Genomic DNA, 49,501 nt, shown 5'->3' with positions numbered 1-49,501 from the left:
CTTGAGCCGGGGCGGCGCCAACGGCCTCACCCCCCTCCCCCCCGCGGGTCTTCAGCGTGAGGCGGGCACTGCCCTGCCCTTCCCGCTCCATCTGGTCGGGGAGGGGGGGGCGGCGCTCCGGGGCCAGCGTGGCGGGGGGGGGGGGGTCGAGCTGACGGGCGGCAAGGTCGGCGTGGGTGGCGATCAGCGTCTCGGCAAAGCGGTCAAGGTAGTGCTTCTCCCCTTCCACAAACCGCCAGTCCACCCGGCCCTCATGCACCAGCTGGCGGAACTCCTCCACCGTGAAATCCCGCACAAGGCCCTGCATCCGGGCCACGGCCTGTGCCTCGTTCCAGCAGTACTCCTGCGGCAGGCGGCGCATGATCTCCTTCTGCACCAGCAGGGCATCCCGCAGCGCGTCCACGCCGTGGGGCACAGGGTTGGCGGGTTGCTCATACTCCGGCATTTCCAGTCCCTGACTGCGGGGGCTGTTCTGGGTCTCCGTCCAGTCCTCGGCCAGATATTCATCGATCCGTGCCATGGCTTCTTTGTAATAGCCTGCGGCCTTCAGCCGCTCCACATCATCGGGCAGACCGACGTTCAGATGCACAAATGTTTCGTTCAGATCTTTCATCCTGTTTCATCCTTTCTCTCAGGCGCACTGCTCTTCCCAGAAAGCAGTGGCTTCCACCAGCCAGTTCTCGGCATCTGTTCCGGTGCCGATGCCGCAGACGTGAGGTGCATTGTTGAACACCCGGTAAACATGCTTGACGTGATTGGCCTGCAGGGCAGCTTCCAGCTGCGGTCCCTGCCGCCAGTAGACCAGCTCCTTCAGCAGTGTGTCGTTCACGCCGTGCCAGTGGTAGGTGGCGGGGTAGTCCGGCGTGATCTCATCCGAAAGGTTCCGGGTATAGTATTTGGGGCCGTACGCGCCGATATCCTGAATGACATGGTAGATGGGCTTGATGTAGGTCATATCGTTGATAGGGTAGCCCAGCAGCAGGGCAGCGGGCTTGGGCACATTGTAATGCTTATACCCCACCGATTCCGTGCCGAACAGGCCCGTCAGGTGGCCGCCCATGGAATATCCCACAATGGCATACTGCTCCGGCTGAATGCCAAACTCCGCAGCGTGTTCCTCAATGTACTGCATGGCCCGGCCGATGTCCTCCAGCGGAGCATCATCGGAAGCATCCGTCCAGACGCGATACCGCAGAATAAAGGCGGCATAGCCCAGCTCATGCAGCTGCCAGGCCGTACAGGCCCCCTCCTCCAGCTCGGCGCTCTCATTGGCACCGCTGCCAGCCAGGATCAGCGCAAACTTGGCATTTTCGGCCTTGGCCGGGAAATAGAACAGGCCGGTGTTGTTTTTGGTGCGGTCCGCCGCCTTTTCCGCATCCGTGTAGAACGAGTGAGTGACCTGCACGCCATTGTTGTAGTTCTCAATGACCAGATTCAGCCCCTTGGCACAGCCTTCGGCCACATACTCGTTGGTGTAGCCTTCCACAGTGGTCATCTCCCACAGGGCCTGACCCGGCGGGCAGTCCTTATCCTGCGAGTAGGTGTAGAAGCCGGAGTTCTTGATGCCCGGGTTGTTGCGCACTTCCTTCATGGTGGTCTGGGCCGTGATGTTGGGCTCTCCCTTTTCCATCACGGCACCGGCGGGCAGGGCCAGCAGTGCCAACAGACACAGCACCATCGCAACGATTCGTTTTGCCTGTTTCATGTTCCGTTCCTTTCCCCCTGCACCGCCCTGATTGCATTCTCCCATACAGAGGACTATAATATGAGACTGCACAGGCGGCACCGGTTGGTTTTTTTCTATTGTATCACACCCGCCGGTATTGTCAAAACAAATCTGCCCACAAAATCCATGCGTTGTGATCTCCACGTTTCCGGGGGCCGGGTATTCAGATTCCAGACACTCTGCCCGGCCTGAGGTGAACAGGTTTCCATTGTGATTTGCAGCAGATTCTGCTATACTGAAAAAAGATATTGCACACGCAATGAGGGGAAACCGGAGCATTGCGGCTCCGGTCAGGATAGGAATATGAGTGAGATCACAGTCCGGCCCATGATGCCGGAGGATTGGACTGCTGTGTCCAAAATATATCTGGAGGGCATTGCCACCGAGCACGCCACCTTCCAGACCAACTGCCCGCCCTACACCGCCTGGGACGCATCCCATACCAGGGAATGCCGCCTGGTGGTGCTGGACGATGGGGTCGTAGCCGGCTGGGCAGCCCTGCATCGGGTAGACCCCCGCTGGTGCTACCGCGGCGTGGCTGAGGTGAGCATCTATGTCGGGGAGAAATTCCGGGGCAAGGGACTGGGCTTTCACCTGCTCACAGCGCTCTGCCGTGAGGCCGAACAGGCCGGGTACTGGACGCTGCAGTCCACGGTGCTGCAGGACAACGCCCCCTCCCGGGGCCTGCACCTGAAATGCGGTTTCCGCGTGGTGGGCCGCCGGGAGCGCATTGCCCGGGACTGCCACGGCCGCTGGCTGGACACCTACCTGATGGAGCGGCGGTGTGCAGCGGACGAACCGGCGGGCTATAAAAAGCTGTAAGGCGTTTTTTGCGGAAAAGATTTACAGTTTTTTCAAAAAGCGGCCTTGAAAATCCACAAAAATATGATATACTAACGTAACGATACCAAAACGAGAGAGGAGGCGCGCGGAATGGCACCGACCAAAGAGCGTCCGGCAACCAAGACGATTGCCACAAACCGGGAAGCGCGCCACGAGTATTTCGTTCTGGAAGCGCTGGAGACCGGCGTTGAGCTGAAAGGCACCGAGGTCAAGAGCCTGCGTGCCGGCGGCGTGAACCTGAAAGACAGCTGGGTCGATATTGAGGACGGTGAGCTGCTGGTCAAGGGAATGCACATCACCCCCTACGACCACGGCAACATCTTCAATCAGGACCCCATGCGGGTGCGGCGGCTGCTGGCCCACAAGAATGAGATCCGGCGGCTTCACCAGCAGTGCAAGCTGCAGGGCTACACTCTTGTGCCGCTTTCGCTCTACTTCAAGCATGGCCGCGTCAAAATGGAGCTGGGCCTGTGCAAGGGCAAAAAGCTCTATGATAAGCGCGCAGATGCCGCCAAGCGCGATGCCAAGCGCTCCATCGACCGGGCCGTTAAATCCAACGGCGTTTACTATTGATTTCAGGCAGCATTCCTGCCCGGAAACTTCAAAGCTTACCCACACCGCAAGGTGTGTTTTATGGGGGCGTAAAGGTTTCGACGGGGGGAGCGAGGCCTGGGCAGCGGGTAGCAGTGGGGGACCTGCTCTAAACTCCTCCAAAAAATTAACTGACAACAATAATTATCAGTTGCTCGCAGCCTGAGTGCTGCGCGTTCCGCCCACTCTTGTGTCGTGTGGGGCCGGGGCGTCCTTTAGACACAGCACCTGAACGGACCTAAGCTTTGCGGACCGGCAGGAACTCATGAAGCTACCAATGCGTTAGCCTGGCGACCGGCGTGACGCGGAGGGAATGTTGTTGATCGCCTGCACCCGGAGACACCTACGCTGAACTCTTTTCGGACATGGGTTCGACTCCCATCGCCTCCACCACACAAGAAAAATCCGAACCTCTTCCCATCGGGAAAAGGTTCGGATTTTTCATTTGCTGCATTTCTTACCGCGTCATTTTCATTTCCAGTCTCAGCAGCGCGGCTTTTTTGTCGATGCCGCCTGCATATCCGGTCAGGCTGCCGTTTGTTCCGACAACGCGGTGGCAGGGAATGATAATAGAGATCACGTTGTGTCCGACAGCCCCGCCCACAGCCTGCGCAGACATCCGGGAAAGGCCGCGCTCTGCGGCCAGCCGCTTTGCCAGTGCACCATAGGTCGTGGTCTGGCCGCAGGGGATGCGGCGCAGCAGCCCCCACACCTCCTGCTGAAAGGCAGAGCCAGCGGGATGGAGCGGCGGGGTGAAGTCCGGCTCCTGCCCGCCGAAATAAACATCCAGCCAGCGTCTGGCCTCGGAGAGCACAGCGGTCTCCTGCTCCTGATGCACCGCATCCAGGGTGCGGGCAAAGTACTTCTGCCCCTCGAACCAGAGGCCGGTCAGGCCGGTGTCATCAGCGGCCAGCAGGATGCCGCCCAGAGGAGACTCATAGTGCTGTGTATAGATCACCGTTTATCGGATCTCAATGCCCAGCTTGAACTTCAGGTTGCCCAGCACCTTCTTGACGGTGCGCTCGACCTGATCAGCGGAGATCTCCGCACTGGGGTCAGACAGGGTCAGGGAGAAGGCCATGCTCTTCTTGCCCTCGCCCAGGTTTGCGCCGCGGTAGATATCGAACAGCTTGACCTCGGTGATGAGGGAGCTTGCCTTCTTGATGGTGTCCTCGATCTCGCCACAGGTGACCTTTTCCTCGCAGACAAGGGCCAGGTCACGCTTGACGGCAGCGTAGGGGCTCAGCGGCTTATAGCGCAGCTCACCGTCCACACAGGACATCAGAGCCTCATAGTCCAGCTCACCCAGATAGATGTTCTGGCTGTCCTTCTGGTCCTTTGCGATCTCCAGCTCGCCATTGATCTCATTGGAGAGCTTACCGAACACGCCCAGACGCTTGCCGTTGCAGTAGACAGCGGCGCTGATGCCCGGGTGGAGCCACGGGGTGGTCTCGCGCTCGTAGGTGAAGGTCAGGTCAAAGCCTGCGGCCAGCGCCTCCATTGCACCCTTGACGGTGAAGAAGTCCTCCTCGGGGCCAAAGGCACCGATGCAGAGGGTCTGACGCTCATGGGGATGCTCACTGATGGGCAGCTCCTTGGCCAGATAGACGGGAGCCATCTCGAACAGGCGGCCCTCGGCATTGCCCTTCTTGAGGTTGTCCACGATGACATTCAGCATGGACGGGGTCAGCAGGGTGCGCATGATGGACAGGTTCTCGCTGATGGGGTTCAGAATACGGATGGCCTTGCGGGCGGCATCCTCAGCGGGGATGTGCAGCATATCCAGCTCCGCGTTGGAGTAGAAGGCCAGGGTAGATGCCTCATAGAAGCCCTGTGCAGCCAGCAGACGCTTGGTCTTGAGCTGCTGCTTCTGGGCGTAGCTCAGGCCGCCGTTGGTGACAGAGGCGGTGTTCAGGAAGGTGGGGTTGATGTGGTCATAGCCATACTCACGGATGACCTCCTCCGCCAGATCGGGGAAGCTCTCCACATCCTCACGGTAGAGAGGAGCAGACACATCCCAGCTGCCATCGGCCTGCACATCCACAGTAAACTCCAGGCGCTGCAGGATATCGATCATGGTCTGCTCGGGCACAGTGATGCCCAGCACGCCGCAGATCTTGGCAGGGGTGGTCACGATGTGCTTGCGCTCCAGCGGGCGGCCATCGGTCAGGTCATACTCGAGGGTGGTGATATCGCCGCAGTCCAGCTCCTGGATCAGGTGCAGGGCACGGGCCAGGCCCAGCTCGGGAGAGTTGCGGTCCACACCCTTTTCATAGCGGGCAGAGGAATCACTGTTCTGGCCCAGGGCACGGCTGGTCTTGCGGACGCAGTCACGGGCGAAGGTGGCGCACTCGAACAGCAGGCTGGTGGTGTTCTCATCCATGCCGGAGTTGGCACCGCCCATGATGCCGGCCAGAGCCACAGGCTTCTCGGCATCGCAGATGACCAGATTGTTGGGGTTCAGGGTGAACTCCTTTTCATCGAGGGTCACGATCTTCTCGCCCTCGTGGGCACGGCGCACATCAATGGTGCGGCCGGCGACCTTGTTCAGGTCAAAGGCGTGCATGGGCTGGCCCATTTCCAGCAGGGTGTGGTTGGTGATATCCACCACGTTGCTGATGGAGCGCAGGCCGCACAGGGCCAGATGGCGCTTCATCCAGCGGGGAGATTCGCCCATGCGGATATTGCGGACGTAGTGCGCCATATAACGGGGGCACAGGTCAGGGGCCTCCACCTGGACGGTGATGGGAGCATCCGGCTCGCAGACAGCCTTGTAATCCATGGCGGGCATGTGCAGGGGCTTGCCCAGAATGGCAGCGACCTCGCGGGCAATGCCCAGCACAGACTGGCAGTCGGGGCGGTTTGCGGTGATGGAGATATCGAAGATATAGTCATCCAGGCCGACAACGGGTGCGATGTCGGTGCCGGGAACGGAATCCTCGGGCAGGATGAGCAGGCCATAGACCTCAGAGCCCGGGAACAGGTCATCGTTCAGGCCCAGCTCTTCGCCGGAGCAGAGCATACCGTTGGACTCCACGCCCTGCATCTTGCGGGCCTTGATCTTGATGCCGCCGGGCAGGGTGGAGCCATCCAGAGCGGCGGGCACACAGTCACCCAGCTTCATATTGGCGGCACCGGTGCTGATGCGGATATCGTGGCCGTAATCACCGCAGTCCACCACACACTTGGTCAGGTGGGTGCCTTCCTGCTTTTCCATCTCCACGATCTTGCCAACGACCACCTTGCTGATGCCTGCATCCAGCGGGATCAGCTCTTCCACCTCAAAGCCGCAGGAGAACAGCTTCTCCTCCAGCTCCTGAGCGGTAACGTCGATATCAACGAATTCTTTTAACCAACTGAAAGGTACTTTCATTGTCTGTTCTCTCCCCTCTTATTCATGGAACTGCTTGAGGAACTGCAGGTTGTTCTCGAACATCAGGCCGATGTTGTTGATGCCGTACTTCAGCATGGCGATGCGCTCGATGCCAATGCCGAAGGCGAAACCGGAATACTCATCCGGGTCAATATTGCAGTTCTCCAGCACCTTGCGGTTGACAACACCGCCGCCCAGAACTTCGATCCAGCCGGTGTGCTTGCACAGGGGGCAGCCCTTGCCGCCGCACTCAAAGCAGCTGACATCGACCTCCACACTGGGCTCGGTGAAGGGGAAGTAAGAGGGACGCAGGCGGGTGCGGGTGTCCTTGCCGAACAGCTTCTGCACAAAGGTGTTCAGCGCGCCCTGCAGGTCGCCCAAGGTGATGCCCTTATCCACGACCAGGCCTTCCATCTGGTGGAACATGGGGCTGTGGGTGGCATCGGAATCGGAACGGAACACACGGCCGGGGATCAGCACCTTGATGGGCGGCTTCTGGCTGTCCATGGTGCGGATCTGGCCGCCGGAGGTCTGGGTGCGGAGCAGGAACTCGTCGGACAGATAGAAGGTATCCTGCATGTCGCGGGCAGGGTGATCCTTGGGCACGTTCAGGCGGGTGAAGTTGTGGTCGTCATCCTCGATCTCAGGTGCATCGGCCACGGCAAAGCCCATGCCGGAGAACACGTCGATGATCTGGTTGGTGACCAGCGTCAGGGGGTGCAGACCACCCACCGTGCGGGTCTTGGCGGGCAGGGTGATGTCCACGGTCTCAGCGGCGTTGCGGGCGGCCAGCTCGGCCTCCTTCACCTTGGCAGCGGCGGCATCGTAGTCTGCCTGCACCTTCTGCTTGAGCTCGTTGATGATCTTGCCCATGGCGGGGCGCTCTTCGGGCGCGACAGAGCGCAGATTCTTCATCAGCGCGGGGATCTTGCCGTTTTTGCTCAGATATTCCTGCCAGAACGAGGCCAGCGTCTCCTTGGAAGAGACCTGACCGAGGCTCTCTGCGGCCTGTTTGGCCAGCTCGTCGATCATTGCTTGCATGGAAATTCTCTCCTTCTCAGTTCGTGTTTTCAAAGCGGGGCAGCAAAAAAGGCCCCGTCCCCTGCCGGGCCATTTCTGGCCGGACAAAAGGGACGAAGCCTTTGCAAATCCAATGCTCCGCGGTACCACCCGGTTTCCGCCCTGCACAAAGAAGGGCGGCTCTCAAACGCCGTAACGGGGCGCGCCGTCCTGCCCTAATAGAAGCCGTTCGGGCAGACCGCTCAGGAGCGAACTTCGGCACACACCCACGCGGAAGCCCTTTCAGCCGGTGAAGCTTCTCTCTTTGCTGTGGAACTGCATGCGTACTCTCTCCGTCGCTGCGTTTTCAAGATATTCAGGTTTCATAACCGGATATCATCTTACCACACTTTGGGCCTGTTTGCAAGCCGGGGCGGCACTTTTTCCCTGAATTTTACGGTTTTGCTTGTGTTTTGGCCGAAAGTATGGTATTATAAGCATAACGTTTTACTGAAAGGAGGGTACACCCAGATGGGTTGGAATGGCTGCATCTTTTTCAAAAAAGGTCAGATTTAATACGTTCCGGCTCGAAGTGTACCCTTTTATTGGAAACAGAACCTCTCAGTCTGCGCTCTGGCGCAGCCAGTTCCCTTCATAGGGGAGCCAAATCGAGGAAACCTTTCAGCAAGACGTGGAGCATGATTTTCAGCGCCGCGCAGCTTTTCTGTGGGGCGCTTTTGTTTTGCCTGAAAATGGGCACACAGTCCTATCCATTGTAATAGAAAGGGTGCTCCCCATGAATCAGAATCTCAACTTGAAACAGCAGCTTCGCTGCATTTACATCTCCGACTTTTTCTCCGGTCTGCGCATCACGGATGCGGTATGGGTGGCCCTGCTGGCGGCCCGGGGCTTCTCCCTGTGGGAGATCGGCCTGGCCGAAAGCGTGTTCCATGTTGTCAGCCTGCTGTGTGAAGTGCCCAGCGGCATGGCGGCAGACCTGCTGGGCCGGAAAAAGACCCTCGTGTCCGGCGGCGTGTGCATGGTCCTGCAAAGCCTGCTGATGGCCTTTGCGTCAGACCTGTTCACCATCTGCTTTGCCATGGGGCTGAACGCGCTGGCCATGACCATGTTCTCCGGCACCTCCACGGCGCTGGTCTACGACAGCCTGAAGCAGGAGGGCTGCGAAGAGGAATACATTCAGGTCTCTGCCAACGGCTCTCAGATCTCCATGCTGGCCAACGCCGTGGGCTCCATGGCCAGCATCCTGAACCAGTTTCTCGGCTACGCAGGCTTTTATCTGCTGAACGCCGCCTTTGAGGGTGCTTCCGCCCTTGCCAACATGCTGCTTGCGGAGCCCATCGTCACTGAGTCGCAGGCCAACCGGGAAAAGCACGCGCTGCGCGCTCTGCCCGAACAGTTCCGCCAGCTGGTGCGGGACAGCCTGCATGTCCTGCACACCTGCCCAATGGCGGTGAAACTTATCGCATCCAGCGCCCTCATCAGCGTGCCCAGTTACCTGACCAAGATGTTTTTGCAGCAGCGGCTCGTTGAGCTGGGCTGGCCCACAGAGCTGCTCTTCCTTCCCCTGCTGCTGGGCGGTCTGGCCTGCGTTGCGGGCACTGAGATCGGCCGCAGGGTGAGATGCCGTTCCATGCGGCGGCTCTACACAGCCTGTGCCCTGCTCTGCGGTGTGGGCACTCTGCTGGTGGGTGCTGCGCCTGCCTGGGGCGGCATCCTGGGCATGATGCTGGTGCAGGGTGTGTTGGAGGTCTATCTGCTCCACGAGAGCCAGAAGCTGAACGATGCCATCCCCAGTGACCAGCGGGCCACCCTCATCAGCGTGGACGGCATGGCCTACAGCCTGCTGATGATTCCCGCAAGTCCTCTGGTGGGTGCTGTCGGCGATGCCTTCGGGCAGGCTGGTGCGGGCCTTGCCCTGCTGGGCGGGGTCATCGTGCTGAGCGGCGTGGCGCTCTTGAGGAAAAGGCCGCAGGAATCCTGATACAGCAAAAAGCGGATGCGTTCCGGTGGGAGCGCATCCGCTTTGTTATTTTGCTCAGAACCGCCGCCAGGTGTCCGGCATAAAGAACACCAGCATGGGGAAGATCTCCAGACGGCCCGCCAGCATGTCAAAGATCATAACCAGCTTGGCGGGGTTGGAGTAGCTGCCAAAGTTCATCATGGGGCCCACCTGGGCAAGGCCCGGGCCGATGTTGTTCAACGTGGCGGCAATGGCGGTGAAGTTGGTCACCATGTCAAAGCCATCCAGACTGATGAGGAAGAAGGATGCCGCAAAGATGAAGATGTAGGCGGCCACATAGACATTGGTGGCACGGATGGTCTCATGGTTGACCACCTTGCCGTCCATCCGGACAGGGGCCACCACCTGCGGGTGAAGGGCCTGCTTGAGCTCCTTGCCCACAGTCTTGCCCATCAGCAGGAGGCGGCTGACCTTCATGCCGCCGCCGGTGCTGCCTGCGCAGGCACCCACAAACATCAGCATGACAAGGATCTCCTTGGAGAGGGTGGGCCACAGGTCAAAATCACAGCTGGAAAATCCTGTGGTGGTAATGATGGAACCCACCTGGAAGGCGGCGTGGCGCAGGGCCTCGCCCAAGCCGTTGTACATGCTGTAAATGTTGGCCGTGATGATGACCACAGCCACACCGATGATCACAAAGTAGGCGCGCACCTCCTCGCTAGCGGCAGCGCGGCGGAAGCGGCGCATCAGCAGCAGGAAATAGGCGTTGAAGTTCACGCCAAACAGGATCATAAAGATGGTCACGACCCACTGGACATAGGGCGACATGCTGGCAAAACTGTCATTGCGGAAGCCGAAGCCGCCGGTGCCCGCTGTACCAAAGGAGGTCAGCAGAGCTTCAAACACCGGCATCCCGCCAAACAACAGGAACACGAACTCGATGACAGTCAGGCCAAAATAAATGCCATAGAGGATCTTTGCCGTGGACTGCACCTTGGGCACCAGCTTATCCACCTGCGGGCCGGGGCTTTCGGCTTTCATCAGGTTGACATGGGAGCCGCCGGTCAGGGGCAGCAGGGAGAGCAGGAACACCAGAACGCCCATGCCGCCGATCCAGTGGGTGAAGCTGCGCCAGAACAGGATGCCCCTGGGCAGGTCCTCCACGGCGGGCAGGATGCTGGCACCGGTGGTGGTGAAGCCGGAAACGGTCTCAAACATGGCATCCACCGGGTTGGGAATGCTGCCCGTGAGCACAAAGGGCACCGCGCCCACCACACTGATGAGCAGCCAGCAGAGCGCCGTGGTGGCAAAGCCCTCCCGCATATAGAAGATCTGGCTCTTGGGCTTGATGCGGTGGAGCAGAGCGCCCGCCACCGCAGAAAGCGCTGCCGTGAGCAGGAACACGCCCAGCACCATCCACTCACCGTAGATCAGGCTGGCCATGGCGGGCAGCAGGAGCAGCGCGGCTTCGCAATAGAGGATGTAGCTCAGCAGCCGCAGAACGATCGCATAATTCATGCCGCGCCTCCGTTAATCTTCCACGATGTCCCGCAGGTCATGCAGGCCGTGCTCCAGCGTGACCACGATAACGTTGTCGCCCACCTGGATCTCATCGCCGCCGCGCGGGATCTTGATCTCGTTGCCGCGGGTGATGCAGCAGAGCAGCAGGTTCTTTTTCAGGTGGAGCTGGCTCAGGGGCACACCGGTGGCGCGGCTCTTCTCATGGACCGTAAATTCCAGCGCCTCCACACGGTCGTCCAGAATGCGGTACAGGGTCTTGATGTTGCTGCCTGCCTCGTTCTGCAAAGCGCGCACATACTGCACGATGTAATCGCAGGTCATGTACTTGGGGTAGACGATGCTGCCCAGATCAAGCCCGGCCAGGATATCATCAAATTCCAGGCGGTTGATCTTGGTGACCAGCTTGCCGTTGGAATGCTTCTTGGCAAACAGGGTCAGCAGGACATTTTCCTCGTCGATGTTGGTCAGGGCCACAAAGGCCTCGGTGGAGGTCAGGCCCTCGGAGAGCAGGAACTCGCGGTTGGAGCCGTCCTCACACAGGATCTGTGCCTCGGGCAGGGCCTGGGCCAGCACATCGCAGCGGGCGGGGTCCCGCTCCACGATCCGCACCCGGACATGGTTTTCCAGCAGCTCCTGGCTCAGGTAGAAGGCAATGGCACCGCCGCCCACGATGAGGGCATTGCGCACCGGGCGCACGGCCAGATGGATGCGCTGGAAGAACTCGTGGGCCTTTTCCTGCGTTGCAAGAAAGGTGACCTGATCGCCGGTCTGGAGCACAAAGTTACCGTTGGGGATGATGACCCCGCCGTCGCGCTCCACGGCGCAGACCAGGATATCGCTCTTGAGCCGGGTGGGGATCTCCCGGATGGCCACGCCGTCCAGTGCCTGTGCCTCGGTCAGGGTGAACTTGATCAGCCGCACCCGGCCTTCCGCAAAGGTATCGATCTTGCTGGCACCGGGGAAGCGCAGCAGGTGGGAGATCTCCCGCGCCGCCGCCATCTCCGGGTTGATGATGGCCGAAATGCCGATCTGCTTTTTGATGAAGTCCAGCTCATGGCTGTAGGAGGGGTTGCGCACACGGGCAATGGCGTGGCAGTGGCCCGCCTTTTTGGCAAACATGCAGCAGAGCAGGTTCAGCTCGTCCGAGCCGGTGACCGCAATGAACACGTCCGCCTCCTCGATCCCCGCCTCGGACAGCGTTGTGATGGAGGAGCCGTTGCCGGTAATGCCCATCACGTCATAGGATTCGCTGATATGCTCCACACGGGCCTTGTTGGTATCGATGACCGTGACATTGTGGCCTTCCTCGCTGAGCTGTCGTGCCAGCGCTGTGCCGACCTTGCCGCAGCCCACCAGAATGATCTTCATAGAAAATGTCCTTTCCGTCCCTCCCGCCTTGCGGGAAGGATGCTTTCTCAGTAGCGCTCCACGCCGTCCTTGGTGACAAGAGCGTAGACCAGCGGGGCCTCCTCGGGCTTTTCCGCACCATAGACCAGACCGCTGCGGTACTCCGCAGCAGCGGCTTCAAACTTATCTGCCGCACCGTAGAAGGTGGCCAGGCTTTCGCCCTTGTGCACATAGTCGCCGCGCTTTTTGTGCAGGGTGATGCCGGCCGCAAAGTCCAGCGGGTCTCCCTTCTTCTGGCGGCCAGCGCCCAGCAGCACACTGGCAGAGCCGATCTTCTCGGCATCGTTGGCCACGATGTAGCCATCCTGCTCGGCCAGCAGCTCAAAGCTGGCTGCGGGCTGCTCAAACAGGCTGTAATCGTCCAGCACACGGGTGTCGCCGCCCTGGGCCGCAAACATCTCCTTGCACTTGGCAAAGGCAGAGCCGTCCGCGATCACAGCCTGTGCCATGGCACGGCACTCCGCCGGGGTACCCTTGCCTGCCAGCACCAGCATATTGGCGGCCAGCTGCAGGCAGACCTCGGTCAGGTCGGCAGGGCCCTTGCCCTTGAGCACGTCCATGCTCTCCATGACCTCAAGGCTGTTGCCGATGTTGCGGCCCAGCGGGGTGTCCATATCGGTGATCATGGCGGCCACCCGGCGGCCATGGTGGGTGCCGATGGCGACCATCAGCTCAGCCAGCTCAATGCTCTGGTCCACGGTCTTCATAAAGGCACCGGTACCGGTGGTCACATCCAGCAGGATGGCATCGGAGCCGGAGGCCAGCTTCTTGGACATGATGGAAGAGGCGATCAGCGGGATGCAGCTGACCGTGGCGGTCACATCCCGCAGGGCGTACATCTTCTTATCCGCCACGGCAATGCCCTCGCTCTGGCCAATGACCGACAGCCCGATCTTGTTCACCTGGGCAAAGAACTCCTCCTGCGAAAGGGCAGTTCTGGTGCCGGGCACGCTCTCCATTTTATCAATGGTGCCGCCGGTATGGCCCAGACCGCGGCCGCTCATCTTGGCGATCTTCACACCGCAGGCCGCCACCACCGGGGCGATCACAAGGGTGGTCTTATCGCCCACGCCGCCGGTGGAGTGCTTATCCACCTTGATGCCGGGGATGGGGGAAAGATCGACCATCACGCCGCTGTGGGCCATCACGTCCGTCAGCTCGGCAGTTTCTTCGTTGGTCATGCCGCGCAGGTAGACCGCCATCATCCAGGCAGCCATCTGGTAATCGGCCACTTCCCCACTGACAAAGCCGTTGACAATGGCCTCCAGCTCTTCCCGGGTGTGGGTACCGCCATCGCGCTTTTTCGCGATCAGATCATAAATACGCATCGCAATTCTCCTGTCTGACAGTATGACTTTCAATAAATTCCATTATAACAGACTTTTTGACAAAGGCAATCCACATTCCGTCTCCTTTGTCGGGTTTTGAACACCAAGGGCGCAGCTGCCCGGAAAAGCAGCTGCGCCCTTGGAACAAACCTCGCTCAGCGGGAACCCTTGTCGTAAGGGATGCCCTCAGCCTTGGGGGCCATGCTGTTTTTGGAGGTAAAGGCCAGAATGATCATGGATGCGATGAACGGCATCATGTTATAGATGTTGCTGGACCAGTGGAGCTGCGCCAGGAAGGTGGAGTCCGCAATGTTTGCCAGGCTCTTGAACACGGCAAAGAACATGGCGGCGGCACAGATGTTGAAGGGCTTCCACTGGCCAAAGATCATAACAGCCAGTGCAAGGAAGCCCGCGCCAGCCACGCCGACCTCAAAGTTCCAGGTCTGCACCGGGGGCACGATATATGCCAGACCGCCGATAGCGCCCAGCGCACCGGAAAGCAGCACACCCGCGTAGCGCATCTTGTAGACGTTGATGCCCACAGAATCGGCTGCCTGAGGATGTTCGCCGCAGGCGCGCAGGCGCAGACCGAAGCGGGTCTTGTACAGCACCACATAGCTGATGACGAGCAGCACGATGCCCAACGGCACAAAGATGCTCAGCTCCAGGCCGCCGATGCTGAACAGGAACGGCTTGTTGGAATAGTTCAGCTTGGCGCTGCCGCTGTCGCTGAAATACTTGGCAATGACCACGGCAATGGCGGTGGCCAGCAGGTTCAGGGCCGTGCCGCCGATGGTCTGGTCCGCTTTCAGGTTGATGGAAGCAAAGGCCAGAAGCAGGCTGTACACGATACCGGCCAACGCAGCCACCAGGACCGAGATCAGCACCACCAGGAACGGCGACATGTCGGCCGGAAGCATGGTCAGGGTCAGAACACCCGCCACACCGCCGATGACCATGATGCCTTCCAGCGCGATGTTGATGATGCCGGAGTGCTCACTGAACATACCGCCCAGTGCCACCAGCATCAGGACGATGCCATACAGCAGGGTATATTTGATCAAAAGCAGCATCTTACTTGCCCTCCTTCTTCGCGTTGGCCTTTTCCGCCGGGGCAGGCTCTGCGTTCACATTGGTCTTGTCCGCATTCTTGAACAGCAGCTTCTGGATCTTGCCGCGGAACAGCATGGAGAATGCACACAGGTAGATGATGATGCCGCTGATCAGGTCGGCGATCTCCGTGGGGTAATACTTGGTGGAAAGGAAGGTGCCGCCCACCGAGATGTGGGAGATGAACAGGGCCGAGAAGATGGTGCCAATGGGGTTAGAGCTTGCCAGCAGGGCAACGGAGATGCCGTTGAAGCCCATGGCGGGCAGGCTGGTGGAGTTCAGCGGATTCCACTGGCCCACGTTGGACAGGTAGAACAGGCCCGCGCCAAAGCCTGCCAGCGCACCGGCAATGGCCATGGAGAGGATGATGTTCTTCTTTTCGTTGATACCGGCGTAGCGGGCAGCGCTCTTGTTCAGGCCGACAGCCTTCAGCTCATAGCCAAAGGTGGTCTTGTTCAGCACCACCCAGATCAGGATGGCAACCACAGCGGCCAGGAAGATGGCAATGGTGGTGCTGTTGGTCTGGAACAGCTTGTTCAGGCCGAAGTCCGGGATGACAGACTGGGCGAGATCTGCGTTCTTGCCCAGGTTCAGGGTGCGGGTGTTGCGCACATCATACATGGGGCCGGTGCCGTTCTGGTAGACCAGCTCATTGACAAGGTACAGGCCGATCCAGTTGAACATGATGGAGGTAATGACCTCGTTGATGTTGAAGTAGGCCTTGAAGAAACCGGGGATGGCACCCCACAGACCGCCCAGAATGGCCGCAGCCAGCAGGCAGACGAACCAGGGCAGCTTGAGCATGATGGCGCAGTAGAGGGCACCGTAAGCGCCCAGCGTGTACTGACCGGCGGCACCGATGTTGAACAGGCCGGTCTTGAAGGCAAAGCCCACGGAAAGGCCGGTCATGATCAGGGGCGCGGCGTTGGCCAGTTCCTTGCCGACACCATAGGGGGCATCATGGAAGCCGCCCTTGAGGATGCGGACAAAACCGTCTGCCCATGCGTGGGCCGGGTTGATGGCCAGCAGCACGAGGAAGCCCACAGCCAGACCGATCAGGATGCACAGCAGGGCAGCCATCACGCTGGTGACAGAACCCTGCAGCCCGTTGTGGGAAAGTTTTTTGTTTTTCATTTCTGCTTACTCCTTTCCCTGCTTGCGGGCACCGGCCATGTACAGGCCCAGCTCCTGGACTGTGGTGGTCTTGGGGTCAAACTCGCCCACGATCTCACCCTCGTACATCACAAGGATCCGGTCAGAGAGGTTCATCACCTCGTCCAGCTCCAGGCTGACCAGCAGCACGGCCTTGCCCCTGTCGCGCTCATCCACGATCTGCTTGTGGATATACTCAATGGCACCGACATCCAGGCCGCGGGTGGGCTGCACTGCCACCAGCAGCTTGGGGTCTTTGTCGATCTCACGGGCAATGATCGCCTTCTGCTGGTTGCCGCCGGACATGCTGCGCACGATGGTGGCGCTGCCCTGGCCGCTGCGCACGTCATACTGGGCGATCAGCTTATCAGAGTACTCCCGCACCTTTTCACTGCGGATAAAGCCGTTGTGCTGGAACTCGGGCTGCCAGTAACGCTGGAGCACCATATTGTTCTCCAGACTATAATCCAGCACCAAACCATGCTTGTGGCGGTCCTCAGGGATATGGCTCATGCCGTCCTTGGAGCGCTGGCGGATGCTCTCGTTGGTGATCTCCTTGCCGTCCAGCAGCACCTTGCCGCTGTTGAACTTTTCCAGACCAGTCAGGCCGTAGACAAACTCGGTCTGGCCGTTGCCCTCGATGCCCGCCAGACAGACGATCTCACCGCCGCGCACCTGGAATGAGACGTTCTTGACGGCATCCTTCTTGTGCTGGGCGTTGTGCATGGTAACGTTCTGCACGTCCAGCACCACCTCACCGGGGGCGGCGGGCTTTTTGTCCACCTGCAGCTGAACATCGCGGCCGACCATCATGCGGGAAAGCTCTTCCTTGGTGGTGTCCTTGATGTCCACAGTGCCCATATACTTGCCTTTGCGCAGAACCGTGCAGCGGTCTGCCACTGCCATGATCTCGTTGAGCTTGTGGGTGATGAAGAGGATGGATTTGCCTTCCTTCTTGAACCCGCGCATGATCTCCATCAGCTCGTCGATCTCCTGCGGGGTCAGAACAGCGGTGGGCTCATCAAAGATCAGGATCTCGTTGTCGCGGTAGAGCATCTTCAGGATCTCAACACGCTGCTGCATACCAACAGAGATATCGCTGATGAGTGCATCGGGGTCCACACGCAGGCCGTACTTCTCGCTCAAAGCCATGACCTTCTTGCGGGCCTCAGCCTTCTGCAAAAAGCCCAGCTTATTGGGCTCCACGCCCAGAATGATGTTATCCAGCACGCTGAAGCATTCCACCAGCTTGAAGTGCTGGTGCACCATGCCGATGCCCAGCGCGTTTGCATCGTTGGGGTTGCGGACAGCGACCTCCTTGCCGTTCTTGAGGATCTTACCGGCTTCCGGCTGGTACAAGCCGAACAGCACGCTCATCAGCGTACTTTTGCCAGCGCCGTTTTCGCCCAGCAGGGCATGTACCTCGCCCTTGCGCAGCTGCAGGGTGATATCATCGTTTGCCTTGATTCCAGGGAACTCCTTGGTAATGTGGAGCATCTCGATCACAAAATCCTCTGCCAATCTGCTCACTCTCCTTTCGTGTCAAATCGACACCTATACTATTCTGTGTACCATTATACCGTATTTTTGCGGTTTTGCACACTTCTTTTTGATTTTTTGGCGGGATGTACTCTTATAAGTATTACTTTTGTGCAAGCTGCACGATTTTTCGCGAGACAAAAACGACCCTCTCCGTCAAAGCCTGGCGGCAATGACGGAGAGGGTCGTTCCCTGCAGCCCTTGCGGACTGTTCAAATTTTACTGGATGTAGGTGACGTTGGTGAACTCGCTGACGGTGGGCTTGGTAGCGTCATCAGAGCTGTTGTCAACAACGATCTCGCCGGAAGCGATCTTCTGCTTCAGCTCCTCGTACTCCTCAACCGTGAAGGTCTCGAAGTTCCAGCTGTCCTCATCGGTGGGCAGGCCGATGTAATCGCCGTCCTCCAGACCAAAGTTGCCGTTGGTTGCTGCGATGGTGCTCCACTCGCCTGCCTCGATGTCGGACAGAGAAGTAGAAACAGCCTCAGACAGGCCCTTCATAGCGGAGGTGATGAACGGGTTGTAAGCATAGGTGCCATCAGCAACGCCGTTTGCGCCGATGTAGTTCTGGTCAACGTCAACGCCGATGACGTAGCCGTTGTTCTTCAGGGCAGCCTCAACAGCGGAGGTGTAGATACCGCCGCCGCAGGCAAAGACGACCTGAGTGCCGTTGGAGTACCAGCCCTCCATACGGGAGGTGATGTTGGCATCACCGTAGAACTGGCCGCCGTAGAAGTAGTTGATGTCGATGTTCTGGCCCAGCTCCTGAGCAGCAGCATCAGCGCCCTGCACAAAGCCGTAGCCGTAACGGATGACAGCGGGAACAGCCATGCCGCCCAGGAAGCCCAGCTTGGTCTTGCCGTCCTTGGCAATGGCGTAACCTGCCAGATAGCCTGCCTGCTCCTCCTTGAAGGTGATGCAGTAGCAGTTGGAGGGGATCTCATCGGTGCCGATATCGCCCTGGGTGACATCGATAGCGACGAACTTGACATCGGGGTACTGCTCAGCAGCCCATGCCAGAGAAGCACCATACAGGTAGCCAACGCAGACAATGACCTCAGCGCCATCGTTGACAGCCTGACGGATCATGGTCTCACGGTCCTCATCGGAAGCGTCAGCCTCGGGGATGTAGTACTGGCAGTCATCGCCCATGTAGCTGGAGACAGCGCTCCAGCAAGCCTGGTTGAAGCTCTCGTCATCGATCGTGCCGGTATCGCAGGTCAGAGCGACCTTTGTGATCTTGCTGGCAGCCTCGGAGCCAGCCTCAGAAGCTGCAGAGGAAGCAGTGGAAGAAGCGGTGCTGGTGGAAGAGGAAGAACCACCGCAGGCGGTCAGGGCAGCGGCAGCAGCTGCAGCGCCAGCCACAGCCAGGAAGTTACGACGAGAAATCATCATAAGAAAACTCTCCTTTTTATACATTAAAAATTGCGCTTTACAAAGGGAATGCGCACACTTGCACATTTACTGACCCAAGTATAGCCGGGTCATGTGAGGAAAGCAAGGCATTTCCGATTACAAAATCTTTACAGATTTTTTGTAAAATTCGCGTAAAAGTCGTACTGTTTCGCCAATTTTGGCAAAATATCCGCTTCCCGCCTCACTCTTCCACGGCTTTGTTGCCTGCCACGTTGGAGGGGCCAAAGCCGAAGGGCAGCAGCTCGTCCATGCTGCGCTCGATGAAATCATCGGGGGTCTTTGCCATGATGACATTCAGCTCCGGCCCGCCGAACTCAAACAGCGCCTGACGGCAGACCCCGCAGGGTGAGGTGATCTGCTTGTTCACCTCGCCGCGGCGAGAGCCCACCACGGCAATGTCGGTGAAGCGGGTCACGCCCTCACTCACCGCCTTGAACAGGGCCGTGCGCTCGGCACAGCTGGTGGGGGTAAAGGCAGCGTTTTCCACATTGCAGCCGGTGAAGATGCGGCCATCTTCGGCCCGCAGGGCAGCACCCACCATAAAGTCGGAGTAAGGCACATAGGCCTGCTCCCGGGCATCCAGCGCCATCCGGATCAGGGCTTTCTTTTCGTCTAAAGTCAGATTGGTCATAGGGGCCTCCTTTTCATTCTAAAGTATAAACAAACGTTTCTGCGTCCTTCCGAACAAATCCTATACTTTCAAACATTTTGCGGGACTGCTTGTTGAAAGAATAAATTTCTGCATAGCATTGCGGATACTTCTTCTCTTTTGCCAGTGCAAGAATCTTCCCAATCACTGTTCTCCCAATGTGCCGGTTCTGATACTCTTTGCAGACCACAATCGAAATTTCTCCGCTTGTCTGCAAGCATACATCTCCGCACAAAATGCCCCTATATTCAATGTAGAACAAATCACCATGACTATCCAGATACTGGTACATATTTTTCAGGATAGACAGGTCATAAATGCGATTCTGATTATCTACATGATGGCACAGTTCTGCGTCCTGATACCACGGAAGGGCAATTTCATAGGCTGGGTAATAAGGTACAAGGCAGATATCCTGATTTGGTTGAAAGTCGTTCATCTTTCATCCCCTCTTTTGCACTTCAATTATACGGCGTGTTCTCAAATTCTTCAAGAGATTTCTCGTTGTTCATTTATTATGTAACGAAAGTTCTTGCATTTTTCATTACAGACGCATATAATAGAATCAAGAAGGAGGTGTATTAGAATGGCAAATGCAGTCAATGTAAACTTCCGGATGGACCCAGACCTGAAACGCAGCATGGAAGAGGTTTGCGCCGAGATGGGACTTTCTATGACAACGGCATTCACGATTTTCGCCAAAAAAGTTTCCCGGGAGCACCGCATTCCCTTTGAGGTTTCCGCCGACCCGTTCTACTCGGAAAGCAACATCAATCATCTCCGCCAGATCGTCCACGACATCGATACCGGAAAAGCCAAACTCACTGAGCACGATTTGATCGAGGTAGATTAAATGAGATTGCTTTGGGAAGAGGAAGCATGGGAGGATTACTGCCTTTGGCAGACGCGAGACAAAAAGCTGCTGAAGCGTATCAACACACTTCTGAAAGACATCCAGCGGAACTCCTACGAGGGCATTGGAAAACCCGAGCCCCTAAAAGGTGATTTGAGTGGATGGTGGAGCCGCCGCATCGACGATACGCACCGCATTGTTTATAAAGAGCAGGACGGCAATATCATTATCGCATCCTGTTTCGGTCATTATAGTGACACTTAAAACATAAAAGGGTTGTTGTCGTGTGACAACAACCCTTTTTGTGAATGCAAATCAGTACTCCGCGCCCAGTGCGACCTTCATCATGTTGGTGAAGCTGGTCTGACGCTGCTCGGCGGTGGTGATCTCCGGGGAGACGAAGCTGTCGGAGATGGTCAGCAGGCAGGCGGCGTTCTTGCCCAGGACCTGAGCGTTGGCGAAGAGGGCAAAGCTCTCCATCTCCACACACAGGCAGCCGCGCTCATCCCGCAGCTTTTCCCAGTAGGTGGGCTTTTCATCGGAGGGCTGGCGATAGAACACATCGGAGGAATGGATGTTGCCCTCGATCAGGGGGATGCCCTGCTTTGCGGCGGAAGCACGCAGCTTGTCGTTCAGGGTCTGGCTGGGCAGGGTGAGATCCCCCTCAAAGCCGCTCTGGACCCGGGCATAATTGCTCTCGCTCACGGCACCGGCGGCCAGCACCACATCGAACAGCTTGGCTTTGTCGGTGTAGCTGCCGGCAGAGCCGATGCGGATGATGTTTTCCACATCGTAGAACTTGTACAGCTCGTAGGAGTAGATGCCGATGGAGGGCATTCCCATGCCGCTGCCCATCACACTGATGGGGCGGCCCTCATAGGTGCCGGTAAAGCCCAGCATTCCACGGACACCGGTGACCTGGCGGACATCCTTGAGGAAGGTATCCGCGATGAACTTTGCCCGCAGCGGATCGCCGGGCATCAGGACGGTCTTTGCGAAATCGCCTTTTTCAGCGCTGATGTGGGGTGTTGCCATAATCATTCTCCTTTTTGTTTGTAAAATAAACCTCTCCGGCGCTTCACGCCAGCATACGAGTTGCGGCTCCCAGCGTCCACTTCGTGCAAAGTATTGCACTCGTGTCCTGCTGGCCGCTGCCCCAACAACGCCTCCCTTCATCCGCCACTGGCGGCGGTCGTCGTTGTTGCCTGATAGGGGAGCCAAGTTTATGCTTCGCATTGCCGGAGAGGTTCTGTTCTGATTTATCGCTTTCCGGAGAACACGCTCTGCGGTGCGATGTACGAGCCATTGCGGCGGATCTCGAAGTGGCAGTGGTTGCCGGAAGAGCGGCCCGTGCTGCCCACATAGCCGATGAGCTGGCCCTGCCGCACGGTCTGGCCCGCACTGACCGCCAGAGACAGGCAGTGGGCATAGACCGTGGTATAGCCGCCGGAGTGGCTGATGATCACAGAATAACCATAGCCCGTACCGGCACCGGCCTTGTTATAACCCGCCTTGGTCACAGTGCCACCCGCCGATGCATAGATGGGCGTACCGGCAGAGGCACAGATATCCACGCCCTTATGGCCGCTGCTATACCAGCGTGAGCAGTTGCGGTAGCCCGGCACAGGCCAGATGAACTGACCGCTGCCACCGATGTATGCCGCCGCACCGTACTTCGTGACCTTCTTGGTGCCAACGACCACCTTTTTGTTCACCGGCTCCCGGATGGTCTCGGTGGAAAGGATGGTCTGCTCCAGCAGCACGCCATTGGTATCGTAGACGTTCTGCATGGTGACGCGGCGCAGGCCGTTCTGGCCCTCCTGCAGGGTCTTGGTGGTACCCTTGGTGTACTCGTTGGACTGGGTGGTCTCGGTGCCGAAGGGGATCTCCTCCTCCCGCGTCTCCACCTTGGTGATGCGGACTTCCAGCAGAGCCTCCTGCTTGGTCACGATCAGCTGGTCGCCCTCCTGGATATTGGAGTTCTCGGTCAGGGGAGCACCCTTGAAATTCGTATTCAGGGCACACAGCTCCCGGAAGGTCAGGTCGTTCTTCTGGGCAATGTCCCACAGGGTATCGCCCGCCCTGACCGTGTAGATCTTCTCCTGCTGCTGCACGCCGGTCAGCATATTCTCGATGGAATTGTCATCCTCAAAGCTGTCGTTGAAGTAGATTCCATCTTCCAGCGTCACATTTTTGTTAAAGCCCACGCTGATATTCTCGTCCGTCTGATCCTCGTAGGGGGCCAGCAGGCTCTCCAGATAGCTGCGCAGGGTGTCACCATCGGAGCAGACTGCCGTCAGTTCCCCGTCCAGATACAGGGCGGTGCCCTCACTGATCTGGTCACTGGCGCTCTGCAGAATGGCGTTCGCCGTCTCGCTCTCGTCCATGGTCTTGTGGGTCACGGAGATGGTATAGGTCGGCTCGATGGTCAGCTCGGTCTTGTCCGAACCGGCGTAGTTGATGCGCTGCATCACATCCTCTTTTGCGAGGTTGAACACTTCCTCATTGGCCACATAGCCAACGGTCTGGCCGTTCACCTGCACAGCCAGCGCATAGGGCTGGGCCATCGTCCTGTTCCAGACCGTGACGAACACGGCCAGCATACACAGGGGCAGGATGTACATTGCCGTCCGGGGCAGCAGGCTCAGGTTGCGCTTGAGCCCGCCCACAAAATAGCGCCCGGCCGCTTTTACGGAAGCACCAAAGCCCCGCTCCCGGCGCACGTCGTTGGCGTGGGCCGCCACAGCGCCGAGGCCCTTGAAGAACAGGTAAAGCGGTGCCAGCAGATCCTTGAACATCTGCGCCGCACCGGGAAAGGCTGTTGCAATGATGGTATGCCGGGCATTCCTGCACCAGCGGGCCAGTCTGTGGGCCACGGCAGCAATGCCGCGCCCTGTGCGCACCACCATGTACTCTGCCGCAAAGCCCAGTGCATAAAGTGCCTCGCCAACTGTCAGCACCACGGCACTGGCCCGCAGCTTTTTGGCCACATCATTCATGTGCCGCTGCGTTTTGCGGCGGAAACGGTGCCGCCGCAGCAGGCCGGAGATCTGGACCTTTGCCCAGAAGCTTCGCAGTTTTTCTCTGCCCTTCACCGGCGCTGCAGGAGCCTGGCTCTGCGGCTCCTTTGTTTTTTCTTCGATCAAAAGGGGTTGCTCCTTCCTGACGTTTTGGGTCGAAAGTTACAAATTCATATCAATTATACACTCTGCCCGGGCCGATACAAGGCTTGTCACAAAATTTGGGCAGAGCTTTCACAGAGGTTTCACCATATTTTCATATTTCAGCATCCAGCAATGCCCGCATATCCTCGGGCAGGGGGCTCTCCACTGCAACGGTGCGGGCGTGTTCCTCCACCGGCGTTTCCAGCCGGATGCCGCCGGGCACCTCGCTGTAAGCCGGCACCCGGAAACTCTGCCGGGCGCAATGGAGCGCCTGCCGGGCAATGCGGTCACGGTGCCCGCCGTAAAGGTCGTCCCCGGCCAGCGGGTGGCCGATGGACGCAAAGTGCACCCGGATCTGATGGGTGCGGCCCGTCACGGGAACACAGGCGGCAAGGCTCAGGCCCTGCGCTGCCTTTAATATGGTATACTCGGTGCGGCTGGGCTTGCCCTCGGGGGTCACGCACCGCCCGATGATGCTGTCCCCTCTCCGGCCAATGGGGGCATCGATGACTCCGGGGCCAAGGGGCAGTTCGCCCTCCACGATGGCGTAATAGAGTTTTTCCACGCCCTCGGCCAGCAGGGGCGCGGCATAGCCGTTCTTTGCGGCCAGTACCAGCCCGCTGGTGTCTTTATCGATCCGGTTCACCGGGCGGAACACCGGGCTTTCGCCGTGGGCAGCCGCCCAGGCGGCATAGCCGTTGGCCAGGGTGTCCCGGGGGTAGTTCAGTGTGGGGTGGACCGCCAGATGGGGCGGCTTTTCCAGCACCACGGCAAAAGCATCCTCGTAAACGACCCTGACCGGGATCTCAGGCTGGGGCTCCACGCCGGGGCCGTCGGCGGGCAGCGCAAAGCGGATCACCTGCCCTGCCTGCACACGGCGGTTGGCCAGAATGGGAACATCGTCCGCAAAAAAGCCGCTGCCATGGAATTTGACCGCCCGGGCCAGCTCCGTGGAGACGGCACACCGGCGCAGAAAGCCGCGCAGCAGCACGCCATCGGCTTCGGGCGGGACATTGAAAAGCAGCTGCATCCTTTGTTCCTCCCAAAAATTTCACGCCATATTTAGATTTATTATACCAAATTTCATCGTCACTTGCAAATCTTGTTTTTTTATGGTATCATGGGGAACGGAAAACGAGTGGAACATACGGCGGCGGGGCGGCTTTGACCGCTCTGAGGAAAGTCCGGGCCTCACAGAGCACGGTAACTGCTAACGGCAGCCGAGGGTGACCTCAGGGAAAGTGCAACAGAAAGGAAACCGCCGCAGCAATGCGGTAAGGATGAAAGGGCGAGGTAAGAGCTCACCAGCGCATGGGTGACTATGCGGCTTTGTAAACCCTACCGGAAGCAACGCCTATATGGGACGTACAGCGCTGCTCGCGTGTCCCGAAGGCGGCATGAGCCTGTCAGCAATGGCAGGCCTAGACAGATCGTCGTTTAATACAGAACCCGGCTTACGGTCCATCTCGTTTTCCATTTGGTGTATCTGCAGGGGGTTGTTAGAACCCTTCTTTGCCCCGCCGTCAGGCGCAGGGGCAGAGAAGGTTGATAACAGCCCTCTTTTCGTTTTGGCCAGAGTGTGGTATACTATCCTCACCACGGGAGCACAGTTGTTCTCCGTGGGCAAACAAGAGAGACAGGATGTGAAATCCTCCGATGAAAGATGGTTTTTTGAAAGCAGCAGCCCTCTCGCCCGCGCTTCGGGTGGCGGACTGCGCCTACAACACCCGGCAGATCCTCACGGAGCTGCGTGCCGCCGCCGCCCGCGGCGTAAAGCTGGCCGTGTTCCCTGAGTTCTGCCTGACCGGCTATACCTGCGGCGACCTGTTTTTGCAGCGCACCCTGCAGCAGGGAGCCCTGACCGGCCTGCAGGAGCTGCTGGATGCCAGCCGGGAGCTGGACACCGTGGCCCTTGTGGGCCTGCCCCTGATGGTGCGGGGCAAGCTGTACAACTGCGCTGCCGTGCTCTGCCGCGGGCAGCTGCTGGGTCTGGTTCCCAAAACGTACCTGCCCAACTACGGCGAGTTCTATGAAAAGCGGCAGTTCACCCCCGGTTCCACCGAGGTGGAGTGGGTGAATGTCTGCGGGCAGGATGTCCCCTTTGGCACCTCCCTGCTCTTCCGCTGCCGTCAGATGCCCAGCTTTGTGCTGGGCGTGGAGCTCTGCGAGGATCTGTGGAGCGCGCTGCCGCCCTCCACCTTCCACGCACTGGCAGGCGCTACCGTCATCGCCAACCTTTCGGCCAGCGATGAAACGGTGGGCAAGGCCGAGTACCGCCGGGCACTGGTGGAGAACCAGTCTGCCCGCCTGCTCTGCGGCTACCTGTACGCCTCGGCAGGCCACGGCGAGAGCACCCAGGACATGGTGTTCGCAGGCCACGACCTGATCGCCGAGAACGGCACCCTGCTGGCCGAGGTGAAGCCCTTTGCGGGCGGCCTTGCCGAGACAGAGCTGGACTGCCAGCGGATGGAATCGGAGCGGGCGCGCAACACCAGCTTTGAGCCCAGCACCGAGGGCTACCAGACCGTGGAGTTCGACCTGGCCCTGACCGACACCGTGCTGACCCGTTGGGTAGACCCCACCCCCTTTATCCCCCACAACGAGCAGCTGCGCGCCGAACGCTGTGAGCTGATTTTGAAGATGCAGGCCGATGGCCTGGCCAAGCGTCTTGAGCACGCCCGCGCCAAAACAGCCGTCATCGGCATTTCGGGCGGTCTGGACAGCTGCCTTGCCCTGCTGGTGGCTGTCCGCGCCATGAAGCAGCTGGGCCGCCCCACCACCGATGTGCTGGCCGTGACCATGCCCTGCTTTGGCACCACCAAGCGCACCCGCAGCAATGCAGAGATCCTTTGTGACGAGCTGCACGTCAGCTTTACCGAGATCGACATTGCCGCCACGGTGCACAGCCACTTCCGGGACATCGGCCAGGACGAGAGCGTGCTGGACGTGACCTACGAGAACGGACAGGCCCGCGTGCGTACGCTGGAGCTGATGGACACTGCCAACCGCACCGGCGGCCTGGTGGTGGGCACCGGCGACCTGTCCGAACTGGCACTGGGCTGGGCCACCTACAACGGCGACCACATGAGCATGTACGGCGTGAACGCAGGCGTACCCAAAACGCTGGTGCGCCACCTTGTCCGGTACGAAGCCGACATCGCCGCCACCCCGGCCCTGAAAGAGGTGCTGCTGGACATCCTCGACACCCCTGTGTCCCCCGAGCTGCTGCCCGCCAAGGACAACGGCGAGATCGCACAGCGCACCGAGGATCTGGTGGGCCCCTATGAACTGCACGACTTCTACCTTTATTATGTGCTCCGCTTCGGCTTTGGCCCGGCAAAGATCTTCCGGCTGGCCAGGGCAGCCTTTGCGGGCCGGGAGGAATACCCGGACGCGGTGCTTTACAAGTGGCTGCGCAACTTCTACTGGCGGTTCTTTGCCCAGCAGTTCAAGCGCAGCTGCCTGCCCGACGGCCCCAAGATCGGCAGCGTGACCCTCTCGCCGCGCGGGGACTGGCGGATGCCCAGCGATGCCTGCGCCGCCCTGTGGCTGGCCGAGCTGGAACAGCTGTTCCCCCAGAAGGATGCCTGAGCCATGAAGCAGAAAAAAAATCTCTGGGTCAATTTACTGTTTGCCGCTGTTGTTCTGGTGATCGCGGGGGTGCTTTTTTACCTCCGCAGTGCCGGGCAGAGCGGCAGCACCCTGGGCGCGGAGCTGATCTACGGCGATGCAAACACGGTGCAGAAGATCTCCCTGGACAAGGATGCCGTCTATGACATCGACACCGGCTATCTGACGGTGCACATCGAGGTCAAAGACGGCGCGGCACGGTTCATTGATTCCCCCTGCCCTGACCACATCTGCGAGAGCTTTGGCTGGATCTCGCAGGAGGATCAGACGGCCACCTGCCTGCCGGCACGGGCCGTTCTGACCATCGTGCCCCTTGCCTGAGGACATGTCAAAAAGGAGAATTCCTATGTTTGATGAAACTTCCCGTTCCCATATGGACGATGACAGCACCCGGCACATCCACCGGGGCCACCGCCCACCGGAAGAAAAGACTGTGGAGGTGGACAGCGCGGCCTTTTTTGCGCCGGAAACTGCCGCTCCCACCCCGCCGCCTGCACCGCCCAAGCCGCCGAAGCATACCGGCGGGCCTGCCCCGGAGTCAAAGCCCCCCCGCCGCAAGCCGGATGCAGATACCGGCGCGGCCAACCCGAAACGAGGTACTGTTTTGCTGATCGTACAAGCCATTCTGAGCATTGCGGCCTTCCTACAGCTCTGGCGCACCCAGATGCTGCCCGCGCTGTATCTGGTCATCATTGCGGCGCTGCTGGTGCTGTTCTGGCTGCTGGTCAAGCGCTGCCAGGAGTACAGCGCCCCCCGCAAGGTATCCCGGGTGTTCTCGGTGTTCCTGTGCGCCTTTCTGGCGCTGGGCTGTGTCTGGGCTCAGCAGGGCCTGAGTGCACTGGACAACGTGACCTCCGGCCTTGTCACCGGCACCGAGGCCAACAAGATCACCAAGGAGCCCTTTGTGGTCTATCTGAGCGGCGTGGACAACCGCGGCGAACTGACTGAAAAGGCCCGCAGCGATGTGAACATTCTCGCCGTGGTCAACCCCTCCACCAAACAGGTGGCGCTCATCAACACCCCCCGCGATTACTACGTTGATCTGGCGGGCACCAACAGCAAGGACAAGCTGACTCATGCCGGTCTGTACGGCGTGGAGACCAGCATGGCAACCCTGGGCAACCTGTACGGGGTCAATGTGGACCAATACCTCCGCATCAACTTTGCGGGCTTCATCAGCATCATCGATGCCGTGGGCGGCGTGGATGTCTACTCCGATCAGGCGTTCACCTCGGTGGGCAGCCCCGGCTACTATGACCCCACCACCTTTGCCGAGGGCTGGAACCATCTGGACGGCAAGAGCGCTCTGGCCTTTGCCCGTGAGCGCCATGCCTTTGCCTCCGGCGATATCCAGCGCGGCATCAACCAGATGAAAGTCATCGATGCCATGATGAACAAGATCAAATCCCCCACCGTGCTGATGAGCTTCTCCAAGCTGATGGATGCTGTGTCCGACTGCTTTGTGACCAGCCTTTCTCAGGAGCAGATCTCCGCACTGGTGCGGATGCAGCTGGCAAGCCTGTCTGACTGGGACATCCAGAGCTATACCGTGACCGGCACCGGCGGCAAGAGCTCCCAGTGCTACTCCGCAAAGGGTCAGAGCCTCTATGTGATGAAGCCGGATGAGAACTCCGTCAACCAGGCCAAGGAACTGATCGCATCCGTTCTGGGCGGCGAGGGCACCGTGAGCGATACCCAGCAGACCCCCGAAAAGACCGAGGTATACACCCCCACGGCCGATCCCAACGCGGGCACCTCTGTGGAAGAATCGCCCGACAGCGTCATTGTGGAGGAACCTGCCGAGAGCGTGCCTGCGGAACAGCCTGCCGATGAGCAGCCCGCAGAACCCACCCCCGAAGCGCCTGCCGAGAGCGAGGCTTCCACCGAAGCACCTGCTGAGAGTGAAGCCAGCAGTGGATCCACCAGCGGAGCAGAAACACCTTCTATCTCTCTGCCCACGCAGGAACAGGTGGAATCTGCTGCCAACTCCCTGCATCAGGCCGCTTCCACCGTGCTGGATGCTCTGTTCGGCTCCAGCAGCAGTGGAGAATAAAACAGAATAAAACAGCACAAGCCCCGGGCCTTGCAAAAGGTCCGGGGCTTGTTGTCTGCTGATTTTACAGGGAAGCGCGATTACTCAGCGTCGCCCAGCTCAAAGGTCTTGACAGAGACAGTGCCGTTGCGGCCAGCCTTGTCGGTGCGCAGATACTGGCGGGTGGTCTCGCCGTTGCTGGTCACGTCAGCAACATAGATCTGCTCGGCCTCGGCCTCGATGGGGAACTCCTCGGCCATGCCCTTCATGGGCAGAGCGCTCAGGTCTGCGTAAGCGTCCTTCACCTTCCACAGCTTCATGGTGTCGCCGTTGGACAGGGTGAACTCGCCGTAGCAGTCAGCGGAGTAGGTGGTGCCGTTCACATCCAGATCCTCGGTGCTGACAACGCTGGCGGCAGCGGCCTCGCTCTCGGCAGCTTCGCTGGAAGCGGCCACAGAGGAAGCAGCCTCGCTGGAAGCAGCGGAGGATGCGGTGGAAGATGCACTATTGGAGCAGCCAGTCATGGCAACAGCCAGCACAGCAGCGGTCAGTGCCAGACCCAGAGTACGATTGATTCTCATGTGATAGTCTCCTTCTATTCTGAAACCATATCAATTCCTGCGCCCGGCGTAAACTTTGTACGCACCGAGCGTGCATGTGCTAGTCTACCACAACTGACTATATTGTTCAAGACTTTGCACAAAAAATAGCCCTCTCGATCACGCTGTCGCATGACTGAGAGGGCCGATATTACTTCAGGATCTCCTGCAGCACGCTGTGGCCGTCCAGGCTGGAAGCGTCCACACCCAGATATTCACACACGGTCTGTGCAATGGTGCCAAAGCAGAGCCGGGTGCCCAAATCCACACCGGGCTTCACGCCCTTGCCGCAGACCAGATACGGCACATACTCGCGGGTATGGTCCGTGGTCTTGGTGTAGGAGGGGTCGCAGCCGTGGTCGGCGGTGATCATCAGCAGGTCGCCCTCCCGCATCCCGGGGATGAAGTCGGCCAGGAAGCGGTCAAATTCGGTGGCGGCGGCAGCATAGCCGGGCACGTCGCGGCGGTGGCCGTAGAGCATATCAAAATCCACCAGATTCACAAAGGCCAGGCCCTCGAAATCCCGGGTCTGCAATGCCTTGGTGAAGGCGATGCCATTGGTGTTGCCGGTAGTCTTGATCTTTTCGGTCACGCCCTGCCCGTCAAAGATATCAAAGATCTTGCCCACGGCGATGACATCCCTGCCGGCCTCCTTCAGCAAGTCGAGCATGGTGGCACGGGGCGGCTTCAGGCTCAGGTCGTGGCGGTTGGTGGTACGGTAGAAGGTCTCGGCGCTGCTGCCCAGGAAGGGCCGGGCGATGACACGGCCCACGCCGTACGCGCCCTTCAGCATCTCACGGGCGATCTCGCAGTAGCGGTAAAGCTCGTGCACGGGCACCAGCTCCTCGTGGGCAGCCACCTGGAACACGCTGTCGGCGCTGGTGTAGACGATGAGGGCATTTTCCTTCATGGCCTGCTCGCCGTAGTCCTTCAGCACCTCGGTGCCGGAATAGGGCAGATTGCAGAGGACTTTGTGGCCGGTTTTTGCCTCAAACTCCTGAATGAGCTCCTCCGGGAAGCCGTTGGGGAAGGTGGGCAGCGGGTTCGGGCTGACCACCCCGGCGATCTCCCAGTGGCCGATGGTGGTATCCTTGCCCATGCTCTGCTCCTGCAGGCGGGCAAAGGCACCGGCGGGCGCGTCGGTCTTTTCGCCCGCAGTCACACCGTCAATGTTGAACAGGCCCAGCTTTTTCAGGTTGGGGCAGTTGAAATTGGGATGCCCTGCAATGGCTCCCAGCGTGTTGGTGCCCTCGTCGCCAAAGGCGGCTGCATCCGGCTCCGCGCCGATGCCAAAGCTGTCCAGCACGATCAAAAATACACGCTTTTCCATATGTTTTCACTCCATTTTCCTCCGGGGCTGCCCCGGAACAGTCGCACTTTTGCTTACCCTCATTATAAGCAAATCCCGCCGGTTATGCAAGCGCTTTGTGGTGGAAAGTTTTTTGTTCAAACCTGATGAAATCTTAGCAGTTTCTTTGCAAAGATTTTTCTTGCGCTATTGTATCCAAGAGCTTATAATGTATAGTGGTATGGTTTGTTGAAACAGCCATATTGGCGTATACTGCCGCCGCGGGCGCAAAGCAATCACTGCCCGCCAGAGAGCAGCCAGCTTGGGCTGCTGCGTCAAGATAGAGAGCATTATAGCGTGAACGTTGGAGGTATTTTATGAGAAAAACGAAGATCATCTGCACCCTGGGCCCTTCTACCGATAAGGGCGATGTCCTGCGCGACCTGATCGCAAACGGCATGAACGTGGCCCGTTTCAACTTCTCCCACGGTTCCTACGAGGAGCATGGCGGCCGTCTGGCAAAGCTGAAAGCGCTGCGTGAGGAGCTGGGCAAGCCCGTTGCCGCCCTGCTGGACACCAAAGGCCCCGAGATCCGCCTGAAGGAGTTCAAGAACGGTGTGGAGATGCTGGAAGCCGGCCAGACCTTTACCCTGACCACCCGCGAGGTGGAGGGAACCAAGGAGATCTGCTCCGTCACTTACAAGGATCTGCCCCAGGACGTGCAGCCCGGCGGCACCATCATGCTGGACGACGGCCTGATCATGCTGCACATTGAGCAGGTCACCGACACCGACATCATCTGCACCGTGCTGAACAGCGGCAAGATCAAGACCAAAAAGGGTGTCAATGTGCCCGGCGTGCATCTGTCCATGCCCTACCTGAGCCAGAAGGACCGCGAGGACATCATCTTTGGCGTGCAGAACGGCTTTGACTTCATCGCTGCTTCCTTTGTGCGCACCGCTCAGGACGTGTACGACATCCGCAACCTGCTGAATGAGTACGACTCCAACATCCGCATCATTGCCAAAATCGAGAACCGCGAGGGTGTGAACAACATCGACAGCATCCTCTCCGCAGCCGATGCCGTCATGGTGGCCCGTGGTGACCTGGGCGTTGAGATCGACTTCACCGAGCTGCCCGGCATCCAGAAGGACATCATCGACCGCTCCTTCTCCTTCGGCAAGCCCATCGTCACTGCCACCCAGATGCTGGACAGCATGATGGTCAACCCCCGCCCCACCCGTGCCGAGATCTCCGACGTGGCAAATGCCATCTACGATGGCACCTCTGCCATCATGCTGTCCGGCGAGACCGCTGCCGGTGACTACCCCGTGGAGGCCCTCAAGACCATGTCCGCCATTGCAGAGCGCACCGAGAACGAGGAGCACTACCGCCCCCAGCGCCACGCCGAGATCCAGATCAGCGTCAGCGATGCAACCGCTCATGCTGCCTGCCTGACCGCCAAGGACGTGAACGCTGCCGCCATCGTCACCGTGTCCGAATCCGGCAACACTGCCCGCCTGCTGAGCAAGTACCGCCCCAAGCAGCCCATCATTGCCTGCGTCATGGACGAGCAGGTGCAGCGTCAGCTCTCCCTGAGCTGGGGCATCACTTCCCTGCTGATGGGCCCCGCCCACAGCACCGATGAGCTGATCGAGATGTCCACCGCTCTGGCCGAGAAGAACGGCTACCTGCACAACGGCGAGCTGACCGTTGTGACCGCAGGCGTGCCCGTGGGCGTTTCCGGCACCACCAACATGATCAAGATCCACATGGTGGGCAACTGCCTGGCCACCGGTGTGGGCGTGGGCCGCGGCAAGACCGATCTGGTCTCCGCCAGCGGCAAGGCCTGCGTCTGCCGCACTCTGGAGGAGGTCAAGGCAAAGTTCCGCCCCGGCATGGTGCTGGTCGTTCCCTCCACCAGCAACGAGATGCTGAGCTATGTCCGTGATGCCGCCGCTCTGGTGGTTGAGGAGCCCGGCCTGAACAGCCACGCTGCCATCGTGGGCAACTCCCTGCTCAAGCCCACCATCGTGGGTGCCGCAGGTGCCTGCAGCCACATCCGCGACGGCCTGGATATCGCTGTGGATTGTGTCCACGGCAGCGTCCAGCGCCTGCAGGCCTGATCCTGAAGGAGAACATCATGGAACGCATTGCAAGCTTCTGTGTCGATCACACCAAACTGGACCGGGGCATGTACCTGAGCCGCCAGGACGGTGATGTGCTGACCTGGGACATCCGGATGAAGAAGCCCAATCAGGGCGATTATCTGACCACCGGTGCCGCCCACACGCTGGAGCACCTGTTTGCCACCTACGCCCGCAACAGCGCGGTGAAGGACGGCGTGATCTATGTTGGCCCCATGGGCTGCCGCACCGGCTTCTACCTGCTCACCCGCGGGCTGACCCCGGCGCAGGCATTGGAGCTGACTGTGGATTCCTTCCGCTTCATGGCCGCCTTTGAGGGGGATATCCCCGGTGCCAGCGAGGTGGAATGCGGCAACTACCGCGATATGGATCTGCCCGCCGCCAAGGCCGAGGCAGCCGCCATGCTGCCGGTGCTGGAAGCACTGACCGCTGACCAGCTGCACTACTAAGCGATACAGCAAAAGACCTCCCCATGCAGGCAGCACCTGCACGGGGAGGTCTTTTTGCGTTTCAGGAAAGCTCTTTTACAGAGTGCTTACTCCACGATGATGCTCTTGCCGGTCATCTCAGCGGGGACAGGCAGGCCGATATAGGGCAGCATGGTGGGGGCGATATCTGCCAGGCAGCCACCCTCGCGCAGCTTCACATCGCCGCAGCCAACGGCCACAAAGGGCACCACGTTGGTGGTGTGGGCGGTAAAGGGAGTGCCGTCCGGGTTCATCATCTTCTCGGCGTTGCCGTGGTCGGCCGTGATAAAGGCACAGCCGCCTGCGTTCAGCACAGCGGTGACCACCTGATCCACAGCGGTATCCACAGCCTCAACGGCCTTGACAGCGGCATCGAACACGCCGGTGTGGCCGACCATGTCGCAGTTGGCAAAGTTCAGGATGACCACATCATACTTACCGCTCTCGATGCGCTTGACGCACTCAGCAGCCACCTCAGGGGCGCTCATCTCAGGCTGCAGGTCGTAGGTGGCAACCTTCGGGCTGGGGATGACGCAGCGGTCCTCACCCTCGTAGGGAGCCTCCACACCGCCGTTGAAGAAGAAGGTGACGTGTGCATACTTCTCGGTCTCGGCAATGCGCAGCTGGGTCTTGCCGTTCTCGGACAGGTACTGGCCCAGAACGTTCTTCAGCTCCACGGGAGGATAGGCGACCTCGCAGTTGGGCATGGTGGCATCGTACTCGGCCATGCAGACATAGTTGACCTGCTTGCGGCCGCCGCGGCGCTCAAAGCCCTTGAAGTCGTCATCGCAGAAGATGCGAGTCATCTGGCGGGCACGGTCGGGACGGAAGTTCATAAAGATGACGGTATCGCCATCCTGCACGCGGCCGCCCTCACAGGTGACGCAGGGCAGAACGAACTCGTCGGTCTTATCGGCAGCATAGGATGCCTCAATGGCCTCGGCAGCGTTGGCAGCGTGGTTGCCCTCACCGTAGACGAATGCGGCGTAAGCCTTCTCCTCGCGGTCCCAGTTGTTGTCGCGGTCCATGGCGTAGTAACGGCCGGAAACGCTGGCGATCTTGCCAACGCCCAGCTCATCCAGCTTGGCCTGCAGGTCAGCCAGGAAGCCCTTGCCGGCGTGGGGGTCGGTATCACGGCCATCGGTGATGCAGTGCAGGTAGACTTCCTTTGCGCCCATGTGCTTTGCCATTTCCAGCACGCCGAACCAGTGGTCAGCGTGGCTGTGGACACCGCCGGTGCCCACCAGGCCCATCAGGTGGATGGCCTTGCCTGCCTCAATGGCAGCCTTCATGTTCTTGAACAGCACGGGGTTCTTGAACATCTCACCATCCCGGATGGACTTGGTGATGAGGGTCAGCTGCTGGTAAACGATGCGGCCAGCGCCCATGTTGGTGTGGCCCACCTCAGAGTTGCCCATCTGACCATCGGGCAGGCCGACAGCCATGCCGGAGGCCTCGATGGTGGTCATGGGATATTTTGCCATCAGGGCATCCAGATGGGGGGTCTTTGCGGCGACCACGGCATTGCCGTAGGTCTCGTTGGGCACCCAGCCAAAGCCATCCATGATGCACAGAAGTACAGGTTTCTTGGACATAACGTTGAATCTCCTTTGATTTAGAACAAATAGCGCCCGGCACAGCGCTGGAAAAACGGCGCAGCCGGGCGCTGGGAAAACAGGTCAGAGGGCCTTCTCAGCCGTTGGAAGCGGCATTGACGATAACAGCAAAATCAGGAGCCTTCAGAGATGCGCCGCCGATCAGGCCGCCGTCCACATCCTTCTTGCTCAGCAGCTCCTCGCAGTTCTTGGCGTTCATGCTGCCGCCGTACTGGACCGTGACAGCCTCGGCCACAGCCTCGCCGTACACTTCGCCGATGACCTTGCGGATCTGAGCGCAGACCTCCTCGGCCTGGTCAGCGGTCGCGGTCTTGCCGGTGCCGATGGCCCAGATGGGCTCGTAGGCAATGACCACATTTGCCATCTGCTCGGCGGTCACGTCGCGCAGGGCGATCTTGGTCTGCATCCGCACCAGCTCCTCGGTCACGCCCTCCTCGCGCTGCTGCAGGCTCTCGCCCACGCAGATGATGACCTTCAGGCCCGCATTCAGGGCAGCCAGAGCGCGCTTGTTCACGGTCTGGTCGGTCTCTGCAAAGTACTGGCGGCGCTCGGAGTGGCCGACGATGACGTACTCCACACCCAGATCCACCAGCATATCGGCGCTGATCTCGCCGGTGAACGCACCGGACTTCTCAAAGTGGACATTCTCAGCACCCACATGGATGTTGGTGCCCTTGGTCTTTGCCACAGCGGTGACCAGATCGGTGTAGGGGGTGCAGATAACGACCTCACAGGAAGCATCCTTGACGGCGGGGATCAGCTCATCCACCAGCTTGGCTGCCTCAGTGGCGGTCTTGTTCATCTTCCAGTTGCCTGCAATGATTGCCTTACGCTTTGCCTTATCCATTCTAACGATCTCCTTATCACAAAATACCTCCCCGCCGCCTTCGGTGCCGCCTCTCCCGGCAGGAGAGGCAGGATAAACGACATCTCCTGCCTCCCGGATGGAGAGCTGGCGAGCGTCGGCAAGCCTGAGAGATCTTATTATCCAAAATAAAAAGTGCGGCGGCGTATATGCCGCCGCACCTCAGTGATGCTGGTTCAGATGCTTATGCGTTCTGGATCACAGCGATACCAGGCAGCTCCTTGCCCTCCAGATACTCCAGAGAAGCGCCGCCGCCGGTAGAGATGTGGGTCATCTTGTCGCCCAGGCCCATCTGCTGCACAGCTGCTGCGCTGTCGCCGCCGCCGATCACGGTGGTAGCATCGCTCTCAGCCATAGCCTTGGCAACAGCCAGAGTACCAGCTGCCAGAGTGGGGTTCTCGAACACGCCCATGGGGCCGTTCCACACCACGGTCTTGGATGCCTTGACAGCATCGGCAAACAGCTTCATGGTCTCGGGGCCGATGTCACAGCCCTCCATGTCAGCAGGGATGGCGGTGACGGGCACCACAGTGACATCCACGGGAGCGTCGATGGGATCGGGGAAGTCCTTGATGCAGGCTGCATCCACGGGCAGCAGCAGCTTCACGCCCTTCTCCTTGGCCTTGGCCATCATTTCCTTGCAGTAATCCAGCTTGGTATCGTCGCACAGGCTCTTGCCGACCTCGTAGCCCTGAGCCTTGACGAAGGTGTAAGCCATGCCGCCGCCGATGATCAGGGTATCGACCTTCTCCAGCAGATTGGAGATGACGTTCAGCTTATCGGCAACCTTAGCGCCGCCCAGGATGGCGGTGAAGGGACGAACGGGATCGTTGACTGCGTTGCCCAGGTACTTGATCTCCTTCTCCATCAGGTAACCGACAGCGGTATCCTTGATGTAGTCGGTGACACCTGCGGTGGAGCAGTGTGCACGGTGGCAGCTGCCGAATGCATCGTCAACGTATGCATCTGCCAGAGAAGCCAGCTCCTGGCTGAACTCAGGCATGTTCTTGGTCTCTTCCTTGCGGAAACGGGTGTTCTGCAGCAGAACGACATCGCCGTTGTTCATTGCGGCAACAGCAGCCTTTGCGTTCTCGCCCACAACGTTGTCGTCATCAGCGAACACAACGGTCTTGCCCAGCTTTGCGCTCAGAGCCACAGCAACGGGTGCCAGGCTGAACTTTGCCTCGGGGCCGTTCTTGGGTTTGCCCAGGTGGCTGCACAGGATGACCTTAGCACCATCGTTGACCAGCTTCTGGATGGTGGGCAGAGCCGCATTGATGCGGTTCTCGTTGGTGATCACGCCGTCCTTCATCGGGACATTGAAATCGCAGCGGACAAGGACCTTCTTGCCGCAGTAATTCTGATCGTCGATCGTTTTCTTACCTAAACCCATGGTAACAAACTCCTCTCAAATTCTTTTCGTTCGGAATCGAATTTTGCTCTTCATCGGGGGCCGCGCACTGCGAACTTCCCCGTACATCCTTATTATAAACAAAAAGCGTGTGTATTGCAAGGACGGGGGATGGATAATTTATTAACAAACATTTGTTGCAGAAGCAAAGAAATGTGGTGATTTTGCCGGAACGCACCAAAAACCGCCTTTTTTTCTGAAAAAGACCCGCCGCAGGGAGTGTTCGCCCCCGCAGCGGGTCCTGTCCATTCAGAATGTTTTCCGGAACTTCTGCTTCACTTTTTCCAGATATTCCAGCACCAGCGGATTTTTCATGCCCAGCAGGATGACCGCGTATGCAGCCACTGAGCCCAGCACTGCCGCCAGAATGCAGATGAGATTGGGCAGAGCCAGTGCCTTGACCCCGGTACAGACAAGAACGATGCCCACACAGCCGCAGAGCACCGAGCCAACGGTGCGCCGGTCAGCTGAGACCGTGACCAGACCCCTGGAGCAGCGGATACAGAGCATCATGGAGCACAGCTCTGCCAGCAGGGTGGTAAAGGCTGCCGCATTCTCCCGGAACCGCGGGATGAGCAGGATGTTCAGCCCCACGTTCAAAATTGCACTCACAAGCGTTGCTACCAAAAATTGACCTTCTCTTTTCCATGGCACCAAAACACAAGTATTATAGAGCCACCCAAATAAACTTGCTACCAGTGCTATACTCAAAATGCGAAGTGGCACAGCTGCTTCCAGATAGCTTTCGCTTGAGATAAAAAGAACGACCTCTTGACTTAGTTCAAACAATCCCACTACAGCCGGAAGAACGGTTAATACCATTGCCCCGAATACTTTATTAAAAAGCCTTTCAAAATTCAGCCTATCCTGCATTCCCGCATAACGAGACAACCTCGGAACAGATACTAAAAGAATAGATGCCAGAACCGATTTTACCATCGTATATATCTTCATTGCAACGGTGTAAATTCCCACATGATAGTCTGAAGTTAAAACTCCGAGAATTGTCACATCTGAATTTACATAAATCGTAATTGCAAAGCTCGATGCAAAAATCAGAAGTATTGGTTTTAAATGCTTTTTCCAGTCTATTTTTGCTGTCAGTCGAATCGTGCAATATTTCCTAGCTCGAAAGAAGTTCAATATATTCGCACCTGCTGCGGCAAACACCGTAATTCCTGCGTAAATACAGTAATCGTCCTGCGTTTTAACAAATGCGAACATCATCAGAATTGATATTATTTGAAAAATAATACCTCTAACTGTGATATAGGTATACTCCTCAAAGATCGTGAACACCCATTCGGTGCCGATGGTCGTAAAGAAGATCTGTAAACTCAGCACCAGCATCAGGTCGGTATAGGCATGGAGCTTTGTCCAGAAAAGCATCGTCACAGCCAATGCCGCATAGGTCAGGGCCGTGGAGATCATATTGATGGAGAACATCTCCGATGCAAAAGCCGACAGTTTTTCCCGGTCGTTCACATAGCGGGAACCCTCACGCACCGCATAGGAGGAGATGCCAAGGCCTGCAAACAGCAGAAAATACCCGCAGACGGAGCTGGCAAAGTTCACTTTGCCCAAATTATTTACTTGTAGAATGTTAGATATGTACGGGAATGTAATCAGTGGAAAGATAATTTGTAGAATCGTCTTGATTCCACTCATTATTGCATTTAATGTAAGCGATTTCTTCATAACTAGATACTTTCACTCACCCTGTTTTTTCTTTACCCATGCGTCCCAGAAGAAATACGAATACATGGTTTTAAGCCAGTAAAAATATCTCTTTTCCTGAAGTTGCTGTTGCATCATTTCCTTTGCCCATCTGTAAAACCCTGCTTTTGCTTTCGGATAACCTTCTTCCATAAAGCGTGCACTCTTTCCATATTTAACCACTAACTCACGACAAACCTGTGAATATCCCGCTTTTGCAGTCTTCTGTACAAGTGATTCATTCGCATACAATACAACAATTCGCTCCCACGCCATCATTTCTGTTAATTTTCCAGTAAAATAATCGCACAGCGTTACCGACTGATCATTGCGGTAGTAATAGTATAATTCACTTTCCGAACGAACAATCTTAGATGCTTTTTTGATGCATTCTGCTAAGAAAAGAGTATCTTCTCCAATATACAGGTCATCAGAAAATCGAATATCCTTCACACAGCTTTTTCGGTATACTGCGCCGCAGGCGACCTTATGCGCTGCTGGTGTAAACCAATCGTACCGTCTTGCATCCAATATGCAAACTTTATCTGTAATTTGGGGAATATGTTCTACGTCACTGCCTTCCCAAACATCCAGCATTTTACAGTATGCAATTTCCGCGTCCGATTGCACCAACATCATTTCCAGCCGTTCTATAAATTCCGAATGAATAAAATCATCTGGATCAACAAATGAAATATACTTTCCTGTACTTTTTTCCAATCCCAGATTTCGCGCAGAAGAAACACCACCGTTTGGCTTGTGGTATATCTTGATCCGCGGATCTTTTTCCGCGTAGCGCTGGCAGATGGCAAGGGAGTTGTCTGTTGATCCATCATCCACCAGAATGATCTCCAGATCCCGATAGGTCTGACCGAGGATGCTGTCCAGACATTTTTCCAGATACTTTTCTTTGTTATAGATCGGCACAATGATACTGACGGTATCGTTCAGCACAAATTTTCCTCCCTTATTCTGCCGCCGGGCCATTCTTCAGCAGGAACAGTTTTGCATACAGCCTCCGGCTGCATCTGAGCAGCTGATACTTCTGCTGGCTGCTGGTGCAGAGCAGCTTTGCCGCTGCCGGGTCACACTCCTGCAGAAAGGCCTCCATTTTTGCGCGGCGCACCGTGTCCTGCATCAGATACGGATAGCAGTGCTCCACCACGCTCAGCATGGCGGCATCATTTTCTGTCATTCCCGGGTATGCTTCCCGGATGGCCTGATATTTCTGATAGCCCATATCCAGCTTATCCTCGTAGAACTTCATGTTCCTGCGGTGAAGGATGCTGTCCGGGCGCTGATAGTAATAATACAGCGGCACCGGGCGGTATGCGACCTTGCTACACTGCTGAAAAATGCGATATGTCGTGCCCTGATCTTCCATCATCCGCCCCAGTGGATAGCGCACCTCCCGGAACAGTTCCCGCTTGTAGAGCTTGTTCCAGGCAAAATCCCCCAGCTTATCCGAGACAAGGGTGCTGCGGATGGCCTCCCGGCCTGTCATACACTGCACCGGTACGGTGAGTTCTGCCGGGGCAAGCTCTTCCTCCCGTTCAAACGTCCGGAAGCCCACCACAGCCACGTCCGCATCCTTTTCCTGCAGGTCACAGCAAAGCGTTTCCAGCATCCGGCTATCCAGAAAGTCATCACTGTCCACAAAGCAGAGATACGTTCCCTGTGCCCGTTCGAGTCCCGCGTTGCGCGCTGCAGAGAGTCCCCCGTTTTTCTGGTGGACTGCTGTTACACGTTCTTCCTGTGCGGCATATTCGTCGCAGATGGCTCCACTGGCATCGGTGGAACCATCATCCACCAGCAGGACCTCAAGATTCCGATAGGTCTGGTGCAGGATGCTGTCCACGCAGCGGCGGAGATATCGCTCCACATTGTAGACCGGGACAATGACACTGATCAGCTCTGTCTCCATGTTCTGTTCCCTCAGAAGAATGTTTCTCTGCCAATGTGGAGGATCTCCGAGGTGTACGGGCAAATGGCATTGTTGCCCTGAATATACGCCTGATAGATCCAGATGATGACCAGCATTCCCCACATGGCAGCCTTCAGCAGCTTGCGCAGACGCTCATCCTCCACGCACTTGACCACACGTCCAATGGCGAGATAACGGAAGAACGCAAAATACAGGCAGATGCGGTAGAGCGGCACATTGATGTTGCGCAGCTGGGCCGTTGCCATCTCGATCAGGATCATCACGATCCAGAAATCGGCATCCGAGCGAGTAAAGCGGCGATGGCCCGCCCCTTCCTCTCTGGCATACCAGCGGTACAGCACAATGGGCAGGATCAGGAACGGCAGACGCACAATGATGGGATTCAGCGTGAAGCCGCCCGCATTGGCATCATAATAATATCCGTAAAGCCGATCAATGAAGTCCACATTCAGGGCCAGCCTGACCACAGCCTTGCTGAAGAAGGCAAGGTAGACCGAAAATGCCGCCAGGCCACCCTTGACCCACCAGTTGTCGAAATGCTGAAGCAGGATATAGATCAACAGCGCACCAAACGAGATAAAGGTGGCATTGTGGAACAGGCAGGAGACCGCCAGCAGTAGAACCGCCCAGTGATACTTTTTCTTCCACGCAAAGCTGAACGCCAAAAATGCCACACCCAGCGCCACAGACTGCCGCTCGGCATTGTAGGTATCGCCATAATACAGGCAGAGGTAAGCCAGCCAGCCATAGGGCACGGAGACATACTCCTTATACTGCACCAGCCCGATCATAAACAGGCCGCAGGCCAGCAGGTCCACCATAAAGTAGAGCCAGTGGACATCACCAAAAACATGGGCCGCCAGATAGACCAGCGTCATAAACAGCGGCTCTGTTTTGTGCCGCTGCCGGATGCAGGCCAGCAAACCATCCTGCAGCTTTGCATCCGCCACCCATCCCTCATACACCACGCTGTCCGTACCAATGGACGGGTCCCGCAAGCCTGCCAATACCGCCATCACCAGCACTGCCAGCGCCAGGCAGAGATAAAAGCCCTTCTCGTTGTTTTTCTTCGTCCGCAGGTGCTCGCCATAGGCGGCAATGCCCACAGAAACCGCAAAAGCCCCCAGATAAATCAGCATAACTTCTCCATTTTATTTTTCGACTGTGTGTTTATTTTTCCATTCTCCCAGCCCATAAACGGCATAAAACAGCCGCTTGCTGATCAGAAGTGTTTCCACTTTGATCCGGTCTGATCTTTTGGCCCAGGGCCACCGGGCAAGCGCCCGGTGTTCCTGCACAAAGCGGCAGATCCGTGCCTGAGCCTCCGGATAGCTGGCAAAATCGCCATCCAGAATGCCTTTCAGTGTCTTCAGGTATGTAACCAGCTGCAGGTACTCCGCTTCCGCTTTCAGCACAGGGACCGTTTCCGCAATAAAGCGGGTCACGTCTTCGCCCACATCCAGAATGACCAGATTCTTCTCGGCAATGCCGCTCTTCATGGTCGAACCGGTATGGATGCGGTAATCGTACATCGGTTCCGGAAACACTTCCACTTTTGCACAGCGGGCAATGGCCCGATACATCACCGCATAGTCCTCGTACAGGATGCCCACAGGGAACTGCAGATTGCCCCAAACCTCCCGCCGGAAGAAAACGCCGCCTGCCCCATGCCCGATGCCCTGATGCAGCAGCATCCGGCGCATGGTCTCTTCCCGGTTCAGCAGCTCTGGGATCTGGTGCGGATTTTCCGTCCGTCCCTCCGGCTGCTCTGTCGAGAACATCTCCAGCGGGGTCAGGGCTGCATCAGCACCATCTGCCTCACAGCGCTCCACAAATTGGTCAAACGCTGTGGAGCGGATCAGGTCATCGCTGTCCAGCAGGTAAAAATATTTTCCCTGCGTCTGTTGCAACCCAACGTTCCGGGCATCAGACTGCCCCCCATTGGGCTTATGGAACACCCGGATGCGGCCATCCTCCACAGCCAGTTCATCACAAAGTTCCCCGCTGCCATCGGTGGAGCCATCGTCTACCAAAAGCAGCTCCCAGTTCTGGTAACTCTGCGCCTGCACGCTCTGCACACAGTCCCGCAGATACGGATAAACATTATAGACCGGCACAATGACCGATACAAGCGGTTTTCTTTCCTCCAACCGGATCCCTCCACCTTACTTTTTTCCACGCCACTGCGTTTTTTCATAGACCCGTCGGGTCATGGCATAGCCGCTGTAGGAAAGCGCCGCCGCCAGCCGGGCCTTTTTGCGGGCCTGCGGGTCCAGCAGAACATTCCGGCGGTATTTTTTCACTTCCTGCCAGAGAGCCTTCTCTATTTTTTCATGCTGCCTGTCCCGGATCTGGAACAGGATATTGTAGACATTGCTCAGATAGCGGCACTCTGCTGCACGGCTCAGCTGGGGGAAATCACGCTTCACATTTTCCATCAGCGCATGGCAGTGCCGCACACTGTCCAGCTTTCTGGGGTTGAAGGCCATATTCTGGATGCTGCTGCCCCGCTGGAAATAGTAGTAATCCCGGTTTGCGATATGTGCCGCCTTGTGGGCACGCTTTGTCACCTCGTAGGCGACCGGGATATCCTCATAGAGCTTGCCCACCGGGTAGCGCACGCCCTCAAACAGTGCACGCTTATAGAGCTTGGTGGGGGTGGTCACCTCCATGCCCTCCTGATACAGGATGCGGCGCAGGCATTCCTCCCGGCTCAGGATCTCAAATGCTTCCAGACGCTCTGTGGGCACGGACTGCACCGGCTGGCCCTCGAACACCTCTTCAAAACAGCTGGCTGAAAAATCCGCTCCTGCCTGCTCCAGTGCCCGGTACAGGTTCTCGATGTAATAGGGTGACACCCAGTCATCGCCATCCACAAAAGAGAGATATTCCCCCTTTGCTGCGTCCACACCAGCGTTGCGGGCATCGGACAGACCACCATTTTTCTTGTGGAGCACCCGCACCCGGGCATCCTGTGCAGCATATTCATCACAGAGGGTCTCGCTGCCATCGGTGGAGCCATCGTCCACCAGCAGCAGCTCCATGTTCTGATAGCTCTGCCCCAGCAAGCTGTTCACACAGCGGTTCAGATATGGCTTTACATTATAAACAGGAACGATGATGCTTACCAAAGGGTCCATCTTATCTCCTCATTTCAGCAGGTCGAAGTAAAACTCTTCCAGCTTCTTCGCCTCGGTGACGATATCAAAGCCGCCTGCCCGCATCTCGACAGAGGTATCCCGCCGCCGGGCATTTTCTGCAGCCCGGATCGCAGCATCCGCCCAGACTGCCGGGCTTTCCTGCAAGCTCAGGTACTGCATCTCGGGCAGGACCTGAGCCTCCTGCGGCACCTCTGTGGAACAGATGACCGGCAATGCCGCCGCTTGTGCTTCGATCAGCACGATCCCAAGCCCCTCATACCGCGAGGGCAAAACAAAGACATCCATGGCCTGATAGAACTTTGCGGGATCGCTCTGTCGGCCCAGAAAGCGGACATTCCTTTGCAGCCCCAGCGCCTCCGCTTTCCGGCGGGCAGCGGCCTCGTTTTCCCCTTCTCCGATCAGCAGTAAAACGGCATCCGGCCGTTGCTTGCAGACCTCCGCCATTACATCCAGCAGAAATTCGTGATTTTTGGCATAGCAGAACCGTCCGACATGGCCCAGCACCAGTTCACCCCCCAGGCCAAGCTCCTGCCGGACGGCTTTCCGTTTGGCGGCATCATAAGTAAAGCGGTCGAGCTCAATGGCATTGTTGAACACCCGGAAAGGCTTTTCACCATAAAGCCAGCTGCCTGCCGTTCTGGAGCAGGCACAGAGCCGGGTGGGATACACTGTGGCAAAGGGACGGAGCAGGTACTTCATCACATTTTTTGCCCCTTCTCCCCTGCCCACCGTAGAATGGTTATGCGCGATCCGGTTGGGCACCCCTGCACGCTTTGCCCCCCAGAGGGAAAGCACGCTCAGGGTGTTCATGTGGGAGTGAACGATCTGGTATCCGTTCTGACGGAACAGCCGCCCGATCTCCCGTTCATACTGCGGCAGGTGGGTATATTTTGGCACCACATACACCCGGCCGCCCAGCCGTTCGATCTCTTCCCGCTGGGGCAGGGTCGAGCCTTCCAGCGCAAAAAAATCAAACTGAACTCTGGAACGGTCCATGTGGCGGTAGTAGTTCATCACCACCATCTCCACACCGCCGTAGTTCATATCCGTCATCATCTGGGCCACACGGATGGGCTGTGCATTCTGCTCCATGGTCATACCAGCTCCTTGCGGTCACAATCCTCGAACCAGTCCCGGAAGCTCTCTTCCAGCGTATAGTGGAACTTGTAATCGGTGGCGGCCAGCTTTCTGCCGCAGACATTGGTGGATACCATCAGTTTCCGGACACGGGCGGGATGGATGCCCACCTTTTTGCCCCCGATGGGTCCCAGAATGCCCGCCGCAAACAGCAGCAGTCCGGCGGGCACCAACGGCACATGGCGGTGCAGGCCGGTCGCCTTCTGCATCGCATTGCAGATTTCTTCAATGGTATAGGCCGACTCGTAAGTACAGTTATAGATCTCTGCTCCGGGGAAAGAATGATCCAGCATCCGGTACTTGAAGAAGCGCACCAGCTCCTTGACATAGATGCACGCCTTGATGGTGTCCTTCCGGCCGGCATAGAAAAAGTAGCCCTTCTTCTGCCCCCTGTACAGGCGGGTCATGTTGCCGTGCTCCCCTTTGCCATAAACGATGCCTGGCCGCACGATAGTCAACTCCCGGGCCGGATCACGGGCCTGCCAGATCTGGTGGATCTTTTCTGCCACCAGCTTGCTGATTCCATACGGCGTGTTGGGAGTTGGCAGAGTCTCCTCAGTCTTAAGGTCCTCAGACGCACCATAAGGTGCAATGGAGCTGGTGAACAGGATCCTCCGGATGCCGTATTTTTCCGCAAATGCGGTCACATTTTCCGCGCCCCGGATATTTGTTTCAAAATAGGCTTCTTCCGGGTGGCCGGGGGTGCGGTGGACCGCTGCCAGATCAAAGATCACGTCCTCCGGAGTCGGAACGAACTCAAAATCGATGGGCTTGCGCACATCCAGCCGGATATACTGCACCCCATCGTTCTTTTCCACAATGCCCGGCACCACGCCCTCTTCCCCGGGCATCACAAGATCCAGGTCGTAGATCACGTCGCCGGGTCTGACGCACTCCTTCAGCAGCAAATGAATGAGATGGGTGCCGATAAAACCAGATCCACCAAAAAGAATATAATTCATTTTGCCCCTTTCCGGTCAAACACAACGCCCACCGTCCTGAACAGCAGGTAGATATCCATCCAGATGGACCAGTTGTCGATGTACTGGACATCCAGCTTGACCACTTCTTCAAAATCATCAATATCGCTGCGGCCGCTTACCTGCCACAGGCCGGTAATTCCCGGCTTCATGGAAAGGCGGCGCTTGTGATGGCTCTCGTACTGCCGGTACTCATCCAGCGTGGGCGGGCGGGTACCCACCAGGCTCATGGAGCCCCGCACAACGTCAAAAAACTGCGGCAGCTCATCGATACTGGTGCGCCGGATGAAGCGCCCCACCCGGGTGATCCGGGGGTCATCTTCCATCTTGAACATCAGGCCGTTCATTTCGTTCTGGGCCATCAGTTCCTTTTTGCGTGCTTCCGCATCCACATACATGCTGCGCAGCTTGTGGATGTAGAACACCCGTCCATTCCGGCCCACCCGGCGCTGCTTGAAGATCAGCGGGCCGGGGCTTTCCAGCTTGAGCGGGATGGCCACCAACGCAATGATGGGGATGCTGATGATGCACCCCACGATGCCGCCTACGATATCCATGGTCCGTTTCAGCACCTGATCCCGCAGCTTGAGTTCCACCGTGCCCATCGTCACAACATTGCCGCCCGCACAGCGGCTCAGTTCCCGGCTGATGCGCACCGCACTGGTCTCATCGCAGCAGGCTTTTTCAATCCGGTCCAGCACCGGCAGGCGGAAATGGACTGTCAGACCCATGCTCTCCATCTCCTCGAGGTAGGGCAGCATGTTCTCCTCACTCTCCTGCGCCACATCCAGGTACACTTCATCCAGCGCTGCCTGCCGCAGCCAGTCCATGAAATTATCGAAGTTCGCCTCGATCTTCACCCCATCGATCTCAGTGTGAAGCTGCTCCGGGGCAGCTTCCAGAATGGCAAGGCCGGTCACACGCTTGGACCAGTCCTTTTTCAGTTCTTCCAGAATAGGGCTTGCGTTCTCCTGCGTGGTCACCACCCCCACAAGGCTCTGAATCCCCTTGGTATAGCGGGAGCGTACCAACATCTTTTTGAGGACAGCATGAGCGCCCGTCATCACAAAGACATCGATGATGGGCACAAACACCAGAAAATAGCGGGAATGCAGCATGGAAGCCTTGGTCAGCGCCAGGCAGGCCGCATCAATGAGAGTCAGCAAAAAATTGAACCGCACCGCAATTTCAACTTCACGAATCGGAGTGCGGTTCACGATATTTTCGCTCTGATCAAATGTAAAAAAAGTCAGAATATAGGCCAGCAGCAATAAAAAACAGGCTTCTACCAGATCGTCCAGCTGGAAGTCCCCCATCTTGTGCAGAACACCTGCGGTCAGCCCCCACGCCAGCCCGATGCTGAGAACCAGAGAGAGCAGATCAATCAGAAACAGGTATCCATACTGCAGTTTTTCACGTTTCGTAATCATACTGTTTCGTTGTCTCCATTTATTTTTACCATTTTATCATATCGGGAGAAGGGTTGCAATAGATGGAGATCGAATGCGTGCTGCTTTTGTCGGATCATTACGAATGGGTCGTACCATTTTACGAAAGCACCTTATCGCGCCCAAAATGGTCAGCAAAAAGCGCCCTTTCTCTCGCATCACCCAAGAGAAAGGGCGCAGTCAAGCTTTATTCAGCTCAGGAGAAACTCCGATCAGCAGTTCTCAGCGAAGCACTTAATGGTACGGACCATCTGAGAGGTGTAGGAGTTCTCGTTGTCGTACCAGGACACGACCTGGACCTGATAGGTGTCATCGCAGCTACGCTGAATTTTTGCACTTTTCCAAGTAGTTCTTCACAGTTTCGTAACAACAGTTACAGTACCAGAACATACCGTTGTCGTACCAAAACCGGTTTGTTCGTACCACAATTATATCACGTTTCAGCGTTATTTGCAAGGATTCAATCCGTTTCGCTTCTGACCTGCATTTTTCAGATTTCAGCGTATATTTTCACGTCATTCCACGGTTCGAGCGCCTGAGGCCTAGGGCTTCCGCCGGGGCAGCAGCTCTCCCAAGCACTCTCCTCAGAAGCTCTATGACAGCTAGATTGCCAACATGTTCTTGCTGATTAACTGAAATTTCTCCGGACGTGATTTTGAGCCATGGTGTGGGAAATGTAGTCATTTCGTTCGATATGGAACAGTTCTATTCGTTCCGAGTCTCACCAATTACCAATTATATAAGAAAACCGCGTGAACTTGCCAGAGCTATAACTCTACGCTCCGACTGATCCACACGGCTCTAAAATATTTATTTCAGCTTTTCGAGAATCTCATCTGCCGTCATACCGGATGCCAGCAGCTTCTTCAGCACATCCTCAGCTTCAGCTTTCTTTGCGGATTCCGCTGCTTTGGTTTCAGCATCCTTTTTCTTACTCTCCAGCTTCACCAGTTCTTTGTCCAATTTTTTGAGCGAGGCCTTCTTGGTTTTCAAGTCTGCTTTCAGAGCATCAATGTTCGCGGTGATAGATGCAATTTCAGCGGCAGCGGCTTCCTTTGCAGCCTGCTTTTCAGCGATCTGTGCAGCAAAGTCAACGGTTGCTTTTACGGTCTTGGGCTTGTTCTTGCTTCCTTTGGGACGGGGCATAGGGGACACCTCCAATGTTTTTTGATGGCTTCAGTATAGCATTTGAAAAACAAAATAACAACAACTATGTTCATATTTTCTTATAAAGCCAACTCACAGACCCTCTTTTAGCAGTATAATCCTAACCTGATTTTGTTGCATTTATCACATATTAGCCCTTGACTTCTTTTAAAATCTACCATTACAGCTTCTAAATTACTTTCATGATTTGAATATAACTCTCTTATCACATCAAACTGGTTTGCTATAAATGTAATATCC

General features: G+C 57.6%; 41 protein-coding genes, 2 other RNA genes, 1 pseudogene and 1 other annotated feature. Of the genes and pseudogenes, 12 read left to right on the top strand and 32 right to left on the bottom strand.

What is annotated here, in order from left to right; all coding sequences use genetic code 11:
• Positions 1 to 613 (bottom strand): annotated as a pseudogene (locus J3353_RS10170) (transglutaminase domain-containing protein); the annotation flags it as partial.
• An 18-nt stretch (positions 614 to 631) separates the two neighbouring features.
• Positions 632 to 1,705: an alpha/beta hydrolase gene (locus J3353_RS10165; protein WP_242700919.1), complete on the bottom strand. Its 1,074-nt coding sequence runs from the start codon at positions 1,703 to 1,705 to the stop codon at positions 632 to 634.
• A 324-nt stretch (positions 1,706 to 2,029) separates the two neighbouring features.
• On the opposite strand from J3353_RS10165, the gene J3353_RS10160 reads away from it, so the two are divergent.
• The 3 genes from J3353_RS10160 to ssrA all read left to right on the top strand — a co-directional run bounded on the left by J3353_RS10160 (position 2,030) and on the right by ssrA (position 3,553).
• Entirely contained in the window at positions 2,030 to 2,548 is a 519-nt protein-coding gene (locus J3353_RS10160; RefSeq protein WP_207684794.1) for a GNAT family N-acetyltransferase, read from the top strand.
• Positions 2,549 to 2,659: 111 nt separating this feature from the next.
• Positions 2,660 to 3,142 (top strand): SsrA-binding protein SmpB, encoded by a 483-nt coding sequence (smpB, locus tag J3353_RS10155; protein ID WP_005930963.1) that lies wholly within the window; start codon positions 2,660 to 2,662, stop codon positions 3,140 to 3,142.
• A gap of 62 nt (positions 3,143 to 3,204) precedes the next feature.
• Positions 3,205 to 3,553, top strand: a transfer-messenger RNA (tmRNA) gene (gene ssrA, locus J3353_RS10150).
• Between the two features lie 64 nt (positions 3,554 to 3,617).
• Here the strand turns inward: ssrA and J3353_RS10145 are convergent.
• Genes J3353_RS10145 through pheS form a run of 3 tightly spaced genes read right to left on the bottom strand, consistent with a single transcriptional unit; the run spans position 3,618 to position 7,574 of the window.
• Complete coding sequence (locus tag J3353_RS10145; protein ID WP_207684793.1) at positions 3,618 to 4,118, bottom strand: methylated-DNA--[protein]-cysteine S-methyltransferase; 501 nt, start codon at positions 4,116 to 4,118, stop codon at positions 3,618 to 3,620.
• Positions 4,119 to 4,121: 3 nt separating this feature from the next.
• Complete coding sequence (gene pheT, locus J3353_RS10140; protein WP_207684792.1) at positions 4,122 to 6,533, bottom strand: phenylalanine--tRNA ligase subunit beta; 2,412 nt, start codon at positions 6,531 to 6,533, stop codon at positions 4,122 to 4,124.
• 18 nt (positions 6,534 to 6,551) lie between these two features.
• The gene (pheS, locus tag J3353_RS10135; RefSeq protein WP_005930972.1) at positions 6,552 to 7,574 is read right to left on the bottom strand and encodes a phenylalanine--tRNA ligase subunit alpha; all 1,023 of its coding nucleotides are present in this window, start codon (positions 7,572 to 7,574) and stop codon (positions 6,552 to 6,554) included.
• 85 nt (positions 7,575 to 7,659) lie between these two features.
• Positions 7,660 to 7,901, bottom strand: a binding site (T-box leader).
• A gap of 427 nt (positions 7,902 to 8,328) precedes the next feature.
• Between pheS and J3353_RS10130 the strand changes: the two genes are divergently transcribed.
• The gene (locus J3353_RS10130; protein WP_207684791.1) at positions 8,329 to 9,534 is read left to right on the top strand and encodes an MFS transporter; all 1,206 of its coding nucleotides are present in this window, start codon (positions 8,329 to 8,331) and stop codon (positions 9,532 to 9,534) included.
• Positions 9,535 to 9,588: 54 nt separating this feature from the next.
• On the opposite strand, the gene J3353_RS10125 is transcribed toward J3353_RS10130, so the two are convergent.
• From J3353_RS10125 to J3353_RS10085, 9 genes are all read right to left on the bottom strand, one after another.
• Positions 9,589 to 11,031 (bottom strand): TrkH family potassium uptake protein, encoded by a 1,443-nt coding sequence (locus tag J3353_RS10125; RefSeq protein ID WP_005930985.1) that lies wholly within the window; start codon positions 11,029 to 11,031, stop codon positions 9,589 to 9,591.
• Positions 11,032 to 11,043: 12 nt separating this feature from the next.
• A complete protein-coding gene (gene trkA / locus J3353_RS10120) occupies positions 11,044 to 12,402 on the bottom strand; it encodes a Trk system potassium transporter TrkA (protein ID WP_207684790.1) in 1,359 nt (452 codons plus the stop codon).
• A 47-nt stretch (positions 12,403 to 12,449) separates the two neighbouring features.
• Positions 12,450 to 13,769 carry a thymidine phosphorylase gene (locus J3353_RS10115; protein WP_097773603.1) on the bottom strand — a complete coding sequence of 440 codons (1,320 nt, stop codon included), beginning with the start codon at positions 13,767 to 13,769 and terminating at the stop codon, positions 12,450 to 12,452.
• 155 nt (positions 13,770 to 13,924) lie between these two features.
• Entirely contained in the window at positions 13,925 to 14,842 is a 918-nt protein-coding gene (locus J3353_RS10110; RefSeq protein ID WP_097770339.1) for an ABC transporter permease, read from the bottom strand.
• Position 14,843: 1 nt separating this feature from the next.
• Complete coding sequence (locus J3353_RS10105) at positions 14,844 to 16,013, bottom strand: ABC transporter permease (RefSeq protein WP_097770340.1); 1,170 nt, start codon at positions 16,011 to 16,013, stop codon at positions 14,844 to 14,846.
• 6 nt (positions 16,014 to 16,019) lie between these two features.
• Complete coding sequence (locus J3353_RS10100; protein ID WP_035393842.1) at positions 16,020 to 17,528, bottom strand: ABC transporter ATP-binding protein; 1,509 nt, start codon at positions 17,526 to 17,528, stop codon at positions 16,020 to 16,022.
• Positions 17,529 to 17,789: 261 nt separating this feature from the next.
• Complete coding sequence (locus J3353_RS10095; RefSeq protein ID WP_035393669.1) at positions 17,790 to 18,965, bottom strand: BMP family protein; 1,176 nt, start codon at positions 18,963 to 18,965, stop codon at positions 17,790 to 17,792.
• A 202-nt stretch (positions 18,966 to 19,167) separates the two neighbouring features.
• Complete coding sequence (locus J3353_RS10090) at positions 19,168 to 19,617, bottom strand: cytidine deaminase (RefSeq protein ID WP_156069991.1); 450 nt, start codon at positions 19,615 to 19,617, stop codon at positions 19,168 to 19,170.
• A gap of 13 nt (positions 19,618 to 19,630) precedes the next feature.
• Entirely contained in the window at positions 19,631 to 20,074 is a 444-nt protein-coding gene (locus J3353_RS10085; RefSeq protein WP_207684789.1) for a GNAT family N-acetyltransferase, read from the bottom strand.
• Between the two features lie 147 nt (positions 20,075 to 20,221).
• Between J3353_RS10085 and J3353_RS10080 the strand changes: the two genes are divergently transcribed.
• Both J3353_RS10080 and J3353_RS10075 read left to right on the top strand, forming a co-directional pair.
• Entirely contained in the window at positions 20,222 to 20,488 is a 267-nt protein-coding gene (locus tag J3353_RS10080; RefSeq protein ID WP_005931018.1) for a type II toxin-antitoxin system RelB/DinJ family antitoxin, read from the top strand.
• Entirely contained in the window at positions 20,489 to 20,752 is a 264-nt protein-coding gene (locus J3353_RS10075; protein ID WP_097773600.1) for a Txe/YoeB family addiction module toxin, read from the top strand.
• 51 nt (positions 20,753 to 20,803) lie between these two features.
• On the opposite strand, the gene deoD is transcribed toward J3353_RS10075, so the two are convergent.
• The 3 genes from deoD to J3353_RS10060 form a co-directional block, all read right to left on the bottom strand.
• Positions 20,804 to 21,523, bottom strand: coding sequence for a purine-nucleoside phosphorylase (gene deoD / locus J3353_RS10070; RefSeq protein WP_207684788.1), 720 nt, complete (start codon positions 21,521 to 21,523; stop codon positions 20,804 to 20,806).
• A 224-nt stretch (positions 21,524 to 21,747) separates the two neighbouring features.
• Positions 21,748 to 23,634 (bottom strand): M23 family metallopeptidase, encoded by a 1,887-nt coding sequence (locus J3353_RS10065; RefSeq protein WP_207684787.1) that lies wholly within the window; start codon positions 23,632 to 23,634, stop codon positions 21,748 to 21,750.
• Positions 23,635 to 23,764: 130 nt separating this feature from the next.
• Positions 23,765 to 24,682, bottom strand: coding sequence for an RluA family pseudouridine synthase (locus tag J3353_RS10060; RefSeq protein WP_207684786.1), 918 nt, complete (start codon positions 24,680 to 24,682; stop codon positions 23,765 to 23,767).
• Between the two features lie 105 nt (positions 24,683 to 24,787).
• On the opposite strand from J3353_RS10060, the gene rnpB reads away from it, so the two are divergent.
• The 4 genes from rnpB to J3353_RS10040 all read left to right on the top strand — a co-directional run bounded on the left by rnpB (position 24,788) and on the right by J3353_RS10040 (position 29,335).
• Positions 24,788 to 25,125, top strand: an RNA gene (gene rnpB / locus J3353_RS10055) — RNase P RNA component class A.
• Between the two features lie 183 nt (positions 25,126 to 25,308).
• Positions 25,309 to 27,243: an NAD(+) synthase gene (locus J3353_RS10050; protein WP_207684785.1), complete on the top strand. Its 1,935-nt coding sequence runs from the start codon at positions 25,309 to 25,311 to the stop codon at positions 27,241 to 27,243.
• 3 nt (positions 27,244 to 27,246) lie between these two features.
• Complete coding sequence (locus J3353_RS10045) at positions 27,247 to 27,603, top strand: NusG domain II-containing protein (RefSeq protein ID WP_117504707.1); 357 nt, start codon at positions 27,247 to 27,249, stop codon at positions 27,601 to 27,603.
• A 25-nt stretch (positions 27,604 to 27,628) separates the two neighbouring features.
• On the top strand, positions 27,629 to 29,335 hold the full coding sequence (locus J3353_RS10040; RefSeq protein WP_207684784.1) for an LCP family protein: 1,707 nt from the start codon (positions 27,629 to 27,631) through the stop codon (positions 29,333 to 29,335).
• An 80-nt stretch (positions 29,336 to 29,415) separates the two neighbouring features.
• On the opposite strand, the gene J3353_RS10035 is transcribed toward J3353_RS10040, so the two are convergent.
• Both J3353_RS10035 and J3353_RS10030 read right to left on the bottom strand, forming a co-directional pair.
• Entirely contained in the window at positions 29,416 to 29,895 is a 480-nt protein-coding gene (locus J3353_RS10035) for a hypothetical protein (protein ID WP_179859179.1), read from the bottom strand.
• A 169-nt stretch (positions 29,896 to 30,064) separates the two neighbouring features.
• Positions 30,065 to 31,243, bottom strand: a complete 1,179-nt coding sequence (locus J3353_RS10030; RefSeq protein WP_005931044.1) for a phosphopentomutase — start codon at positions 31,241 to 31,243, stop codon at positions 30,065 to 30,067.
• 335 nt (positions 31,244 to 31,578) lie between these two features.
• Between J3353_RS10030 and pyk the strand changes: the two genes are divergently transcribed.
• Together pyk and J3353_RS10020 are read left to right on the top strand one after the other, a co-directional pair.
• Complete coding sequence (gene pyk, locus J3353_RS10025; RefSeq protein ID WP_117476045.1) at positions 31,579 to 33,327, top strand: pyruvate kinase; 1,749 nt, start codon at positions 31,579 to 31,581, stop codon at positions 33,325 to 33,327.
• A gap of 17 nt (positions 33,328 to 33,344) precedes the next feature.
• Complete coding sequence (locus J3353_RS10020) at positions 33,345 to 33,797, top strand: S-ribosylhomocysteine lyase (protein ID WP_097770351.1); 453 nt, start codon at positions 33,345 to 33,347, stop codon at positions 33,795 to 33,797.
• Between the two features lie 86 nt (positions 33,798 to 33,883).
• Here J3353_RS10020 and gpmI read toward each other — a convergent pair whose 3' ends face one another.
• From gpmI to J3353_RS09955, 13 genes are all read right to left on the bottom strand, one after another.
• Complete coding sequence (gene gpmI, locus J3353_RS10015) at positions 33,884 to 35,410, bottom strand: 2,3-bisphosphoglycerate-independent phosphoglycerate mutase (RefSeq protein ID WP_207684783.1); 1,527 nt, start codon at positions 35,408 to 35,410, stop codon at positions 33,884 to 33,886.
• A gap of 97 nt (positions 35,411 to 35,507) precedes the next feature.
• Positions 35,508 to 36,278 carry a triose-phosphate isomerase gene (gene tpiA, locus J3353_RS10010; RefSeq protein WP_207684782.1) on the bottom strand — a complete coding sequence of 257 codons (771 nt, stop codon included), beginning with the start codon at positions 36,276 to 36,278 and terminating at the stop codon, positions 35,508 to 35,510.
• 202 nt (positions 36,279 to 36,480) lie between these two features.
• Complete coding sequence (pgk, locus tag J3353_RS10005) at positions 36,481 to 37,689, bottom strand: phosphoglycerate kinase (protein ID WP_097773591.1); 1,209 nt, start codon at positions 37,687 to 37,689, stop codon at positions 36,481 to 36,483.
• 267 nt (positions 37,690 to 37,956) lie between these two features.
• Entirely contained in the window at positions 37,957 to 39,405 is a 1,449-nt protein-coding gene (locus J3353_RS10000) for a flippase (protein WP_207684781.1), read from the bottom strand.
• Positions 39,406 to 39,417: 12 nt separating this feature from the next.
• Positions 39,418 to 40,377 (bottom strand): glycosyltransferase family 2 protein, encoded by a 960-nt coding sequence (locus J3353_RS09995; protein WP_370569192.1) that lies wholly within the window; start codon positions 40,375 to 40,377, stop codon positions 39,418 to 39,420.
• Between the two features lie 13 nt (positions 40,378 to 40,390).
• Complete coding sequence (locus J3353_RS09990) at positions 40,391 to 41,347, bottom strand: glycosyltransferase (RefSeq protein WP_207684779.1); 957 nt, start codon at positions 41,345 to 41,347, stop codon at positions 40,391 to 40,393.
• 11 nt (positions 41,348 to 41,358) lie between these two features.
• Positions 41,359 to 42,507 (bottom strand): EpsG family protein, encoded by a 1,149-nt coding sequence (locus J3353_RS09985; RefSeq protein ID WP_207684778.1) that lies wholly within the window; start codon positions 42,505 to 42,507, stop codon positions 41,359 to 41,361.
• A 12-nt stretch (positions 42,508 to 42,519) separates the two neighbouring features.
• On the bottom strand, positions 42,520 to 43,518 hold the full coding sequence (locus tag J3353_RS09980) for a glycosyltransferase family 2 protein (RefSeq protein WP_207684777.1): 999 nt from the start codon (positions 43,516 to 43,518) through the stop codon (positions 42,520 to 42,522).
• Between the two features lie 15 nt (positions 43,519 to 43,533).
• Positions 43,534 to 44,508, bottom strand: a complete 975-nt coding sequence (locus J3353_RS09975) for a glycosyltransferase (protein ID WP_207684776.1) — start codon at positions 44,506 to 44,508, stop codon at positions 43,534 to 43,536.
• A gap of 9 nt (positions 44,509 to 44,517) precedes the next feature.
• Positions 44,518 to 45,621 (bottom strand): glycosyltransferase, encoded by a 1,104-nt coding sequence (locus tag J3353_RS09970; protein WP_207684775.1) that lies wholly within the window; start codon positions 45,619 to 45,621, stop codon positions 44,518 to 44,520.
• A 2-nt stretch (positions 45,622 to 45,623) separates the two neighbouring features.
• Positions 45,624 to 46,628, bottom strand: a complete 1,005-nt coding sequence (locus tag J3353_RS09965; RefSeq protein WP_207684774.1) for an NAD(P)-dependent oxidoreductase — start codon at positions 46,626 to 46,628, stop codon at positions 45,624 to 45,626.
• Positions 46,625 to 48,076, bottom strand: a complete 1,452-nt coding sequence (locus J3353_RS09960) for a sugar transferase (protein ID WP_207684773.1) — start codon at positions 48,074 to 48,076, stop codon at positions 46,625 to 46,627. The genes J3353_RS09965 and J3353_RS09960 overlap by 4 nt, the downstream gene beginning before the upstream one ends.
• A gap of 828 nt (positions 48,077 to 48,904) precedes the next feature.
• Positions 48,905 to 49,240: a hypothetical protein gene (locus J3353_RS09955; protein ID WP_207684772.1), complete on the bottom strand. Its 336-nt coding sequence runs from the start codon at positions 49,238 to 49,240 to the stop codon at positions 48,905 to 48,907.
• Between the last annotated feature and the right edge of the window lie 261 nt (positions 49,241 to 49,501).

The sequence above is a fragment of the Faecalibacterium sp. Marseille-Q4137 genome (assembly GCF_017377535.1).
Classification (GTDB): domain Bacteria; phylum Bacillota; class Clostridia; order Oscillospirales; family Ruminococcaceae; genus Faecalibacterium; species Faecalibacterium duncaniae.
Note: the sequence above shows the minus strand (reverse complement) of the source record. Positions and strands in the feature narration are given on the sequence as shown.

Excerpts from the sequence above, each read along its gene's own strand:
- pyk (WP_117476045.1), top strand. The coding sequence starts at position 31,579 with ATGAGAAAAACGAAGATCATCTGCACCCTGGGCCCTTCTACCGATAAG.
- J3353_RS10045 (WP_117504707.1), top strand. The coding sequence starts at position 27,247 with ATGAAGCAGAAAAAAAATCTCTGGGTCAATTTACTGTTTGCCGCTGTT.
- tpiA (WP_207684782.1), bottom strand. The coding sequence starts at position 36,278 with ATGGATAAGGCAAAGCGTAAGGCAATCATTGCAGGCAACTGGAAGATG.
- trkA (WP_207684790.1), bottom strand. The coding sequence starts at position 12,402 with ATGAAGATCATTCTGGTGGGCTGCGGCAAGGTCGGCACAGCGCTGGCA.
- J3353_RS10110 (WP_097770339.1), bottom strand. The coding sequence starts at position 14,842 with ATGCTGCTTTTGATCAAATATACCCTGCTGTATGGCATCGTCCTGATG.
- J3353_RS10080 (WP_005931018.1), top strand. The coding sequence starts at position 20,222 with ATGGCAAATGCAGTCAATGTAAACTTCCGGATGGACCCAGACCTGAAA.
- J3353_RS09990 (WP_207684779.1), bottom strand. The coding sequence starts at position 41,347 with ATGGAGACAGAGCTGATCAGTGTCATTGTCCCGGTCTACAATGTGGAG.
- pheT (WP_207684792.1), bottom strand. The coding sequence starts at position 6,533 with ATGAAAGTACCTTTCAGTTGGTTAAAAGAATTCGTTGATATCGACGTT.
- J3353_RS10060 (WP_207684786.1), bottom strand. The coding sequence starts at position 24,682 with ATGCAGCTGCTTTTCAATGTCCCGCCCGAAGCCGATGGCGTGCTGCTG.
- J3353_RS09955 (WP_207684772.1), bottom strand. The coding sequence starts at position 49,240 with ATGCCCCGTCCCAAAGGAAGCAAGAACAAGCCCAAGACCGTAAAAGCA.
- smpB (WP_005930963.1), top strand. The coding sequence starts at position 2,660 with ATGGCACCGACCAAAGAGCGTCCGGCAACCAAGACGATTGCCACAAAC.
- J3353_RS10075 (WP_097773600.1), top strand. The coding sequence starts at position 20,489 with ATGAGATTGCTTTGGGAAGAGGAAGCATGGGAGGATTACTGCCTTTGG.
- deoD (WP_207684788.1), bottom strand. The coding sequence starts at position 21,523 with ATGGCAACACCCCACATCAGCGCTGAAAAAGGCGATTTCGCAAAGACC.
- J3353_RS10095 (WP_035393669.1), bottom strand. The coding sequence starts at position 18,965 with ATGATGATTTCTCGTCGTAACTTCCTGGCTGTGGCTGGCGCTGCAGCT.
- J3353_RS09965 (WP_207684774.1), bottom strand. The coding sequence starts at position 46,628 with ATGAATTATATTCTTTTTGGTGGATCTGGTTTTATCGGCACCCATCTC.
- J3353_RS09970 (WP_207684775.1), bottom strand. The coding sequence starts at position 45,621 with ATGGAGCAGAATGCACAGCCCATCCGTGTGGCCCAGATGATGACGGAT.
- J3353_RS10165 (WP_242700919.1), bottom strand. The coding sequence starts at position 1,705 with ATGAAACAGGCAAAACGAATCGTTGCGATGGTGCTGTGTCTGTTGGCA.
- J3353_RS10030 (WP_005931044.1), bottom strand. The coding sequence starts at position 31,243 with ATGGAAAAGCGTGTATTTTTGATCGTGCTGGACAGCTTTGGCATCGGC.
- gpmI (WP_207684783.1), bottom strand. The coding sequence starts at position 35,410 with ATGTCCAAGAAACCTGTACTTCTGTGCATCATGGATGGCTTTGGCTGG.
- J3353_RS10035 (WP_179859179.1), bottom strand. The coding sequence starts at position 29,895 with ATGAGAATCAATCGTACTCTGGGTCTGGCACTGACCGCTGCTGTGCTG.
- J3353_RS10115 (WP_097773603.1), bottom strand. The coding sequence starts at position 13,769 with ATGCGTATTTATGATCTGATCGCGAAAAAGCGCGATGGCGGTACCCAC.
- J3353_RS10020 (WP_097770351.1), top strand. The coding sequence starts at position 33,345 with ATGGAACGCATTGCAAGCTTCTGTGTCGATCACACCAAACTGGACCGG.
- J3353_RS10100 (WP_035393842.1), bottom strand. The coding sequence starts at position 17,528 with ATGCTCCACATTACCAAGGAGTTCCCTGGAATCAAGGCAAACGATGAT.
- J3353_RS10125 (WP_005930985.1), bottom strand. The coding sequence starts at position 11,031 with ATGAATTATGCGATCGTTCTGCGGCTGCTGAGCTACATCCTCTATTGC.
- J3353_RS10105 (WP_097770340.1), bottom strand. The coding sequence starts at position 16,013 with ATGAAAAACAAAAAACTTTCCCACAACGGGCTGCAGGGTTCTGTCACC.
- J3353_RS09960 (WP_207684773.1), bottom strand. The coding sequence starts at position 48,076 with ATGATTACGAAACGTGAAAAACTGCAGTATGGATACCTGTTTCTGATT.
- J3353_RS09985 (WP_207684778.1), bottom strand. The coding sequence starts at position 42,507 with ATGCTGATTTATCTGGGGGCTTTTGCGGTTTCTGTGGGCATTGCCGCC.
- J3353_RS10040 (WP_207684784.1), top strand. The coding sequence starts at position 27,629 with ATGTTTGATGAAACTTCCCGTTCCCATATGGACGATGACAGCACCCGG.
- J3353_RS10050 (WP_207684785.1), top strand. The coding sequence starts at position 25,309 with ATGAAAGATGGTTTTTTGAAAGCAGCAGCCCTCTCGCCCGCGCTTCGG.
- pheS (WP_005930972.1), bottom strand. The coding sequence starts at position 7,574 with ATGCAAGCAATGATCGACGAGCTGGCCAAACAGGCCGCAGAGAGCCTC.
- J3353_RS10090 (WP_156069991.1), bottom strand. The coding sequence starts at position 19,617 with ATGACCAATCTGACTTTAGACGAAAAGAAAGCCCTGATCCGGATGGCG.
- J3353_RS10130 (WP_207684791.1), top strand. The coding sequence starts at position 8,329 with ATGAATCAGAATCTCAACTTGAAACAGCAGCTTCGCTGCATTTACATC.
- J3353_RS10160 (WP_207684794.1), top strand. The coding sequence starts at position 2,030 with ATGAGTGAGATCACAGTCCGGCCCATGATGCCGGAGGATTGGACTGCT.
- J3353_RS09975 (WP_207684776.1), bottom strand. The coding sequence starts at position 44,508 with ATGGACCCTTTGGTAAGCATCATCGTTCCTGTTTATAATGTAAAGCCA.
- J3353_RS10085 (WP_207684789.1), bottom strand. The coding sequence starts at position 20,074 with ATGAACGACTTTCAACCAAATCAGGATATCTGCCTTGTACCTTATTAC.
- J3353_RS10000 (WP_207684781.1), bottom strand. The coding sequence starts at position 39,405 with ATGAAGAAATCGCTTACATTAAATGCAATAATGAGTGGAATCAAGACG.
- pgk (WP_097773591.1), bottom strand. The coding sequence starts at position 37,689 with ATGGGTTTAGGTAAGAAAACGATCGACGATCAGAATTACTGCGGCAAG.